Raw genomic sequence first — 57671 nt, forward strand, 5'->3', positions numbered from 1 at the left:
GAGCGCCGCGCTCCTTAGATATCCCTTTAAGGTTTCCTCGTCCATATAAGAGTCCGGCCTTGTAAAGGCGCACAGCAAAATGTTCTGAGTACACCAGGGTGTCCAGTTGCACATGGGCTGAAGACCGTCTCCCATCCACCAGAAGCGCTCTGTGGTATAAGGTGTAAATATCCTCTCGTTAAGCTTTCTGTCGATGATCCTGCTTATGCCGGGATCTCTTTTGCCCAAAAGAGGCCTGAGCACATATTCCGCCACAGCAAGAAGTGCTCCCGTCTCAGCAGCAAAGAGATCTATTATCGGGTGCTCTGTGTCAGGAAACTCCTGCTGCTTTTCATCCCTTACGTGGGTGTTGTGGGCAGGAAGGCACCAGGAGGATTCCTGAAGGATAAGGTATATTCCGTCAAGGATCTCCTCAAGGAACCTGTCCCCGCCTTCAGCAAGCTGCGCCATGATAAGTGCATTCAGCTTCCTTCTTCTTGAAAAATACAGCTCCTCAAACCGGGAGCGGTTGCCGTTTTTGGAAAACTCAAGATAGTCGGACAAGAGAATCTGTGACCAGGGCTCTTTTTCTGCCCGCTCTCCTTCATTGATCAGCTTTTGCCTGAGTTCCCCCGGAAGCGCCTCATAAACCTTCCTGTTTTCTATATCGGGACACAAAGAAAACGCGCACAAAGAGCGCGTTTTCTGTAAATATTCCGTAACCGTATGTCTGTGTGATATTTCTTTTCCCATTGTCATCCCTTTACCGAACCGGCAGTGATACCTGCAACAAAGTACTTCTGAAGCGAAATGAACACGATAAATACCGGTATTAATGATAACACAGATGCCGCCATGATCAGTCCGTATTCGGCAGAATACTGTGAAATAAACATCTTAAGTCCTATCTGCAGGGTCTTCTTGGACTCTGTGGTGAGATAGATAAGGGGGCCCAGGAAGTCGTTCCAGGTGTTAACGAAGGTAAAGATTATAAGGGTCGAAAGTGCGGGCTTTGAAAGGGGGAGCATGATCTTGGCATAGATCTCGTACTCACTCATGCCGTCAATCCTGGCCGCCTCGCAAAGCGAATCCGGGATTCCCTCGTAAAACTGCCTCATAAGGAACACGCCAAAGGCGGAGAAGGCCTGGAGGATTATGATGGCAAGGTGAGTATCCGCAAGATGGAGGCTCCTCATGAACATGAACTGGGGAACCATGTATACCTGCCAGGGAACTGCGATGGTTGCCACATATGCAAGGAACAAGAGGTTCCTGCCCTTAAACTCAAGCTTGGCAAAGGCGTAAGCCGCAAAGCTGGAGGTAAGGAGCTGCAGCAGCGTTACTATGATCGTCAGCTTGGCGGTGTTCAGTGTGAATTTTGCCAGAGGTATCTTGGTCCAGATGTCAATGTAGTTCTGCCATCTTGGAGCCTTGGGGATCCACTCAAAGGGTATCACAAATACGTCTTTATTGAATTTCAGTGATGCCGATATCATCCATACGAAGGGCACAAGCATTAAAAGTGCCAGGAGGATGAGCAGCACATAGACTATTGTCTGTCCTATGATTCTGTTTGTCTTTTTGCTCTTCACTTCTATCGTCCTCCCCATCAGTCGTTGGCATAATTCTTCTCACCCCTGAACTGGATGAGGGTAACAACAAGTACTATGGCAAAAAGAACCAGTGCCGATGCGGAAGCTCTTCCAAGCTTCCAGTTTCTGAAAGCTTCTTCGTAGATGTAATAAACCAGAACGATTGCGCTCTTGTTTACCACGCCGTTGGAGCCGCCGGCCAGCATGTAAACTATGTCGTATACCTTGAAGCAGTTGATGGTAAGCATGATCGTTACAAAAAATGTGGTGGGCTTAAGCTGAGGAACGGTAATATGTCTGAACTTCTGCCAGGCATTTGCTCCGTCAAGGGATGCTGCCTCATAGAGGTCTTCGCTTATTCCCTGAAGGCCCGCCAGATAAATAACCATATAGTAACCCATGTTCTTCCACACGGAGAACATGATAATTGTCAACATTACGGTACTGGATGAAGCTGCCCACTTAAGAGGAGCCACATGAAGTACATTCATAAGAAGCTGGTTCACGATACCGCCCTTGGCCGGTGTGAACAGCATATTCCATACGGCGGCAACCGCCACCAGTGATGCAACGTAAGGGAAGAAGGCAACTGTCCTGAAGAAGTTGGTCCCTTTTATCTTCTGGTTCAAAAGAATAGCCAGTGCCAGAGCCATTACCAGAGTGATGGGCACTGTAAAGATACTGTAGATGATGGTATTTTTCAGAGCAGAGGTAAATCTGTCGTCCGAAAAGATCTGTACGAAGTTGTTAAATCCCACGAACTTCATTGTGTTGCTTCCGTCCCACTCAGCAAAGGACATGAGCAGAGCCAGGACAATGGGGCCAAGAGTAAATACGGCAAATCCTATGAAGTTGGGGGCGATGAAGGAATATGCCACAAGATTTCTCTTCCTCTGGCGCCTTCTCATATTCTTTTCCATAGCAGTCAGTTCTGCAGCCATGCGTGTTTCCTCATTTTCTTCGATAGCTTTTTTCCCAAAAAGAGCACTTGAACTCAAGCGATCTTGATATTCAAGTGCTCCGTCTGTCTTAATTAACCTGATTATTACTGTGCAAGAATAGCCTGAACGCCTTCGTTCATTGCTGCGATAGCATCGTCAACACTTACTTCCTCGTTCATGATAAGGTCGTGCTGCTCGTTGAGAACTGTCTCGATCTCAGAGGACTTGTCGTTGGCGGGCATCTCAAGATATGTGTGGCTTGTGATGAGAGCTTCCTTGGAAGCATCGTCTGTAGGGAAGCCATCCATTGATGCGATGATGTCAACGATGGTCTTGTTGGTCATGGCAGGGATGTTACCTGTGGAAGCCATAACCTCTGCACCCTCGGCGCCGCTTACGAACTTAACGAAATCCCATGCTGCATCCTTGTTGGGCGCTGATGTGGGAACTGCAAGAGCTGTGATTGTTGAAAGTGTGGAACCTGCCTCAACGCCGTCAGCATGAGGATACTTAACAATGCCCCAGTTTGTGCAGTCTGTGTACTCGCCGTCTTTGATCTTCTGGATAAGAGTTGCGATGAACCATGATCCCATGTTCATTGTAGCTACGTTGCCCTGAGCAAATGCTGCTGAATAGTGAAGTCCCTGTGTCTTAAGTGTTGCATAGTCCATGCAGACACCATCTTTCTGCTGATTAAGAACCATCTCGTAGTAAGGCTTTGTGAAGTCATACTCGCCGTCAACGATGGTGTGCTTGCCATCAAGGATACCATCGAGCTGGATTGTGGATCTCCAGGTGTGGTAGTGTGATCCGTAAATCTCAGCACCGGGTGTTGTATCTGTAACGCTTCTTGCAAGGGCGTCATACTGCTCCCAGGTCATGTCGTTTGTGGGATAATCTACGCCGGCCTTATCAAAGATGTCCTTGTTGTAGAAAAGAACCCAGATGTCTGATCTGAAAGGAAGCTCGTAGAGGTTTCCGTCGATAGTAACCTGATCTGTAACGCCGTTGTAGAGTGAAAGGTCTACGCCGTCAGCTGCGATACGATCGTTAAGGGGCTCGAGAACACCCTTGTTTACCAGTGATACGTATCCGGGAACATCCTTGATTGTTACAACATCGAAGTCGGAGCCTGCTCCTGAGAGCTGTGTGCCGAGAACTGTGCTGTAATCTGTTGATCCAAGGTCAACCATCTCAATTGTTACATTGGGGTGTGCTGCTGTGTAAGCATCGATAAGAGGCTGATAATATACTGTGCTTGATACATCCCAGAGTGCCCACTTAAGTGTTACAGGCTCATCGGATGCTGTCTCTTCTGCTGCAGGTGCTTCTGCCTGTGCGGGCTCAGCTGCAGGAGCTGCCTCTGTCTGTGTTTCTGTCTGAACTTCTGCTGCGGGTGCCTGCTCTGCAGCGCTTCCGCATGCTGTGATACTTGCTACAACCATGGTCATGGCAAGCAAAGAGCTTAAGAATCTCTTTTTCATGTGTAACCTCCCTCTTTGTAGAACCGCGTCGCGGTGTGTTTGTTATGAGAACAGTTTATATTTTCTTAATATTTGGTTGAATGTACTTTCTTTAACTCTTATTAACAAAAAAATGCAATTTTTTTATATAAAATTGTATTTTCTTATGTTTCCCCCTGCTCTAATATATACCTATGCATACTAAGAAGCACGCTATCCGCAACAAAATAGTTCTCTGGGCCGTGGGTTTTGCCCTTGTCATTGCCCTTGGTGTTGCCTCTGTCAGCCTGATCCTTTCCGTAAGATACCTTAAGGAAAATCAGCAGCAGGCCGCCCTTACAAATATCCATGTTCTTGGAAACTCCCTCGACTCCGATATCAACAGGATCCTGACCTTTTCCAACTGGATATGTCTTGACAGCACCATCAGCAATTATCTAAGGACCGTGGACAAGGCCTATGCTACAGATGTTCAAACCGGCCGAAAGCTCTCGGTATCCGCCTGGAATCACCTTACCAACGAATTCAATATAATAGGTGTAAGAAATTCCATCGACAGGGTTGTCATCTCAACTCCCACAGGGACCCAGTTCCTTCAGACCATCTCCGTAGGGGATTCCCAGTCGGTGGTGGATGTTCCCATGACCATCATGGACTGCGAGTTCTTTGAAGGCCTTATCACTGCGCCTTCCTTTAAGTGGACCGGTATCTACAACAATCCCTTAAGCCGGACCGGAAAACCAAGGCTCCTTCCCATTGTGAGACCCATCTACAGTTCTTCATCCTCAGCCATAATAGGCTGGCTTTACATAGACATTCCCGCATCGGTCATCACAGATTCCTTAAAAAGCTTCGTCCTCACAGAAGATGATGCCCTCTATATCTCTTTTGACCGGGGGATAACCTACAGGTATGTATCCGGACAGCTGGAAAGAGACAGCGTTCCGGCGGAGGCTATCTCCTATGAGCTTCCCAATACCGGCTGGACTCTTTCCTATCTTCCTTCGAGAGCTGTTCTTGCAGGCAGGGTGCGCTCCTTTGGTATCCTTATCCTGGGATTTTTCTTTGTTATCCTGCTGGCGGGAGTTATCCTGAGTATTTTCCTGCAGCGTACCATCACCCGCCCCGTAGGAAATCTCATAAGCCGCCTGGACAAGATCGGCCAGGGCGACTTTTCCAGAGATGAAAAGATTGAGTGGAATAATGAACTTGGTGAGATAGGCCGGGGTATCAACAATCTATCGGAGAACGTAAAAGAGCTGATGGATTCAAGGCTTCAGGATGAGAAGGCCAGGCATGACCTTGAATATCAGGTGCTTCAATCCCAGATAAATCCCCACTTTTTGTACAACACCTTAAATACCATCAAGTGGATGGCCACCATTCAGGGCTCCGAAGGTATCGCGGACATGTCCACTGCTCTCTCAAGGCTCATGAAGAACATATCAAAAAGTACTGAGGAGCTGATCCCTTTATCCGATGAGTTTTCTCTGGTGGATGACTATTTTACCATTATGAAATACCGCTACGGCGGCACCATAGATCTGGAGTACATAACTGATGATGAAGCTCTTCTGTCTCAGAGGATCAACCGATTCTCCCTTCAGCCCATCATAGAAAATGCCATTTTCCACGGCATTGAGCCCAAGGGCAGCGCCGGACAGATAACAGTCCACACCTATAAGGAAGATGGCAATGTTATAATTGATGTTACGGACAACGGCGTAGGAATGAGCCCGGAGGCAATAGAGAAGGTTCTTTGTATGGAGAACCAGAGCTCTACCGAATTCTTCAGACAGATCGGTATCTATAACGTCAACGAAAGAATAAAATATGCCCATGGCAGTGAATACGGGATCAGGATAATAAGCGAGGAAGGTAAATATACCACCATGCGGTTTGTCCTCCCCTTTAAAGAGGAACTCTAATGTACAGATTGCTTATAGTTGATGATGAGCCTCTGGTTCAGATTGGTCTTAAGACCATGCTGGCCAAGGATCACGCAGACAAAATAGATGTGATAGGAACCGCCTCCAACGGTCAGGAGGCCTGGGATATCATCTCCGAGGATCCCCCGGATATTGTGATAGCGGATATAAGAATGCCTGTTATGACCGGGCTTGAGCTCCTTGATAAGTCCCACAAAAAATACGGCACCGTTCCGGCCTTCATCATGCTCACCGCCTACGAGGAGTTCGAGATGGCCCGTCAGGCTCTGGTGTGCGAAGCGGTGGATTACCTGGTAAAAATAGAGCTTAACCCCGCTACTCTTTCTGCCGCAATCGACAAGGCCATTGCCCGTGTGGATGAGGAAAAGCCCTCCTCCAATAATACTGACAATCACGCCCAAAGCTCTCTTGACGATCTCAGGCAGAAGCTCATGCTCAAGCTCTTCAATCATCTTATAACTTCAAAAGATGATCTTTTAAGCCAGGCTGCTGACCTCAACCTGTCCTTTGACTACAACAGATACATAGCAGTCTATGGGCAGATAAGCTCAAAGGCCGCTCCCGGGGAGGACTCGTACTCCCCTCAGGCTCTGGATATCTACAACTCCAGCATAAGCATGGCCAGAGAGATCATCTCACGCCACGCACCCTGCAGCATTGTCTCCATCGATCTGCAGCATTTCGCAGTGATCTTCTATTTCACGGAGGACGATCCTGTGGCCGGTACAATGGACCTCATCACCGAGGCTCTGGAAAATGCCAGGACCATGATAACCAGCTACTTTAAAACAACTCTCACCTTCGGCATAGGCTCTGCAGTCTCAGCTCCCATGGACATCGCAGTATCTTTTGACGAAGCCAGAACAGCCCAGCAGCAGGCTGATAACTCACAGCCCATAAGACTGTTCAGTCACATCGTTGGCAGCAACCGCCGCTCCGGCAAGGACAAGCTCATCGGTGCGATCCAGGTATATATAGACGAAAACTTAAACGGAAAGCTTCAGCTCAACGAGGTCGCCGAAGTCTTCGGCCTCTCTCCCGCTTACCTCTCAGTGCTGTTTAAGAAGAACACCGAGACGGGCTTTTCCGAATATGTTTATACCAAAAAAATAGACCGGGCCAAGCAGATGCTTTTGTCCGGCGACATGAAGATCTATGAAGTGGCTGATGCCCTTGGCTTTGAATCCGCCTACTATTTTTCCAAGGTATTCAAAAAAGTTGACGGCCACAGCCCCAGAGAATACATACAAAGTAAGAGCAATTAAAAACAGCCTGAAGCCGGGAATGCAAAGCATCTGCTTGCCCCTGACTTCAGGCTTTTTATTAATATATTATTCTTCTGTTTCAGCTGTGGTTTCTGCTGTGGTTTCGCTGCTCCCGGAGGTATCGGAAGTTTCGCTCTCTTCCTTTGCCTCTTCACCGCAGGCCTCTTCCATTCCGGCTTCAGGAACCTTTACTTCCTCAACGTCCTCCTTGAGGTCCTCCATGAGAATGGTCATCATATCCTCATTGGTAGGATTCTCAATGCCTGCTATTCTGCGAGCCTGGTTTGTGATGATCTCCTCAAAGAGGTTTCTCACCTCTCTGGCGTTGGCGAAGTTGTCGATATTCTCTATCTTCCTGGCGGTTATAAGCGCTCTTATCTGGCGCATCACATCTTCTGCCACAATATAATCGTACTTCTTACAGTTCATCTCAAAGATCTGCTGCAGCTCGTCGATATTGTAGTCCGGGAACTCAATATATTTGTTGAATCTGGACTTCAGTCCCGGGTTGCTCTCGATGAACTTCCTCATGGGCTCTGTGTAGCCTGCCACGATAACAACAAAGTCGTCTCTGTTATCCTCCATGGCCTTGAGGATTGTATCGATGGCCTCCTGTCCGAAGGCATCATCCTTCTGGGCAAGAGCGTAAGCCTCATCGATAAAGAGAACGCCGCCCTTTGCCTTGGCGATCTGCTCCTGGGTCTTGAGGGCTGTCTGTCCGACATAGCCGGCTACCAGGCCGGATCTGTCAACTTCTATGAGCTGTCCCTTGGAGAGCACGCCGATCTGCTTGTAGATCTGGGCAATTATCCTTGCTACGGTAGTCTTTCCGGTTCCGGGGTTTCCTGTAAATACCAGGTGAAGAGATACGGGAACTGACTTAAGTCCCTGTTCCTTCCTGGCTTTCTGAACCTTTACGAAAGCCGTCAGCTCTTTTACATCCGCTTTGATAGTGGTAAGGCCGATGAGCTTATCCAGGGCTTCCATGGGATCCTCTTCAGGCTCCTTGGGCTTCTCTTCCTCCTTGGGCTTAAGGTTTGCGTCCGCAGCGAAAAGAGCCTGTGCCTCCTTAAGAGCTTCATTGGCATCCTTCACAGGATCCTTGTCAAGGGCTCCTGCGCCGGGGCCCATTGGACCTGCTCCGGTCTGTCCGGCCGGTGCGGGGCTGCCGTTTATCCCTGTACTGCCGGCTGGACTGCTGCCTGCAGAGCCTGTGTTTCCTGTACTGCCTGTCCCTGTAAAGAAATCTCCATACAGGCTCCCCAACAGGTCTTTTTGCATATTTGTTATCTTCTGGAGTGTCTCCAGTTCTTTATCTCTTTTCATACCATTTCCCATCAATCGTTCAGGAACCATCCCTTTCTGGAGAGGAAGGTCCTGGTTGTTACAAGTGCATCCACATTCTGGCCGATTATCTCGGAGGCCTTGGCCTTATAGGGCGCCGCATTGGCTGTTCCCAGATTCTTGTAGAAATCATATGACATCTTCTTGCTGCCGTCCAGGTTCTTAAGGCCCTGAGCTATGTTGCTCTCCATCTCATGAGCATCATCGGTCTCCCTAAAGAGGATGAAGCTTGTGATGTATGGATTGTTCTCTGCCATTGTGTATGCGTAGGTGATGGATGCAGCCTGGGCATCCTCGCCAAAGCTTGAAGTGTAGCCGATCTCTGAAAGTGAGATCTGTCTTACTGCGCCGGTGGGGCTAAGGAATGAAGCCTGGCACATGTAATCCGTAAGAATGTAGATATTCTCCATGGTGATATAAGGAGTCTTCAGTGTGGTGTTTACATACTGGGACTGCTGCTTCCATGCATAAGGATCAAACAAAGGCGCATTGTAAGGGTGAACGGAAAGTGACCAGTCAATGTTGCCTTCTCTTACAATGTAATAATTGAATCTGTCCAGATAGTCCTTGGAAAGGAAGCATCCGGGATTTGATTTCCTCTGCCACTCCTGGTCAAAAGAGGTATAGATGCGGGCATTTGCATTGACAGCCTTTATCTCATTGTAGAAGATACGGAAGGCCTTAACATACTCGCTGACATTGAGCTCAATGTTGGTTGAGTTCATGTAATACCACTCTGTCCTTGCGTTAACTTCGTTTCCGACAACCCAGTTATCAACAACGCCGTAGGCGCCTGAATATCTCTGGGCCAGGAAAGCAGCGATAGCCTTAAGATGCTGTGTGCCGCCATCCTCCTTGGTATTCATTGCATATCCGGGGCAGACATGAGCATCCCTTGAAAGAGGATGGATAAGATCCGCGCCGGCTTCTGTCTTGTTGTTGAGGATAGTCATTGTAAGCTGGAAATTATTGGCTGTGCACCAGCGAACAAAACCGTCGTACTGCGAAAGAGCGGCACCGTTAAACTGATAGTCCACTCCGTTGTAGTTAAAAGCTATGGTCTGGGCAGGATCGGGAGCCGGTCCCACAATATCGCCCATGTAAAGGTTATATACAATCTGAGCAATACCAAGATCCTTGAAGGTTGCCACGTCTGTAGTGTTGGGCAGGATTCCCTTCATGCCGTGGTCATTTCTGGGCTTTGTCAGAGAAGCAATGGCCTCGGGATTTGTGATATAGTGCTCATCGCTGACCTGGATCATGGATCCGCCGCTCTTAACAGCAACCAGGAACTTCTTGCTAAGGTTCGATCCGGCGCCGTAATATCCCAGCGGGAAGGTAAAGGTCGCATTTGCTCCCACCGGAGCTGTGGCTACAACAGTTCCAACGCACCCGTCCTGATATACCTCGTCGGAATACAGATAGTACTGTCCGTCGGAGGATCCGGGAACGGATGATGCAGATACGTTAACCACCACATTTTCCCCTGATATAACGCAGGAATTGATGCTTACAGGTCTTCCTGCAGCCTCTGCAACTTCTCCCCTGTGCCCGGTAAACTCTCCCGCGCCAAAAGATGCAACGACTACGGTAGCAGCTGCCATGAATCCTGCAATGACTCTTTTCATAACACTCTTCATTTCTAAACTACCTCCACATTATTTCACTTACGCCTTAACGATGGCATCGGTGAAATTGTTAAGTGCAGCTTCATCTGAAGCATGGAGCGCACTCTTTATTGTCAAAGTCTCTTCCAGAATGGTTACATTCTTGAGCTGTGACAGCTTATCAGTCATGAGCTTTACCGTTACCGGAGCCCATGTTCCGTTCTGACCAAGGGCAAATACCCTGTTCTGTACCCCAAGGGCCGCCATATCGGAAAGGAAATTCTCCATGGGAGTATAGATGCCGTTGTTGTAGGTGGGGCATATCAGAACGATCTTGCGGCAGCGCCACACTTCCCCTATCAGATAGGACACATCGGTGCCGGAAACATCGTAAACACGCACATTTCCACCCGTTTTATCCCTCAGAGATGCTGCCACTGCCTCAGCAGCGCTGGCCGTGTGGCCGTAAAGGCTACCGTATACTACTATAGCATCATCTGATTCAAATTCATAGGTACTCCACTTATTATATTTATCCACAAACCACGCTATATCCTTCCTCCAGACCGGGCCGTGAAGGGGCAGGATCATGCCGATATCAAGGCCTGCTGCCTTCTTAAGGACCGCCTGAACCTGAACTCCGTACTTACCGACGATATTGGCATAGTACCTTCTCGCGGAGGGGAGGAAATCCTTCTCAAAATCATACTCATCTGCAAAAAGTCCGCCATCCAGCGCACCAAATGTTCCAAAGGCATCCGCCGACAAAAGAGCCTTCGAGGTCTCATCATACGCAAATAAAACCTCTGGCCAATGAACCATGGGCGCAGCTACAAACTTAAAGGTGTGAGCGCCGGTGGAAAGGGTATCCCCTTCCTTGACTTCAAGCCTTTTATAATCCTTTGCCTCCGGAAAGAACTGCTCCATAAAGGTAAAGGTCTGCTTACTGCCAACAACCGTAACCTCAGGGAAAAGAGCCGTCACATTAGCGATCTGTGAGCAATGATCCGGTTCCATATGAAGTACAATGAGATAATCCAGCTTTTTTCCCGAAAGGGCTTCCCCCAGATTCTCCAGGTACTGATCCGCCACAGAAACATCCGCCGTATCAAACACCGCGGTTTTTTCGTCATCTACAAAATAGCTGTTGTATGATACGCCTTCAGGTATGGGAAAAATATTCTCAAACCTTGAAAGTCTTCTGTCGCTCCCTCCTATCCAGTAAATTCCGTCTGTAACTTTCCTTATTCCCTTCATTTATGAATCTCCCTTCAAAGTTTTTTATTTAAATTCAAGGATGGTCTTTTCCATCACTTTAATATCTATGGGTTTTGTGACATGGGCATTCATTCCCGCATCAAAGGCCTGCTGAACATCGTCCGCATAGGCGTTGGCAGTCATGGCTATGATAGGTATTCTCTGGGCCCACTCAGAGTCAAGGGCTCTTATGGCTGCTGCCGCCTCATAGCCGTTCATAACCGGCATCTGGATGTCCATAAGGATCATATCGTAGTCACCTTCATTTGCTGCCTTGAACATCTCAACCACTTCCTGGCCGTTGCAGCCTCTGGTTACAGTGGCTCCTTCCATGTTCATGAGCTCAATAAGGATATCCGCATTGATGTCATTGTCCTCGGCAGCCAGGAACTTAAGTCCCTCAAGAGGATTCTGGACAGTCTCTTCCTTCTTTTCCTCCCTGGAGGTAAGTTCATTAAGAAGCTGTTTTATGGTGTATTCCAAAACCGGTTTCTGCATGATTCCGCTTACACCGGTATCCTTCAGCTCCTCCTCCATCTTCTCCGCATTGGAAGCCGCTACAGTCACAATGCTGTTGTGGTTCTTATCCTTGCTCCTGATCTCCTTGACCAGCTGGGCTGTGGCCATATCATCTATGGATTCATCTATGATTATGAAATCATAGATCTTATCATTCAGTGACCAGGCATCGATGGCTGACAGTGCTTCTATTCCGCTGGTAACCGTAGTCCCCTCAAGCCCCGATTCGTCCATCTTTTTCTGGAAGAGTACATTCTCCTCAGCGCTCTTGTTTATGCCAAGGAAACTCCTTATTCCATGGGCTTTCCAGATATCAAGGTCCTCTTCCTTAACAACCTGGAGTCTTAGATTTACCGTAAATGTGGAGCCCTTGCCCTCTTCCGAATCCACTCTGATGGTTCCGCCCATGAGTTCTACAAGGCTCTTTGTTATCGCCATTCCAAGACCCGTGCCCTGAATGGTCTTTGTTGCGCCTTTTTCCTCTCTTGAGAAGGCATCAAAGATCTTGTCCTTGTACTCGGGCTTCATTCCGATACCATTGTCTTTAATGGTGAATCTCAGGTTATTAAATCCTTCCGAGGAAGTCTCGGACTCGTCTATGGAGAACTCGATCCTTCCGCCCTCAGGGGTATATTTAACCGCATTTCCGAGAATATTCATCAGAATCTCATTGATCCTCTGCTTATCTCCCATAAACAGATCGTGTACAAGAGTATCTGCCCTGATGATATATTCCTGATTCTTGGCCTTTGCCTGGAAGCTGATAACGGAATTGATCTCCTCCAGCAAAAGACCCATCGCCATCTCCTTGATGTCCAGAGTAGTCTTACCGCTCTCGATCTTGCTCATGTCAAGGACGTCATTAAGAAGAGCTAAAAGGTTATGAGACGCAAGCCCGATCTTATGGGTGTATTCCCTTACCTTTTCCGGCTCATCGGCGTGCTTGTCTATAAGCAGATTAAATCCCGTGATGGCATTCATGGGAGTCCTGAAGTCATGGGACATATTGGCCAAAAAGCTGGTCTTGGCTTTGTTGGCGGTCTCTGCCGCATTGAGAGCTTCCTGCAGGGTATGATTACGCCTTATTTCCTGAGTCCTGTCGTAGAAGGCAAGCGCCATTCTCTTTCCGCCGTCATCAATGGTGCAGACTACCGCGCCGCGGTAATACAGATGCTCATTGGTCTTGACGTTCTTAAGCCTTAGTTCATCAATAAACTGGGCATCTCCCGTCGCCATGGCGGTTTCTATGATCTCATCGAGCCTCCTGTCATTGCCGTCCCTTTGGGCGCTTGCAAGAATCCTTACATCCTGTTTCAGCTTACTGATGGGAATACCCAGCACAGCTTCCGCATTGGCAGTAATAAAGCTTGCTTCAAAGCTTCCCTCGTTGACCACCGCGAGGATATCATTGTTCTTTTCTACTACGAAGTCGAAAAGCCACTCTCTGTAGTGAATATCGTTATCCTTAAGCTGGAGCTGTTCCTTGTTCATCCTGTCGATCTCCAGCACCATGTCATTAAGGGTATCTGCCATCTCCTTCATGGATGTGGACAGCTCACCGATCTCGTCTGAGCTATTGTCCAGATCCTCAACCCCAAAGTAGCCGTTCTTGATCTCGTTTGCCATCTCATTGATACGGGCAATCCTCTTTGAGAGCTTTTCTGCATAGAAAGTTCCGATAACCAGGGCCAGCAGGAAAAGAACTCCCGCTATAACAAGGACAGATAGCAGGATCCTGAATACATCCGCCGTGATCTCAGATCTGTCAATGTAGTAGTACAGTAGCCATCCGTTAGCGATATGTCCGGATCTTGAAATAAAATAATCCCCGTGCTCCTCAAAGTCAGATCCCTCTCCGGACTTGATGCGCTCAAGGATCTCCTCCTCAATGCCGGTATCCTTTATGTGACGCTGGGTTACTATTTCTCCGTTCTCATTTACAATAATAAGACCGTTATTAAGATAGCTGGTCTGATTTGCAATGGAAAAGAAAGCCGAACTTTTCACCTTAAGAGTGATCATACCGATCCTCTTGGAGGATGTTCCCGCATCCAGAAGAGCCTTGATGGCATAGACGTCACCGGCTTCATCCACCATCCAGGTGATGCCGTACTCCTGCCCGGTAAACTCATACCAGGCCTTCTCCTTTTCGGTAACCGGTATCATGAGGAAATCACCCATATGAGGCACTTCCAAAAGATCGGAGTAGAAGGTAATGGACTCGATATTTGTATCGCTGCTTAAGTAATACCAGATAAGAGGCTCAATGTTATTATTAAGCTCCTCTGTCAGAGAATAGGGATCCACTTTCACCCTCTCTAAGGTTCTTCTGAGTGCATCCTCATAGGAAAAGAACTTTACAACGTCGTTCTCTCTTTTGACATTATTCTCGATACCGTAAGCGATAACCTCGGAATTCCCCATCATGGCGATCTTCGTCTGCTGAATAAGATTGCCCCTTGCCACAATATAGGAATAGCTTCCCAATATTATAATGGGAACTATGATAAGTATCGCAAATGTGGTTATCAGCCTGGCTTTTATGGAATCCAAATGTCTTATCTTTTCCAGAGCTTTCATTTATGCACCTCTCAGCTTTGTTCCAGAATCTCTGCCACAACAGTATCTACTATCCTCAACGCAGCTTTCACAGACTGCTCTCCCAAAAGAGACTTCTGCAGCTCGATCCCGAGTCTCCTTCTGGGCTCTCTGTTAAGGTCATCTCCCCACTGCATCCAAGGGGTAAAAGCCTGCCCGGATTCTATCATCTCCTCCAGTTCATCAAAATTCTCCCGGTTTATAAATGCAGTGTCCTTAAGATAGGTCTGGCTTCCCGGTCTATCCTCCCACAATGCCGTCTGTCCCGAGTAACTTCCAAGGGCACCCACCACCTCTTTTGCCTGATCAAGGTGCAGTGAGTTTTTGTTGACTGCAAATCCACAGTCACAGCCTCCTATAATGGCTCTTTTCTTGCCTCTGCTGCCAAAGAAGGGCATTGTTCCGACCTCGATATCAGGATTCATCCTGGTGATGGCATTATAGGTGTCGGGCCCCCCGCATATCATGGCGCATTCCTCTCCCGCAAACTCCTCTATGGCATTCTGCTTATCCATGGTATACATCTTTTTATCCAGTACATTATGGGAAATGAGTTTATTCCAATCGTCCAGATATTCTCCAAACTCATCGGTAAAGGTAGTCCTTCCGTATTGGAGCCTGCCTCCAAAGCCTGAGCCTCTGTCAGTGGTCAGATAGCTGGCGGCAATAACTCCAAGGAAAAGGTCGCTGACATCGTACATGTTCTTTAAACTGATACTTAAGGGTTTCATCCCCTTTACCAGTCTTATGTAGTCGCAGGTGGAAATAAAGGAGTCAAGATCTGTCGGAATATTAAGAGCATATTTTTCGAATATCTTTTTGTTATAGAAAATGCAGGTGTACTGCGAGGTGTTAGGAACGGCGTATACCCTGTTTCCGTAGCCAAACATCACCTTCGCTTCAGAGGAAAACTGCTCAGTTTCATCCGTAAGATCGGCAAAATAGCCTGTAATGGCATGTTTCCTGGTCATCTCCTGATCAACGTAGAGAATGTCCGGAGCACCCTTAAAGGAGAGCTGATCATCCATGATCGGCTCATAGTTGCTCTTTCCTATAAACACAAATTCAAAGTCATAATTTGGAAATTCGTTGGCCAGATAGGCCTTAAGATGCTGAAGATTGTATTCATCATACCAGGTTGCGATCCTGATGGTGATATGCTCATCCTCAGGGAGTATTACCTTAGGCGCAGCCTCAAAAGAGGGAGTTTCAGGCTCCTCACCCTCTTCCTGCGCAGCAAAACAGCGGCTCGTACCCTCATGGGCCGGGCCGCAGAAAGTGCTTGTCAGAACAGCTGCAATAGTAAAGAAACTTACAAAGATATTCTTAAGTTTTCTGCCTCTCATATGTTCCTCATAAGAAAAGACTTATTTATCTTACCAATACCTTCATTATTTCCCCAACATATATTACGTGCTTGTTATCGCCCTTATAGAATTCGTCGCGGATTGCTTCATCCACAAAGCCGTCAGTCCCTATCTCTTTTTTGTAAAGGACCCTGCAGATGAGAACGTTACTGGACTCCTCAATAAAAGGAACCCCTTCATGATAGCAGACGTTCAGCCTTGCACCCTTAAGCTTGTCCTCATCCTTGCCGGACACTGCCTCAAGGTACTTAATGGCACCCCGGTATTCATTGTTATCCAAAAAGCTCAGTGAATACTCTCCGGAAGCGTCAATAAGCTCTTTGGTGTAGCGGTTTTCCCTTACGCAGATAAAAGTAACCCGCTTTCCCCACATCTGTCCCACCCCGCCATTAGAAGCGGCTGTGGTGTTAACTCTGGTTCCGTCTCCTGCCGTTACCAGAAGCTTGCGCCCGTTAAATGCATAGGCACCACTCTCAATATCTTCGGGATCAACTGGTTGAAAAACTCGCATAAACACCTCCGTCAAAAATTATTTATCAGAAGTCTCTTATCTTATCTTCATCCGTAAGTCCGGTATTCTCTATTTTAGTTATCGTTACATCGTAACTGTATTCGTCGCTTACTTTAATAGTAACATGGTCTCCCACCCTGTGTCCAAGTAATTGTTTACCCAGGGGAGATTCGATGCTGATGAGGCCCTTAAGGGAATTCTGCCTCATTGTGGTGACGATCTTGTAGGTTTCAAAAGTGCCGTCTTCCTCAACTTTCACTGTTACGGACTTATTCATCCCCACTTCGTCTTCTTTTGTATTATCGTCAATAACCCGCGCAGTTTTTATCATTCTCTCCAAAAATCTTATTCTGCTCTCATTCTGATTCTTGGCTTTTTTGGCTGCATAATATTCAAAATTCTCGGAAAGATCGCCCTGGGCCCTTGCTTCCTTAACGTGTTCCAAAAGCTCTTTTCTAACGACAACTTTGCGGTGCTCTATCTCCGCCTCCATGTCCTCTATATCTTTCCTTGTCAGTTCATTGTTCATGGTAATCCCGCCTCATAAGTTTTTTATGTAAAAAGAAAGGGTAAAGCCATAAGCTCTACCCTTTCGGAAGTGTTCTCTATAGTCCGTATCAAGCCTTGCCAACGGATCCGAAGAGTTCCATCTTCTCCTTAACTGTAGCCTTGATAGCCTCAGCGCCGGGTGCAAGAAGCTTACGAGGATCAAATCCCTTGCCCTCAAGGTCCTTGCCTGCCTCAATGTACTTACGTGTAGCATCAGCAAATGAAAGCTGGCACTCAGTATTAACATTGATCTTGGAAACTCCAAGTGTGATAGCCTTCTTGATCATGTCTGCAGGGATTCCTGTGCCGCCATGAAGAACGAGAGGCATAACACCTGTCTTCTGCTGGATTGCATCCAGAACGTCGAATCTAAGTCCGGGCCATCCCTCAGGATATTTGCCGTGGATGTTACCGATACCTGCTGCAAGCATATCTACGCCAAGATCAGCGATTCTCTTGCACTCATCGGGATCAGCACACTCGCCCATACCAACAACGCCGTCTTCCTCGCCGCCGATGGAACCAACCTCAGCCTCGATAGAAATACCAAGCTGATGAGAAACATTTACAAGCTCTGATGTCTTGGCAACGTTCTCTTCGATGTCGTAGTGTGAGCCGTCGAACATGATTGATGTGAATCCGGCCTTGATGCACTTGTAGCATCCGTCGTATGTACCGTGATCAAGGTGAAGAGCTACGGGAACTGTGATTCCAAGGCTCTCATCCATAGCCTTAACCATGGCTGCAACTGTGCCGAAGCCTGTCATGTACTTGCCTGCGCCCTCAGAAACACCGAGGATAACAGGAGACTTAAGCTCTTCAGCTGTTAAAAGAATTGACTTTGTCCACTCAAGGTTGTTGATGTTGAACTGGCCAACTGCATAGTGGCCTTCTTTTGCTTTTACAAGCATGTCTTTTGCAGATACTAACATTTGATTTCTCCCCTTTACATATGTGGTATTTGATGACTACACAACATTATATACTTCTAAATATCATCAGTCAAAGTTGAATTCGTTGTCTGACCAGAATTCTTCATCTGTTACAGGGCCGAAACTGTCATACCGAAGGACAGTTCCCGAGAACCTTGACATGGTCAGGGATAAAACTCCGTTTTTGACTGACTTTGAAGCGGCATCAGTACTGAATCCCGTTGAATCGGTAACTATAAGACGGCTAAGCTTTGCTTCCTTGGGAATACCCATCTGCCATACCTGAATATCTCTTGTAACCTCATAGGAGTTGAGATTGATGGCAATAATGGATGCCGCCGTTCTGTTAAACCTTCCGAAGACAAGGATATTGTTCTCGGCATAGAGCTCTGTCACAGAACCTGTGAGGAATTCCGGGAATTCCTTATGCAGTCTTATCATTTCCTTGTGGAAACGGAGCATTTCCATGTCCTCTTTGCCCCAGGGGTAGGTCCTTCTGTTGTCGGGATCGGTGAAACCGCATACCCCCACTTCATCACCGTAGTAGATGGTGGGTGCTCCGGGCCAGGTAAACTGCATCATTACAGCCTGGCGCATAATATATTTCCTGTTACCTGTGTCTGCAGAGGACGGCATCAGAGTATCGCTTCGTCCCACCTTCTGACTGGTACGGGTCAGGAACCTGGAATGATCGTGATTTGAGAGTTCATTCATGGCAGTGTAGTAGGAGGAAACGGTAAAGTTCTCTCCTCCTGCATAGCGCATGGTCTCCAGGAATTCTCTGGCATTTCCAACCCTTATGGGCCTGAACTCATCGCTGTGCTTGTCCATTCCGGTGAGGAACCAGGTTATGGGCTCCATAAAGGCGTCATAGTTCATGACGGTATCCCACTCCTGTCCCATGAGCCACTCTTTTGATGATCCGTAGTGCTCCGCCAGGATAATGGCATTGGGGTTGGCGCTCTTTACTTCCTGCCTGAATCTCTTCCAGAAATGATGGTTGTATTCCCGCGAATGACCAAGGTCCGCAGCCACATCAAGTCTCCAGCCGTCGGCATTGTAGGGCGGTGAAACCCACTTTTTACCGACACCGAGAATGTACTCCTCCAGCTCTTTTGACCCTTCATAGTTGAGCTTGGGCAGTGTATCATAGCCCCACCAGCCGTCGTAGGAAGGATTATAGGGCCATCCCTCACGATTGAAGGAGAAGTAGTTTCTGTAGGGGCTGTCTCCTGTTACATAAGCACCCTTTTCATAGCCCTTGGCCTCTTCGTAGATCCGCTCTCTGTCCAGCCATTTGTTAAAGGAGCCGCAGTGATTGAATACACCGTCCAGGATCACCTTTATATCCCGCTTATGAGCTTCCTCAACCAGTTTTGCAAAAAGCATATCGCTGGCTTCAAGGTTCTTCCTGCTGGTGACGCGGGTTATATATTTGGTGGCCTTCCTGTTGTCGTGCTCAAACTGGGGAAGGACATCGCCGCCATCCTCGACAATCTTTCCGAAGTGAGGATCGATATGGTCGTAGTCCTGAATATCGTATTTATGTGATGATGGAGAAACAAAGATGGGGTTCAGATAAATGGCATCTATCCCCAGATCCTTGAGATAATCCAGTTTATTAATGACGCCCTGAAGGTCCCCGCCGTAAAACTCAGCGTAGTCCTGCTTGGGATCGGGATACTGCTCCCAGCGATCCACCTTCTTGCAGAAAGTTCCGCTGTAGAAGTACTCTCCGCTTAATACGTCATTGGACTCATCACCGTTACAGAACCTGTCAACAAAGATCTGGTACATTACAGCTCCCTGAGCCCAGGAAGGTGATGAAAATCCGGGGATAACACAGAATTTCATGCTGTCCATGATCTCCTGCACCGGTCCCCTTCTGTCATATCTGCAAAAACTTCCGTCCTTGCCGGTTATCTCAAAGTAGTAGCAGAAAGGATCTCTGCCAACATTGACTGAGACGTCATAATAATCAAAGCCACCGTCTGACTCCGACAGCTTCATCTTTTTGCGATCATTGCCCCATACCAATTCCAGCCCGGCCACTTCATCAGCAGCACATCTGAACCTGAAATCCGTGATTCTGTCAATATCAGGCTCCGCCGGTCTTATGTAATCAAGGGTCATATCATGATAGAACGCAGCTTGATTCATTTCCCGTTTCCTTCTAAATATCTTATTAATGCATAAAAGACAGCCTCGCAGCTGTCTTTTAAGAGAAGGTATTTCTTTCTTATGGGGTATAGCAAAAAACTATATAATGTATTGGGGGGTTACGCCTATTATACTAGCACCCCGTTTTACCCGCGTAAAGACTCACACTTCACAAATTTATCAAAAACAGCTATCCGAATTTGTGCAATTTGCACAATCAAATATCCACAGCAACATCCGTGGTAATCTCGTGTCCTTCAAAGAGTGCCTCAAATTCCTCCCTGCCGATTTTCTCCTTCTCGATCAAAAGAGCTGAGCAGCTGTGAAGGATATCCTCATATTGGAGGATGATCTCCTTGGCCTTCGTGTAGCATTTCTCAATAATGGTTCTGACTTCCTTGTCAATCTCTCCCGCCATAAGCTCTGAGTGCTTCTTGGAATGAGATATATCATATCCGATAAATACATCTTCCTCGTTGTCATCGTAGTTTACAACACCGATGCTGTCGGACATTCCGTACTTGGTTACCATGCTCCTGGCTTCCTGAGTGGCCTTTCTGATATCGCTGGAGGCACCGGTGGTGATGTCACCGAATACGATCTCCTCTGCGATCCTGCCGCCGAGAGATACCATGATGTCCTGAAGCATCTTGCTCTTTGTAAGGAACATGTCATCATTCTCGGGAAGAGGCATGGTGTAGCCTGCCGCTCCAAGGCCTGTAGGAATTATGGAAATGGTGTGCACAGGGCCCACCTCCGGAAGAACATGGAAAAGAATGGCATGGCCTGTCTCGTGGTAAGCCGTGATCTTTTTCTCCTTGTCGGAGATGATGCGGCTGTGTTTCTCGGTTCCGATACCCACCTGAACAAAGGCCTTGTTGATGTCATCCTGCTTGATAAAAGCTCTGTCTTCCATGGCCGCATTGATGGCCGATTCATTCAAAAGGTTCTCAAGATCTGCGCCGGTAAAGCCTGCGGTTGTCTGAGCAACCTGCTTCATGTCCACATCCTCCGCAAGGGGCTTATTCCTTGCATGTACCTTGAGGATGTCCTCTCTTCCTCCGATGTCGGGTCTTGAAACCGTGATCTTTCTGTCAAAACGTCCGGGTCTTAAGATGGCGGGATCAAGGATATCCACTCTGTTGGTGGCCGCCATAACGATAATGCCCTCATTTACTCCGAATCCGTCCATCTCAACCAGCATCTGGTTAAGGGTCTGCTCTCTCTCGTCGTGTCCGCCGCCCATACCGGTTCCACGCCTTCTGGCAACGGCATCTATCTCATCAATGAATACGATGCAGGGCGAATTCTTCTTGGCCTCGGCAAAGAGGTCTCTTACTCTTGATGCTCCCACACCTACAAACATTTCCACGAAGTCCGAACCTGAGATGGTAAAGAAAGGAACACCCGCCTCGCCGGCAACAGCCCTTGCAAGCAGTGTCTTACCTGTTCCCGGGGCTCCCTCAAGAAGAACGCCCTTGGGAATCCTTGCTCCGACCTTCGTGAATTTCTCGGGATCCTTCAAAAACTCGATGATCTCGGAAAGCTGCTCCTTCTCTTCCTTAAGGCCTGCCACATCATTCAGGGTGACTTTGTTGTCCTCCTTGGTGGACATCTTCGCTCTGCTCTTACCGAAGTTCATCATCTTGCTGTTGCCTGCATTATTGTTCTGCGCATTGGAGAACAGCGTCATCAGGAATACCATGACAATAATGATGGCAACAATCGGCACAATGCCGTTTATAAGAACGTTATCCGCAGGAACATCCTTGACCTCAGCCATCACATGGTTCTCATTGAGATAGCTCTCGATAGCGGCAACATCTGTGGAATTGAAGGTCACATCGTCGCTTCCGTCATTGAAGCTGACCTTAACGGCGCCGGTGGGCGTCTCGGCATTGGGCATGATCACCACATACCTTACTCTTCCCGCTGCCACATCCATCTCAAGAGATGTCCTGGTATAAGTTACATTATTTGTAGAGATCAGTCCTCTGCCGTATTCAAGAAGAACAACCGCAAACAGAAGGATGATCACAAAAACAAAGATTGAATTAAAATTCTTTGAACGATTCAACTTGTGTACCGTACCCCTTCAACAATACTTAATATATCCGCCCCGGATCAGCTGAACTCAACCACTCCGATATAAGGCAGATTGCGGTATCTCTGATCGTAGTCAAGGCCATAGCCCACAACAAACTCGTCAGGGATCTCAAATCCTGTATAGTCAACCTTTACATCCGTAACTCTGCGCTCAGGTTTGTCCAAAAGTGTGCAGAGCTTGATGCTTGCGGGACCTCTGTCTCCCAGCATCTTGATAAGATAGGAAAGTGTCCTTCCGGAATCAACTATATCCTCAACGATAAGGACGTGTCTGTCCTTTAATGGCTCATCCAGATCCTTCACGATCTTAACCACGCCACTGGATTTTGTTGAACTGCCGTAGCTTGATGCAGACATGAAGTCCATGGTAACAGGCACCGTGATGCGCTTTGCAAGCTCACACATAAAGAAAACGCCGCCCTTTAACACGCACACAAGGTGAACGGTCTCTCCGGCATAATCTCTGCTGATCGCTGCTCCCAGCTCCTCGATCCTCTTATTGACTTCCTCTTCAGATAATAATTTGCGAACTGATTCAGCCATTAAAATTTCCTCCGTCAATTATATTTACAGCCAGTATATTTCTGGTGGTCTTACTGACCTTATAGGCCCCGCTCATCCTGTAACCGGGAATCCAGATCACCTGATCCCCGTCGGCTAAGATATACAGCCTGTCCCTGTCATAGACAGGGATCCTGGCGTCCGTCATGAACTTGGTCAGAGGCTTATAATGAAGCTCTCCCTCCTGTTCTATTGCTATGACGTCGCCCGGGCGCCTCGTCCTAAAAACGGCTGACTGTATTCTATCATAATCGAACCATTTAGTATATGCGTCCGTGGGTATGTTTATTTGATTTTTATAAGGAAATACCTGTATCCCGGCTTTTCCCAACACCGGAATCTCTATTTCAGTTTCCTCAAATCCCGCCTCTATCGGGATTTCTTCGGGCAGCGTTTCAATATCTTTTCCCCGGGAAAAAATCTCTATCCTGTCGTACACTCTTCTGGCAATAATTCCGTAGGGAAGATCCGCCGATCCGCAGCCCCCTTCAGTCTCCGCCAGCGAAAGGACCGCGCTTATATGGGCAAAAGAGATATCTTTTACACTGCCGCTTAAGTTTTCAATGCACTTAAGTACCAGATTCTTTCTGATGATCTTTGGCTGGCCAAGAAACTCCCTCCTGTCAAACAAGAGCTTTTCCCCGTCGGCCTTGACAATCCTGTCATACACCTCATCCGCGACCTGCCTCACAAAGATATCCGCCTGTCTGAAATCCTCAGCTGCCCTGGCAAGGTGCTCTGCCGCGGCAGGATTCAGCTCTTTTTCCAAAAGAGGAAGGACCTTATTCCTTATGATGTTCCTGTGATGGATGTTCTCAAGATTTGTGCTGTCTGTGCAGTAGGACAGGCCTTTCTCCGAAAGATACTCCTCGATCTGTGCCCTGCTGACACAAAGAAGCGGCCTTATGATGTTGTCCCTGACGGGCCTTATGGCTGCACCGCCGTGAAGGGATGAGCCTCTCACCAGGTTAAACAGAAGAGTTTCCGCCACATCATTCTCGTGATGGGCAACTGCAATCCTGCCTTCGTCCCTCTCCTCAAGGGCCTTTTCAAAAGCGCTGTATCTTACTTTCCTTCCGGCCTCTTCCTCGGTAAGGTGCTCCGCCGCCGCAATGGCCGGAACGTCCTCTCTTACCAGCACGAAGTCGATACCCCGCTCTTTGCAGAAATCCCCGGCAAAATCCGCATCATTCATGGAGTCCTTCCTGATGCCGTGCTCCACATGTACGGCTGTGATGCTAATCTTAAGAAGGGCCCTGAGCTCCCACAAAACGGTCAAAAGAGCTGTGGAGTCGGCTCCGCCCGAGAAGCCCACTACGATCATGTCGCCGGGCTTTGTCATCTCGTTTTTCTTTATGAAGTTTAATACTTTATTTTCAAATCCGTTCATAGCCCTGTGATATGAAAAGCGCAGACCCATACAAGAGCGTATGAATGTCTGCGCTGCATTTCTAAGAAAACCATCAGTTACCCGTATTCTTGAAGATGATCTCTCCGGGGTAAACCAGTCCAAGTTTCTCTTTGGCCGTGTCTTCTATGTATTTACGCGTCTCCGTATACTTCTCAAATTCCGCGATCTCTTCGCTCCGCTGCGTTTCCTCCGCAATCTGAGCCTCGAGAGCGGCTTCCCTGGCGTGATACTCCTCGGCCTTCTGCATCAGCCCCACACTCTTGATGGATACAACGGTCACAAGAATGAGGACCACGATTGCGGCCCAGATGATACCTGCCCGGTTTTGAAAGCGACGCCTTTTATACCGTGCTCTGGTTGCCATAATTCTCCTCTCGGACATACTCCTAATCCTGTATTCATTGTAATACAGGCGTTTTGAGGCTGTCAAATGTAGCGGTATAACTCTCCAACATCCTCTTTGTGGACAGTCTCCTGAACATCCAGAACTTCTACCTTTACATCCTTGTTGCCGAAGGCGATGGTGATCTTATCCCCAACCTTGACCTCTGCGGAAGCCTTGGCAGGTCTGTCATTTATCATCACCCTTCCTGCGTCGCAGGCCTCGTTTGCAACGGTCCTGCGCTTTATAAGTCTTGTTACCTTTAAATACTTATCGAGTCTCATTATTTAATTCCCCGACGCCGTTGATGCTGCGTCGTCTTCCTCCTTACTGCTGCTCTCTCCCGGTTCGTCATCCTCAGAGGGTTCATCCCCTGATGGCTCCTCGGGAGGAGTTGTTACTTCGCTGATGGCAGATGATGAATCTCCTCCGTCGGAAGAGTCCTCCGACGAAGCATCGCTGCCTCCATCGGATGAAGAGCCTTCGCTGGATGCCTCAGAAGAGGAATCCTCGCTTGAGGCCTCAGTGGATGCATCACTTGGAGAGGAACTGTCCTTGCTGCCATCTGATGATTCATCGTCTTTTTGTATCTTCTTAAGCTCAGGGAAGCTGTAGTTAAGGTCAGTCGCCTCAGTATCTACGCTTATCCTGTAGCTCTTGGTCTCATATCCCTCTCTTTTCAGGATGACCTCATGGGTTCCCGAAACCTTCTGAAAACTGCAGGGAATCAGGCCTATATATTTACCGTCCATGTACAGCTCCGCATTGTAGGGCGCATCCGCATAGATCTTGTGTCCTTCAATGACTTTGTGCTGTTCGGGTTTTTCCTTGTCCTGGCTGTTGGCGCTGATGGTTGAGGCAGTGGATGATGCTTCGGCAGAGCTTTTTTTGCCCTGATCTATTGTTCCGGTGCTGGTACCTACACTCTTTTTATTGGAAGCCTCATCTGAGACATCTCCTACCGAAACCCCTGCTCCCGATGAAGATGAACTTGAAGCATCGGCGCTTTCGTCCTTCTCCAGTTCTATCTTTACAACAGACTTTGGTGTTCCAACCTTAAGATATCTGTCCTGGGTCACATAGCCGTCAGCCATGAGCTTTAAGGAGTGATATCCGTATCTGATGGACTGGGGAACGTCAGTAAGAACCTTCTGTCCGTCCACGAAAACCTCTGCATCGGAAGGTGTTATCTCAAAAGTAACCAGGCCTTCCTTGGGCTTTGTAATGGTGACATTACTGGTATCCACCACAGTCTCCTTGTTTCTGGAGATGCTGACGGGCTGCTGATAGTTGGCCCCGTTTCCAAGGATCTGCATGGTATAGTCTCCCTCCGGTGCGCTGAGCAGCATGTTGGGAGATATCTTGTAGATAACTTCATTATCAAGTTCAAACCATGCACCCACAAGGCTGTGGTCCTCTACCGTATCCGAGGAAAGGCTCACATAGCCGTGGCCTCCCGTTACAATGACGCTGTAGATATCTTTGCCGATGCCCCTTACCGTTACTCTGTCGGTAGAAAGAACATCCTCTGCCAGGGCGGGCTCTCCGTCCGCCATGACCAGCGTTCTGGCATCAAGTTTGTAGGACTCTCCGTGGATCTTGGAGGCTCCGTCGCTTCGGATAAAATCATGGTCTCTGGTGTCCTCGATAACCCAGGCTTCATCCGAGATATCAAGGGTGGTGATATGTTTGGTGCTCTTTAGGAAGGTTACATCCACAATCTGCCCGATCTCCAAAAGGGCCGGGGAAAGCACCACTCCTCTCTTGTCATACATCATGCTGGTGTTGTCATAGTTTAAGGTGTAGGTCTTTCCAGTGGCGTGATTCCTGAAGCGTATGAGCTTTGCCTCCAGGTCTATATCCCTGATGGCTGCTGTATCCGCGGAGTCGTATTTACCCACAAGGGATATGTTGACCTTCCCGCTGTCAGTGGCCATAGCCTGCTGCCCCGGAATTACAGCCAAAAGAAGCATCACCAGTATGACCGCCCATGCAGTTGTCTTTTTCAGGTTACTAATCTTCATTTTCCCCTCACTCGCCATGATCCTTCATGAACACGTCTCTTAGGCGCTCCGGCTCTAGCAAATATTCCCTGGTATTATGGGATGGTTCTTCAAGTACATCGGAAAGCATGGCTTTTAAAATCCTGCCCATTTCGGGTCCGGGCTTAATGCCTGCCTCCTTGAGATCTCCGCCGTTTACAGCCAGATCTTTGATGGTTATGCACTCTTTTCTCTCGAGGATGAGCCTGTACTGCTCTCTGATGTTATCAAGATCATCGAGCTTGTCATCTCTCATATAGTCGCTCTGGGCCATGGTATCCGCGTATCTGACTTCCATCCAATAGGGGAAGTCTTCCGCTCCGACCCGGTTCATCATTTTCCTTACATTCTTGTCCGTAACCGGGAACCTGTCGTCATGGTATCTGATAAGGTTGCAGACCCTGTCCATGGTATCCCTGTCGAACTTAAGCCTTCTGAATATGGCTCTTGCCGCATCCACTCCCAGCTCCGCGTGGTCATAGAAGTGGTGTACACCCTTCTCATCTTCTGACATTGCATCAGGTTTGGCTATATCATGCAAAAGCATGGTAAGTCTCAGTATCCTGTCGGGACGCACATGCTTCATGCTCTCTATTATATGATCCCCCACATTGTAGGCGTGATGCTTGTTGTTCTGGGGAGTCTCCATGCACTTGTCAAATTCAGGCAGCACCACGGCTGTTATGCCAAGCTCATAAGCCGTCTTTATCTTCTCGGGATGATCGGAGGTGATGATCTTCACCAGCTCCGTCTGCACTCTCTCCGCACTTATCTTCTCAAGGTTCGGCGCCAGCTCTCTTATAGCCTCTACCGTTTGCTCCTCTATCTCGTAGTCCAGCTGCGCAGCAAACCTTACAGCTCTCATGATGCGAAGGGCATCCTCTGTAAGTCTCTCCCTGGGAACACCCACACATCTTATTATCCGGTCCTTAAGATCCTGCTCTCCGCCGAATCTGTCTATCAGGCCCTCTTCATCATTGTAAGCCATGGCGTTGATGGTAAAGTCACGCCTTTTCATATCCTCGGTAAGGTCCCTGGTGAAGGTCACCTCGCTGGGATGTCTGCTGTCCTCATACTTGCCGTCAATTCTGTAGGTGGTGACTTCGTACCCCTCTTTGCCCATCATGACCGTCACGGTACCGTGCTGTATCCCCGTGTCAACAGTCCTTCGAAACAGCTTCTTAACATCCTCCGGCATGGCATTGGTGGTAATGTCCCAGTCCTTTGGCTGCCTTCCAAGAAGCGCATCCCTAACACAGCCACCCACAATATAGGCCTCAAACCCTGCCTCATGAATGACTTCCAAAATCTTTTTAGGATTATCCGGAATAATGATCTTCATATTTAAATAATATCGTAAACCCCGAAATTTGTGAATTGAAACGTAAATAATTCACTTTTAAGGTTATAAGTTATATACTAAATATGTGAAATAATGAGGATTATTGTATGAAATTATGGAACAACCATCGATTCAGCAGGATCTTGGCTTTGGCTCTGCTAGTGGCGGCTATATGGCTGTTAGCAGAATCTTCCACACAAGTCCTTTCTCCCGGAGCAGAAGTGATAAGCCTCACCTCGGGATGGAATATAAGCAAAAACGGCGAGCAGTTGCCTACGGACTCACTGCTTGACGCTAATATCGGTGTCATAAACCATCAGGACGTCATCGTTATCACCCGGACTATTGAGGATTATGGCATAGTCACTCCGTGCGTTTCTCTTTATACTTCCCATACCATCAACGATGCATACGTGGATAATGTCCAGGTCTATTCTTTCGGCCGGGACTATTTCTCCCGGAACAAAACCGTTCCCAAGAAGAACAACTATATTCCCCTTGGCAATGACAGCGTAGGAAAAGAGCTGAAACTCATCATTAGCGGAACCAGGGACGGCGCCACTTCCGGTCTTCCCAACATACTCGTCGGAGAAAGAGGAACACTTTTTTCCTATGAAGTAATACGTATGAGGTATGATTTCCTGATAGGTCTGTTCCTCATTGCCCTGGGCCTGATCCTGATGGTTCTTTCCCCCTATATGGCCATATATCACCACAATGATCTGCGACTTTTCTTCAGCGGACTGTGCTCACTGCTCCTTGGAATATATAACCTTTCCTACTACGGCCTTATTGAGCTGATGTGCGACAACTCCCTTATCAACACCATAAGTGAGTATTCTTCCCTTTACAACATCCCCACCGCGCTTCTGGGGTATCTTATCTGCGTTTATCCGGGGAAGCTCAAAAAGGTCTTCAAGATTCTTTTTGCCTTTAACATCATGGTATTCCTTACCGTCCTGATACTGTGCGTATTCTCCGTGAGCAGGATTTCCGACTTTACCGGACTTTTACACACCATGGCCATTTCGGAAGGTCTTTTGTCGATCTTTGTGATCTTCTACGATTACGTCAGAAAGATGCGCCGCACCGGGAAAAGAAGCATCAACTCCGATGTGGTTTTCCTGATAGGAATACTGCTGTTTACATTCCTGTCAGTGTGCGACATACTGCGATACAACTATGAAAAATACCTCGGCAAAAGAGGCGAAGGTTACGCCACCATCACAGGCTTTACCTTCGGTTCCCTTGCCCTTGTTGCGTCTCTTCTTATAAGTTACCTTCTGTATATCATCTACAACTCAAATGTAGATTCCATGCAGAGCCGCATTGCATCCCTGGCATTCACCGATCCCCTGACCGGCCTTGCCAACAGGGCCCGCTGCGAGCAGGTTCTTGAAGTGCTCACTGAAGACCACAACAATTACACCATAATAAGCCTTGACCTCAACAAGTTAAAAGCCGTCAACGACTCTCTTGGGCATCACGAGGGAGACCGCCTGATATCCGGATTTGCCACGATTCTGTCCGACTGTTTCTGGGATGCAAACCTGGTGGGCAGAATGGGCGGCGACGAATTCATTGTGGTTCTTACGGATGACAGGGCGCTTAACTGCACCAGAAGGATCCATGAGCTCTATTCGATGATAAACGACTGGAACCGCAAGGAGCAGAATTTCCAGTACAGCACATCCTACGGCTATGCTTACAGCTATGAAGTTCCCTCCGGTTCTTCCCATGAGGTCTATATGCTGGCAGACAGCCGTATGTACGAAATGAAGCGGGAGCACCAGTCCCGTGAAGCAAAGGGGGTGGCAGGCAATGCGTAAACTACTCTCTTTCCTGGCGCTGGCATCCCTGATAACCATCGCGGTCTTTGCCACCGCCTTCAGATTCTTTACCTTCTCTCCCGAATATCCGATAAAAGAGATGGCTAAGGGTTGGACTGTTACATATCACGGTCAGCAGTATCAGAATACGAACCTGGAATCCTTAAGTCATCAGCTTGGAACCACCTTCTCCAGAGGTGATATCGTAACCTTAAGCCAGTTCGAAACCCTGGATGATCTCCATGTGCCCTTCCCTTACCTGGTCTTCAAGACTCAGTTCTGTGCCTACGAGATCTATCTGGATGACGAGCTTATTGAAAGCGCTTATGAACAGGCCCTGCTGGGCGGACAGTTTGTCGGTATCGGTTACAGCTACATTCCTCTCCCTACAGATTATGCCGGGAAAAGAATCACCATCAAGCTGTTTGTAACGGAAAATGCCACCAGAGCTGATATCATAAGCCCCATGATCGGAAATTTTGACGACCTTTACAGGGTAATCCTTCACTCTGCAATTTACGCCCTCGTAATGGGTGCCTTCATGATCATATTCGGCGGACTTTTCCTTCTGATCTCCATCCTTTTCTATATAAGATCAGCAGGAGTGTTAAGCCAGCTATGCTGCTCCCTTCTTACGGTCGCCCTGGGTGTCTGGACACTTACGGCCTTTAATCTGGTGGACAACTTTGTTCCCCCCGATGTCTCCACCACTGTGGAATTCGCCGCCATGTTCCTGTTTGTCCCTCTGATATACACCATAATCTATTCACTGCACCCAAGGAACAACAACCGCATACTGATGATCCTTATTGTGACATCCTTTTCCTTTGATCTGGTGTTTATCCTGATGCATGCATTAAACGTGGTGCATATAAACCATTTCCAGTATCCTTACTATCTGCTTTCGATACTGGGGATAGGAACACTGGTGGTCTACGACTATATTGACCTTACCGTCAAAGCCAGAAGCTCCTCTCAAAAGGTCTTGATGCTGGGCATCAATGTTCTTGCCCTGTCATTCCTGGCCTATGCTCTTATTGCATCCACGAGAAAGGTGGCCGATTACAGACAGTTCGGCCTTCTTGCGGGGCTGATGCCCACTGGGTGCCTGGTCTTTGTTGTCACCCAGCTTCTCAATTACTTCATTTTTATGACTCACTCTTTTGCCCAGAAAAAAGAGTATGCGGCTCTCACCAGAATTGCCTACATCGACAATCTCACCGGTCTTCCCAACAGAGCTAACTGCGACGAGCGCCTTGCCGAGCTGGATTCCGGCAACTCCAATTTCTGTATTTTAAGTCTCGACCTCAACGGCCTTAAGGAAGTAAATGACAACTCGGGACACCCGGCAGGAGACAGACTGCTTAAATCCTTTGCCGGAGCGCTGTCTGAGGAATTTGCCGAAAAGGGCATGTGTGCAAGAATTGGCGGTGACGAATTCCTGGTTCTTATAGAAGCCATAAGTTCGGACGTTCTTGATAAGATGCTGGAGGAGCTGGTCGAAAGGCTAAAGAAGCTTGATGAACAGGATCCTGAGATCAATCACAGCGTATCCTACGGCTATGCCTTCCGCGCAGAGACCACAGAGCACGATACCCACTCGGTTCTCATGCTGGCGGATCAGAGAATGTATGAGTTCAAACGCAAGTTTTACGCGCATATGAGCAGCAGATAAACTTGACAATGGCTGAATAAAAAACTAAAATCCGTCTTATAGTAAAAGACAGGAGAACATTTAAAATGGCTGATAACAAGAAACTTGTTTCTGAAATCACCTCTATGGATGAGGATTTCACACAATGGTATACCGACGTCTGCATCAAGGCAGATCTGGTCAGCTACTCAAATATCAAGGGCTGCATGGTAATTAAGCCTGCAGGATATGCTATTTGGGAGCTTATCCAGAAGCATCTGGATGCAAGATTCAAGGCGACAGGAGTACAGAACGCATACCTTCCCATGTTTATTCCCGAGTCTCTTCTTCAGAAGGAGAAGGACCACGTTGAGGGCTTTGCCCCCGAAGTAGCATGGGTAACTCATGGCGGACTTGAGCCTTTGACCGAGAGATACTGTGTACGACCCACTTCAGAGACACTTTTCTGTGATTATTATAAGGGAGAGATCCACTCCTACAAGGATCTTCCTCAGGTACTGAACCAGTGGTGCAGCGTAGTTCGCTGGGAGAAGGAGACAAGACCTTTCCTTAGAAGCCGCGAGTTCCTTTGGCAGGAAGGTCACACAGCTCACGCCACCATGGAAGAGGCTGAGGAGCGCACACAGCAGATGCTCAATGTTTATGCCGACTTCCTTGAGAACGATATGGCTATCCCCGTTGTAAAGGGACGCAAGACTGACAAGGAGAAGTTTGCCGGCGCTGAGGCCACCTACACAGTAGAAGCCCTGATGCATGACGGAAGAGCTCTTCAGAGCGCAACCAGCCACAACTTCGGAGATGGTTTCGCAAAGGCCTTCGGCATCCAGTACGCAGGCAAGGACAACCAGCTCCACTATGTATGCCAGACTTCCTGGGGACTTACCACCAGAACCATCGGAGCCATGATCATGGTACACGGCGACAATTCAGGACTTGTTGTTCCTCCTAAGATCGCCCCCATCCAGGTTGTGGTCATCCCGATCCAGCAGAAGAAAGAGGGCGTTCTTGATGCCGCTTATGACATCGCAAAGAGCCTTTCCGATTACAGAGTAAAGACTGATGATACAGACAGAACCCCCGGCTTTAAGTTCGCCGAGCAGGAAATGCGCGGAATCCCGATCCGTGTTGAGATCGGCCCCAAGGACCTTGAAGCAGGCAAGTGCGTACTTGTAAGACGTGATACCAGGGAAAAGATTGAAGTAGCTATCGCCGAAGTTCCCGCCAAAGTCGGAGAGCTTCTTGATACCATCCAGAACGATATGCTTGCAAGAGCAAAGGCTCACCTTGCTGAGCACACCTTCGCAGCTCACAACAAAGAGGAGTTTGCAGAGGCCTTCAAGGAGACCAAGGGCTTCGTTAAGGCCATGTGGTGCGGATGCCGCGAGTGCGAGGACCAGATTAAAGAAGAGTTCGCCGCAACCAGCAGATGTATCCCCTTCGAGCAGGAAAAGCTCGCAGATACCTGCGTAATGTGCGGAAAGCCCGCCACCAAGATGGTATATTGGGGCAGGGCATACTAATACAGGCCAGTCCCAGGACTCACACGTAGATGCTTGCGTTCGTCTGCGTCGTGATTTGCCAGCAATCAAAAACCGCTAAATGTCTCATTTCATGTTATTCAGAGAAATCGACATTTAGCGGTTTTTTCTTGTGCAAATCATCTCCTCGTCCGAGAGCAGCGCATCTTCGCGTGAGCCCTGGGACTGGCAAATATACACATCTCTAGCCCGTAATATTCTAATTCGAGCTTGGCTACTTAATTGTATTTGAAATATGCTTTAAGTTTTCAAAAATTCAGTTTTGTTTCCTTAGTATTGCAAGGCGCTGGGTGGCACGGGACACGGCTGTGTAGAGGCAGTGACGGCCAAGTTCGGTGTCGGGGTACATTTCGGTATCGGCGTCTGCCAGGATGACGTTGTCGAACTCCAGGCCTTTGGCCAGGGGAAGTTCGATGAAGAAGGCGCCGCTCCCGGGGAGGGAGTCCTGCTCTTCCATTACGGGAGGCGCGTCTTTTCCAAGAGCTCCGGCGATTCTGTCAACGCTATAGCCGTTGCGGCAGATGATGGCGGTAAGGCCGTCCTTGGCCGCAAATTCTTTAATGAGTTTTTTTAGGGCTGCCACACACTCTTTTTCCGAAGCGCAATTAATTTCGGTTACGGATTCTCCCGGGCGCTTTACGCTTGAAACCTGGAGTTTCTTCTCCTCAGGCAAAAGAGCCGAGAACTTCTCGGTGATCTCCGGGGAACTTCGGTAGCTGGTCATAAGAGGAAGCTCCACAAACTGTTTGCCCTCGGCTGCTGCCATCTCTTCAAGTCCCTTAAAGGTGACGGTTCCCTCGCGGATAGCCTGGAATTCATCTCCCAGCATCATGAAGCGGGCTGAAGGGAAATACTTCCTGAATACCTTTATCTGGGCGGAAGTATAATCCTGCACCTCATCGATCATGATGTAGCGCATGTTTCTGTCGCACTCCCCTGTGAGCTCCATTCTTGTATAGAACCACTCCGCAGCGGTGATCCCGCCGCTTCCAAGGATCCGCTGTGCCACGTGGGATACGTTCACAAAGCCGCAGTGCCTTATCGTGCTAAGTGCTCCGCCGTAGTCGTTCTCAATACGGTTGTCCTCGGCGGCATCGGATTTGGCAACACTTTCGGTGTCCTCAAAGTTGTCCCTGCTCATATTGTGAAGGGCCGCCTTTGCTCTCTCCTCCAGCTCTGTGGCTACATTCTGGATAAGGCGGACACCCATGGGGAACTGCTTGAACTTCTTTACAACAGAGAGCACTTCACTCTTTGTCATTACCACTCGGTCTTTTTGTTTTATGTCAAAAAAGTCTTCTGCCTCCGGGGTAAGAGTCGGCAGAATATCATGTATCTTTTCAAGGCTTCCGTCCTCGGTGTGATCGTACTCGGGATCATCAACGGGAACGCCTGTCATCTTGAGGAATTCTCTCCAGGTAAGGGTGAGAGGATTGGTCTCGCCAAGATCCGGAAGAACGTTGTCTATATAGTCCCTGAATACCGGGTTAAGTGTGAGAAGGCACACCTGGTCAGGACGCAGGGTCTTTCTTTTCAGGTAAAACAGATATGCTATCCTCTGCAGAAGAACTGAGGTCTTGCCGCTGCCTGCGATACCGTTCACCAGAAGATAGGGAACATCAGGGTATCTTATGACCGTGTTCTGCTCCTTCTGAATGGTGGCAGTTATGGCCTTCATCTTGTCAGAGTGAGCCTGGGAAAGAGACTGCAAAAGCATGGGATCTTCTATGGCAATCTGGGTATCAAAGAAGGCAAGGAGCTTATCCTTTTCTATGTCAAACTGCCTGCGAAGCTTAAGGTCTACAGGAATTGTCCTGTCATCAACGGTATAGCTCGTCTTGCCGTTTTCCTGGTTGTAGTAAACCTCCGCAATGGGAGATCTCCAGTCCACAACCATCTGATCGTAGCCGTTCTCGGAGATGGCTGCTCTTCCGATGTAGTAATCCTCGGTGATAGTCTCACCCGGGAACTGTACCTGAATCTTGGCAAAATAAGGAGATTCCAGAAGTTTATTCACAGTATTAAGGCGTTTGTCCAGAGAACTGCTCTCAACATTATAGGTGTCGATATAGCGGTTCCACACCTCGATCTCTGCCAGGGTCTCCATGGTGGTCTCAATATCCGCATAGTCAAAACGGATATTGTCACGGATGTCATTCTTGTCATCAACGGCCTTCTCATTAAGATCCGCGATCTGACCTTCAATGCCCTTTTTTATATCCAGCAGTTTACCGTAGGTCTTTGTAAGGTGCGCCTGTTCCTTCTCGAATATGTCTTTATTCATAGATTATCCTCGTCTGGATTCGTCCCTGTCGTTGTACTTTGACAGCACAACCTCTCCTGTCTTAAGGGTTGCAGGGACATCAATAACTCTCTGGTTCGATGATCCCCTGAAGCGGAGCATGAGATCTCTTTTGTCCTCTTCAAATTCTCCATCCACCAGGATATCGATATTCTCAAGGATAGCCGGCGTGTCGTCGCTATGACAGCGCTTGTTGGACTCATCCGTAAGTTCATCCCAGGTATAACCGCTGTAGATCCAGATGGTCTTCTTGGGGAGCTCTTTCTTTATCCTGTCGATGAATGGCCTGAGGACCTTCTGGTTTACCACTTCCATGGGCTCTCCGCCCAGTATGGTAAGTCCGTTTATATAGTCCGGTCTTAGGGACTCTATTATCTCATTTTCTACGTCTTTCGAAAAGGGGTTACCATAGCCAAAATCCCAGGTCATCTCATTAAAGCATCCCTTGCAGTGATGGGTGCACCCCGACACAAACAGCGATGTGCGGCATCCTATTCCGTTTGCTACGTCCGTAAAAATGATCTCGCCGTAGTTCATATTTCCTCCTATGATGAAACAAGGCCGGAGAAGCTCCGACCTTGCGCTTGTTCACTGTGTAAATTGGTTTTAGCAGGAGCTCTTTGAGTTGGACATATGAAGAACTCTTTCCTTGATCTCCTGTGTACGTCCCTGGTTCCAGAACTGGGTTCCGATGTATCCACAGGTACGTCTTGCAACGTTCATCTTGTTCTGATCGCGGTTACCGCAGTTAGGGCATTCCCAGATAAGCTTTCCGTCTGTATCGGTAACGATCTTGATCTCTCCGTCGTAGCCGCAGCACTGGCAGTAGTCAGACTTGGTATTCAGCTCTGCGTACATAATGTTGTCGTAGATATACTTCATAACTGAAAGAACCGCATCCAGATTGCTGTTCATATCGGGAACCTCAACATAGCTGATGGCTCCTCCCGGTGAAAGTGCCTGGAACTCAGCCTCAAACTTAAGCTTTGTGAAGGCATCGATCTGCTCTGTTACGTGAACATGATAGCTGTTGGTGATGTAATTCTTGTCTGTAACCTCGGGAATGATCCCAAATCTCTGCTGAAGAGCTTTAGCAAACTTGTAGGTTGTGGACTCAAGTGGTGTTCCGTAAAGGCTGAAGGAGATATTCTCCTTGGCGCGCCATGCTGCGCACTTGTCATTGAGGAACTGCATTACCTTAAGAGCGAAGTCCTTGCCCCTTTCATCTGTGTGGGATACACCCTTCATATACTTGGTGCATTCGCAAAGTCCTGCGTAGCCCAGGGAAATTGTTGAGTAATTGCCGAACAGAAGGGGATCGATCTTCTCGCCCTTTTTAAGCCTTGCCAATGCTCCGTTCTGCCAGAGAATGGGAGCTACATCAGAAGGTGTTCCGAGAAGTCTGTTGTGTCTTGCCATAAGAGCTCTGTAGCAAAGCTCGCATCTCTCGTCAAGGATCTGCCAGAATCTGTCTTCATCCTTGGCTGAAGAGCAGGCAACATCTACAAGGTTAAGGGTTACAACACCCTGATTGAATCTGCCGTAGTACTTGTGAGTTCCCTCAACATAGTTAAGGGCATGTGCCTTGTTTCCTGCATTGCAAAGGCCCTCTGCAAGGCTCTCATTGTCGGGAGTAAGGAATGATCTGCATCCCATGCATGGATAAACATCGCCCTTCTTGAGCTCTTTCATCTTCTTTGCAGAGATGTAATCGGGAACCATTCTCTTGGCTGTGCACTTAGCTGCCAGCTCTGTGAGGTAATAATACTTGGAATCCTCGTGGATGTTATCCTCGTCAAGAACATAGATGAGCTTGGGGAATGCGGGTGTGATCAACTGACCCTTCTCATTCTTAACTCCTGTGATACGCTGCTTGAGCATCTCCTCGATGACAAGTGCAAGGTCTTCTCTTGCCTGTCCGTCTTCTACCTCATCAAGGTACATATATACTGTGATGAAAGGAGCCTGTCCGTTGGTGGTCATAAGTGTGATGACCTGATACTGGATAACCTGGCATCCTCTCTCAACTTCTTTTCTTACACGCATCTCTGCGATCTCATTGACCTGTTTCTTGTTGATCTTCATTCCGGCGGTCTCAAACTCGAGAGCAACTTCCTTGCGGAACTTCTGTCTGCTGATATCAACAAAAGGAACCAGGTGGGAAAGAGTGATACTCTGTCCGCCGTACTGTGAGCTGGCAATCTGTGCGATGGCCTGTGTTGCAATGTTGCAGGCTGTTGAAAAGCTCTTGGGACGCTCGATCATGGTCTCGGAGATAACTGTTCCGTTCTGGAGCATATCCTCAAGGTTTACAAGACAGCAGTTGTGCATGTGCTGTGCAAAGTAATCTGCGTCATGGAAGTGGATGATCCCCTCTTCATGAGCCTTAACAACATCTTCGGGAAGGAGGAATCTTCTGGTGATATCCTTACTCACCTCTCCTGCCATATAATCTCTCTGAACGCTGTTAACGGTGGGGTTCTTGTTGGAGTTCTCCTGCTTAACCTCCTCGTTGCTGCACTCGATAAGAGACATGATCTGCTCGTCAGTGGTGTTGGCCTTTCTGACAAGAGCACGTTTATAACGATAGGTGATATATTTACGTGCAACCTCGAACTTACCTGACTTCATAAGTCCGGCCTCAACCATATCCTGGATCTCCTCCACGCTGGCTGCACGGGTAAGGGAAGCGCACTGCTTCTCAACGGCCCTTTCTATATCACTGATCTGGCCATCTGTAAGTTTCTTCTCTTCTGTTACTTCGTCATTTGCTTTCTCTATAGCTGCCAGAATCTTCTTGCCGTCAAAAGCAACTTCTTTTCCGCTTCTCTTGATAATCTTCATAAAAACCCCCTATACATTAGATAAAAACAGTAAATAAAAACAGTTGTGATATACGGATTGCTTCTCTCTATTTTTGAGTCACCTATATCACAACATCTTGTGGTCTATAACAATGATAATACATTATATTGATTAATGCAAGGCTAAATATTCCTTACTTCCTCCAGGCGCAAATGCAGTCTTTTCAAGTGTTCCAGGGTTTTTTCGTCCTCGACTCTTTTCCCGGAGAAAAAATATTCTGTATTTCGTAAACACAATATATTGTGCTTTATCTCATCTTCATCAACATTATCCTGTGACCAGTTAAGATCAAGGACTTCGGCAAGGTGCCTGACCGTGCCTTTGTTGCCGTCTATAAGAAGGGTTCCTTCGCCAAAGTACCTTCTGTAGGCGGGCTTAAAGTAATTAAAATGGGTGCAGCCCAGAACCAAGGCGCAATATCTGCTCTTGTCAAAGGAAGAAAACTGCTGCCGAAGGTATTCATCCACTGCCTCTGACTCAAACTCTTCCCTCTCTGCGAATTCCACAAGCCTTGGCATCGCCAGAAGGTCCACCCTGTGGTCCCCGTCAACTCTGTGGAGCAAATCCTTTAACTTATCTTCTCTGATGGTCACAGGGGTTGCAATCACCATGATGCGCTTGCCTTCCGTGCCCTCAACCGCAGGCTTTACCGCGGGTTCCATTCCAAGGATGGGGAGGTCATAGCGGCGCCTCAGCTCCTTAATGGCAACGCTGGTGGCGGTGTTACAGGCCACAACAATCGCCTCAGCTCCCTGGGATATCAGAAACTCAGTGATATCCGTGGCAAACCCGATTATCTCCTCCGGAGTCTTTGTGCCATAGGGCACATGATCTGTATCCGCATAAAAAATAAATTCTTGCTCCGGCAGGCGGTGACAGGCCTCATTAAGGACTGACAGTCCTCCTATCCCGGAATCAAAAATTCCAATCTTCATAGCTTTCCTCGCTTAAGATTATGTTAAAATATCCTTATGAATGAGAAGAAACTTGACGAACTGCAAAAACTTTATGACAACCCGAGGATAGGTGCCTTTGTCCAGGAGATATGCGAGTACTACGCAACCTCCGACAGCTATGAGGACAATTCCTATCAGGATGAGATAGAACCCCGCGACTTAACAGAGGCAGTCTATACCCTTTTCTGCCTTCAGTGCAGGGAGCAGATCCTGGATGAACTTTCCCTTGTGGGCCGGAAATATCCCGGTGTCTACGAATCCGTCAGAACACTTCACAATAAACTTCTTATCAACATGGACTACCGCCTTCTTGAAAAGGAGTGCACAGGAATTATAACAGCCCATAAACCGGATGTCACGTCCCGGGATATTTTAGACCATGTTGAATCCTGCACCAGATCCAGCGATACGCTATCTGATGCTCTGGATAAATTCTATAACTGGCTGCACTAATCCGTCAGTTTTCCTTAAGATACTTCATCGAGGCGTAAACCTGCTGCCCGTCAACTTCCAGAATGGCCCAGGTGCCCTCATTATTAACCGCGATACGCTTCAGGATATCTCCCTCAGGCACCAGACCAACCACGGAACTTGAAGTATCGGGGCCTGACCGCAGATTAAGAAGTGATGCGCCTGTTACGGTAACAGTATCGTTCTTCTCCACAAATCCTTCCGGAAGCGTAAGGCTTGAGACTTCTGTCTGCACCTCATCCGGATCTTTTGCAAAGTATCTGTCAAAAACTTTTACCTTAAGGGCAAATATAATAAAAGCTAGGATGATCACACCGGTGATGATGGACGCCACACGAACCACCAGGTCCATGTTTATGCCGCCTTCATCCTCATCGTCATAATCTTCCTCGTCATAATCTTCCTCGTCGTAATCTTCTTCGTATTCTTCTTCCCGCTCTTCATAGCGGGCCTCTTCCCGGCGGGGCGGTCCTTCTTTCCTCTCCTCCCTTACCGGCTCCTCCCGGCGGAGGTCTTCGCTGCGCTTTGCTGCCGGCGCTTCTTCCCTCTTCTTTTCCTTCTGCCTCTGATGGATATATTCCTCCCTCTCCTCTTCATTAAAGAAGTTCTCGGGATCTTCGATCTTAATATCCAAGGCCGTGAGAGTCTCATCACCGGGTTTCTTCACAGACTCTTCCTTGGGAGCAGTCTCTTTTTCAATCTTTTCAGAAGCCTCTTCCTGCCCCGATTCCCTTTTCTTGTAATCCTCGAAGTTCATAATCTTGTCTGCCAAAACGATTCTCCTCCGTACAGATAGAAAATGCTGGCTTTTTCAAGCCAGCACCTTGTCTATTATACCCTGTAATTTCGCTTTGTTAAGAGCTCCAACTGCTGTCTCAACAACTTCGCCGTTCTTGAAAAATGCAAACATCGGAATCGACATAACATTGTATTTCTGAGCTATATCAGGTGACTGATCAACGTTGATCTTCATAACCTTGAGCTCGCCGTCGTACTCCTCTGCAAACTCATCTATGATGGGAGCCATCATCTTGCAAGGTCCGCACCAATCTGCTGCAAAATCTACCAGAACCGGCAGCTTGCTGTTGATAACTTCTTCTTCGAAATTCTGACTGTTTAATGAGTAATCCATTTGTTATTTCCCCTTTCTGCTTATGATGTACTTGTAAATGGGATTTCCTAATGAAGAGAATCTCTCTTCATATTCCGTCATAACGTTGCCCTCATTCATGACCGGGTCGTTATGGAGGTCCCTTGTAACCGCATCCAGAGTCCATCCCGCAGGTTCAATCTCTTCCAGTGCAAATTCGAACAGATCTTTGTTGTCTGTCTTGAATTCCACCACGCCGTCAGGTTTCATTATCTGATCGTAGCGCTTCAAAAACTCTCTGGAAGGCAGCCTTCTCTTGGCATGTCTGTCCTTAGGCCATGGATCTGAAAAGTTAAGGTAAATCCTGTCCACCTCATCCGGTGCAAATACCTCACACAGAACCTCCGCATCCATACGAATAAACTTCACATTGGGAAGAAGGAGCTGTTCCTGCTTCTGTATCGCCCGAAGGAGGACGCTTGAATATTTCTCAATCCCTACGTAATTGATATCAGGATGAAGCGTTGCCAGATCCATGAGGAATCTGCCCTTGCCCATCCCTATCTCAATATGTATGGGATTATTGTTTCCAAAAACCTCTTTATGCCAAAGTCCTTTTTTCTTTTCAGGATCTTTTACCGTAAAATCGCTGTCTGCTATAACTTCACGGGATCCTGCGATGTTACGTAATCGCATTATTATTCCTGCCTGTAAGTCTTATACTAGAATTTTACAACATTTGCCCCAAGTTGGGAAGTATTGTATTATTTAAGGTACCATGAACCAAAAAAACACTAAAACACACGGTTTTAACTTCATATACAGGCTCGCAGCATGCATTCTTGCTGCACTTGTCATGATCCCGAAAGCTGCACCTTATGTGTATGCAGGCTATGAGGAGGAAGCTCAGCTTAGAAAAGAGCTTCCTATCCAGTCCAATGACATTCCCGGATGGCCCCATGGTCCCGAGATCACCGCTCAGTCCGCCATAGTAATGGAAGCCACAACAGGCACCATTCTCTATGCCAAGAACATTCACGAAGAGCTCTATCCCGCCAGCACCACCAAGATCATGACCTGTCTTCTGGCTGTGGAAAACGCAAGCCTCTCCGACAAGATCACCTTTTCAAACGACGCGGTGTTCAGCGTCCCTGCGGGTGGTTCCAACATCGGTATGGATGTCGGTCAGTCCATAACCTTAGAGCAGGCTCTTTACGGAATAATGGTAGGCAGTGCCAATGAAGTGGCAAATGCCGTGGGAGAGCATGTAAGCGGCAGCATCGACGGCTTCATTGACCTTATGAATTCCAGGGCAAAAGAGCTGGGATGTACCAACACACATTTTGCCAATACCAACGGTCTTCAGGCCGATGACCACTACACCAGCGCCTACGATCTGGCCCTGATATCGAAGGCTTTTTTCGCCAACGAGCTTCTGTGCAAGGTGGGAAATACCCCCCGCTATCACTTCACAGCCACCGCTACCCAGCCCGACGACTTTTACCTCAACAACAAGCACAAGCTTATTACCGGCGAGATTGCTTATGAGGGAATCGTGGGCGGCAAGACCGGATATACGGATCTTGCAAGGGAGACACTGGTGACCTGCGCCGAGAAAAACGGTATGAAGCTTATATGCGTGGTGTTCAAGGACGAGTCCCCCGCCCAGTTCACCGATACCGTGACACTGTTTGATTACGGATTCAACAACTTCCGCAGTGTCAATATATCTGACAGTGATACCCGCTATATGCCGGATGATTCATTGTTCTTCGAATCTGATAACGATGTATTCGGAAAGGCCGGAACCATCTTAAAGCTTGATGGTTCAGACACTGTCATCATTCCCAAAACTTCAGGGATTGAAGATACCGATTATGAAATAAGATATGACCTTACGGAGGAGGAAAGGAAGGCCTATCCCACTGCCATCGCAAGAATCGATTACTCTTTTTCCGGCACACCCATAGGCAGCGCCCATGTGTGCTACTCGGCGGCGGGTACGGGAACAAGCCGCAGCTCCACCGCTCAGGTAAGGACTGTATATGTAAATGTCAAGATACTGATAATCATCGCCGCTATCCTTGTTGCCCTGTTGTCTGTCATCGGTGCCATTGCTGCGGGGATATCCAATAATAAGACCCATTCAAGCAGAAACGACCGTATGAGATTCAACAGAAGGAAACGGGAATCACGAAAACTGCGATTTAAGAATAAAAAGTTCTGAAAAGAGAGGTAATGCCGGACGACCAGTGTCATCCGGCATCTTTCACATATAAATGTGAGGGTTTAAGGAGTGGAAAATTTATTTACATAAGGTCGGCAACAAAGTTTGCTACCTTACTCATGTCTTCAGTGGGTTCAAAGCGGGCTACTACATTGCCCTCCCTGTCGACAACGAACTTGGTAAAGTTCCATTTGATCTCCGGATTGTTCTTATAATCCTTATCTATCTTCTTGAGCATCATGCTCATGGCAAGAGCCTTAGGTCCTTTGCCGAATCCCTCGAAGCCCTTCTGACTCTTAAGGAATCCATAAAGAGGAATAGCTGTCTCGCCGTTAATATCTACCTTCTTCATCTGAGGGAACTTGGTGTTGTAGTGAAGCTGGCAGAACTCGTGAATCTCTTCGTCTGTACCGGGTGTCTGTCCTGCGAACTGGTTGCAGGGAATATCAAGAACCTCAAAGCCCTGATCGTGGAACTTCTCGTACATCTCCTCGATATCCTTGTAGTGAGGTGTAAAGCCGCAGCCTGTTGCTGTGTTAACAACAAGAACTACCTTGCCTTTGAAGTTCTCCATTGAGAAATCATTACCCTGAGCATCCTGAACTGAATAATCATAAAATCCCATTGCGTTGTCCTCCATTTTGGAAACTATGTGTATGTGTATTTGCATCTTTATGTGATAATCAATTGCGTTCAATTTAATTGTATTATATTGTGTGCAATCTAATTTGTCAACACTTTTTTTGTAAAAACAGCAGAACCCTTGAAAATACGGGCTCTGCTGCCATTTTTATTTCTGTCTTTTTTTAATTTTTCTCTGTTTTGCCTTCATAGCTTCCACCTCTTCAGGAGAAATAAACCTGCTGGTTTTAACTACGTAAAGGTTTCCGTCCTCAGCCTTTTTTATCCTGACCTTGGACTTCATGAATCCATGCTTGTCGCAGATTGCCACACTGTAGTAATGCTTACCGTTGGGGGAGAACCACTTCACCTGCCGCTTGATGCTCTTCTTGCACAGATAGCATCTGGTGCCCATGATCTCCATGTTCTCCAGTATGTCTTCCTTTGAAGGAAACTCCCTGGAGATGAACTTGGCGTAGGAATCAAAGACTATCCGGATCTCCTGGCTCTTGTTCTTGGGTGTGACATAGGTGTCAAAGGAGATCCTTCCCAGTATCTTTTCCGAAAAGGTGGCAAAGACCTTGGCTGTGTACTCTGCGTCCGCCTGAGCTCTGTGAAAGGGAATATCCTTCTCTATTCCAAGCTCATCCACCGCAGCCTCCAGAGACTTCCTTGATCTTCCGTCATCCCTGGCAAGGCTGTAGAGCTTTTGTACATCATAGAAGGCCAGTGGCCTGTCGGACAAAAGGGGCATCCCGAAGAAGTCCAGATTTCGCTGGAACTCCGTAAGATCCAAGGGTCCCCAGCTGCAAAACTTGGGGTCCTCTCCGCACCAGGCAAGGAAATCCGAGGCCACCTTCTCGAAGGGCTCACCCTTTTCCAAATCTTCCATGGACAAATGTATCAGCTTCCCGGTGATCCTGTGCATATGCCTGTGGACCTGAGGTTTTATAAGTCCGGAGAACTCTCCGATCTTCTGCCTGTTTTCATCTAATTTGACCGCACCTATCTCCACAATCTCAAAGGCAAGCGTCTTGCCGTTTCTTGTGACCGGTGCATCTCCCTGGTTCCACTCCAGGTCAAAAACAATATAACTTCCCATCTAAATAAACTTTCTGACTTTGATAAAGAGTCTTCCCTTTCTGGTGGTGCCGCCGGGCCCGTCGTAAATGAACTTGCCCTTACCCCGGACCGATACCCGTGCTCCTGTCTTAAGGTCATACCCGCCGCTGTAGGCGGTCCGCCCGTCGATGAATACCTGCTCTGCCTCGATGAGTCTCTGGGCCTCTGCCCTTGAAAGATTATATACAAAGGCTATGACTGCATCGGTCCTCTCTGAAGCAACGCTCCCCGAGGCCTCTTCAAAGCGGGGTCTTATGTCACACTCCGAGCCGTTTACTATGCTGCATTTTACCGAGGTGTGCCGTATCCTTATAAGCTCCCTGCAGACCATGTCCGCCACTTCCGTGGTGGTGAAAATATATGCCTCTTTTTCCCCGGTTAAGATGTCCCCGATCTGGTCTCTCTCGATGCCCAGGTTCATAAGGGCCCCGAGATAATCCCTGTGATTTAAGTCATCCGAGAACTTCTCCTTGACGGGAGTGACGTGGATGCAGGTCAGTACATCCGGCTCCGCCCCCTGCTGCTCAAGGAATTCCTCCTCGCTTATATAATCGGGCAAAAAACATATCATGGCCCGTTCAGCATCGGGGAATCCCCCGTAGACCACGTAGTGGGCTCCCATGTACTCGTGCACGTTTGAGGATATCCCCTCCGAGGAGAGGATCTGGAAAAACGCTGCCAGCTCCGACAGGGAAAGGAAATCCGTGTGGGTTATAAAACTGTTGTTAAAAGCTCTTCCTGCCAGGTCCTTGATGCGGCCCGACAGGAAGTCACGACTTTTTTCTTCCATATAGTATTAGTAAGTAAGTGTATTTGTCCAATAATTCTGATTGTAAATATCCGTGAAGCGATAGGTTACATAGGCCTTTCCATCGCCTACAGGGAGGTTCTCGATGACCATATCCTTCATATCCTTGTCAACGGTCATGGTCTCGCCAATGTAGTATACACCCTGGAACTGCTTGTCATAGGTGTAGCCGTCGCATACGAAATCTATCTTATCACCCTCCTGAAGCTCAGTGAGGTTCTTGGCTATTGTGTCGGTCTCCCCTTCCACATAGTCGCGGCAGGCACCGGCCACATATCCGTTCTCATTCTCTGAGTCGAATACCAGGATGAGGTTGGATCTCTCTCCGTTGATCTCGCAGGGAACGCGGCCAAAGATAGCGTAATCATCACCGTTCTGCTCCATATCAATGAAGTAGTAGGATACGATCTGCTTGTCGATGGCAAGCCAGGTCTTGTCGCTCTGGGATTTTAAGTTGCCATCTTCATCGAAATCCATGACGTTGTCATAGCCCAGGTTAAGAAGGCCCTGACCGTCATCATAGTACATGTTAAGCTCAAGATCCTGTACCATTGCCCACTGCTCTGCGGGAAGTGAGATAACATCCTCGCCGGCTGCATTGGTGGTCCACATCAGGGATGTGGTGTCAAACTGATGGTCCGCAATATAGGATGCTGCGTAGTCCACATCAACTCCTCTTCCAAGGAATGCGGAGTTGGAGGATGTAAGTCCCGATACGCTGCTAAGGTCGCTGGAAAGGAAGGTGTTAAGAAGCTGTCCTATAAGCTCTGCGGAAGATCCGCCTGAGCTTCCGCCCATACCGGAGAGGTCTCCGAACAGGGACGGCATTGCTGTGCCGGTTCCGCCTGATGCTGCCTGGCCGTATACGTTCATGGAAGCAAAGCTTGAAATACAGTTCTTGTATTCCTCATCCATTCCGATATCGTCATAGGTGTCGCATACAGTATCCAGCTTCTTGGTCTGCTGATAAGGGAAGTAGATGGAAAGGCCGTAGGCATTGGTCATGTTGGAGCTGGTCCTGTTGTACTTGATGGCACTCCTTAAAGTAGCCGCCAGCTCTTTTGCCTCATCTGTTCCCATGCGGGTTGCGAAATCTATAAGGTCTACCTGATCGATCCTTGAGGACTGGGCAAACTCCCTGGTATTGCTGCGGGCACTTGATACAGTCTGGAAATCGTTGTTTTTGATGTGCTCAGTTGTGTCCTTGGAGAAATCAGCAAGCTCCGAAGGAACGGTCTGTGAGAGCTCGGCAAGATCCACCAGTGACAATGTTGTCTTCTGTCCGGGGCATGTCTTCTCACAGGCTGCTGTAAAAGAGTCTATGATGTTTTTGCCGATCTGTAAGGTGTCCATTGAGGTGTCTTTGCCAAGGGCTGTAAGCCAGTCGGTGTAGTACCAGCCAACGCCGGGCTCTGTCTCCTCGGAAGCCACCAGGTAATCCGCGTAGTTGGAAACAACCAGGGCATTCTCCACGGTAGCCATAAGACAGGTGTCAAAGCCAACAAAATCAAAGGTCACGCCGCCGTTTTTAAGGGCTGTGTTTATGCCGCCAAGGGACATGGCTCCCGCTGTGGGGAATTTCTCATCATAGCCGTAGCCGCCGGTGGTTCCTCCGCCGTGATCCCAGAAGATAAGGATGTTTCTGTTGGCAGGGAAATTGGAAGCTGCCCACTTGATATAGCCGGAAAGAGTGTCGGCCTTTGTCATGGGAACGCTGCCAAGGTTATCCTTGAGCATTAAGAGCTTCTTGTCCTTGATCTGATAGATCTGGTTTGTGGAGCTGGAAACCACGTTGTTCTGCCACTGCTTGGCGCCGCCGGTGTAGATGATGAGGTTAACGTTGTCGCCAAAGTCAGCTGAGAGCATCTCCTGAAGGTCTCTTGAAGCCATGCCGCTTCTGGACTCAAGGTCCGCTCCGCACATGTAAACCATGATGGTAACGACGTCTTCGCCGCCGCCCTTTATAACAGTGCGCTTTGCTCTTGCCTGTGAATCAACGGAAGTGTTGAGTTTTCCGGTGTTGTTGTCACCGCTCCAGGCCGCATTACCGCCGCCGGATGCTCCCATGTAGGGGCTGTAGCCGCCGCCGAGAAGAGATCCAAGCATTGATGACATTCCCGAACCGGTGGATGTTCCCGTAGATGTGGAAACCCCTGATGAAGATCCCGTCTGAGTTGATGTAGAGGGCGTTGTTGTAGTTGTTGTATAGTCAGTAAGGGACGAACCTGAGCCGCCTCCGCCAAGAAGGGCTGACAATCCGCCACCGCCTCCCAGCATAACAAGGGCCAGGACCACGATGATCATGAAAAGAGGGCTTCTGCCTCCGGCTCCGCGCTGTGAGCCGCCTCCGCCGCTTCCCGATGATCCGGGCGGCAGTCCGTTACTTCCTCCCACAGGGCCGCTGTAGCCCCCCGCTTCTCCTCTTCTGTGAACGCCGGAACCTCCGGTTCCCACATTCTTTTTTCTGCCTGTAGGTCTGTCTTCCATAATTGCCTCCCGTCTGCCAGATTCATATTTAAATTCATATTTTCTGTAAACTTACATTTATATGTACGAATTCCCGTACAAGGCTATTTTATCACATTCCTTATATATAAATATACTGTAAACTTTAGGCTTTATTCGTGGAAAAATAGATAATTGCCTGCTAAAATGAGTATAGTCACACAATTCACGGAGGATACTGTGATGAACATTTCCGAGAAAGATCTTTTAAGCAATCTTATGACGCTTCTTCCTGTGGGAGTTTTCTGGAAAGACAGGGACAGGCGTTTTCTTGGCGCAAACAAAATGTTCCTGGACTACTATGACCTTGACAGCGTGGACAGCATTATCGGAAAGACCGATGAGGACATGGGCTGGCACATAAATCCCGAGCCCTACAGACACGCTGAACTCAAGGTAATAAGCGAAGGCGTTCCCGAGCTCAACGTTCCGGGGCAGTGTATCGTTAAGGGAAATGTCAGGGACATCGTCGCCTCCAAGGTACCGCTTACTGTGGACGGCGAAATTGTGGGACTTATCGGATACTTCATGGACGTCACCGACAGCAAGGCAGAAAACGAGAGGCTCTCCAGTCTCTCCAACACCGACGAACTCACGGGGCTTTTAAACAGGCGTGCCTTCAGCGGTATCGCTGCGAAGTATGAGAAGCAGTACATAGCTGACGGTACGGACTTTGCGCTGTTTATGATAGACCTGGATGACTTCAAGGAAATAAATGATGATTACGGCCACGAATACGGAAACCTGGTACTTAAAGACATCTCAAAGTCTCTTACCATGGCCTGCGCAGAAAACTGCGTGCTTTTCAGATACGGCGGTGACGAGTTCGTGATCCTACATCAATATGGGGACAAAAAAGACATCGACTCCAAGATCAAGAAGTTCATGGCCGCTGTAGATGCACCGAGGAACCTTGATGGTATGAACCTGACGGTAAAAGCCTCCATTGGCTACTCCTTCTACTCGGAGACCACCTTCATCAACTCCCTTCTTGAGGTTGCTGACCGGCGCATGTATGAGATGAAAAGAGAACACAAAGCAGGGCGGGGGAAAGCCCGTAATATATGAATTGAGCAGGCGGACTCCCATTCGGTTCTGCTCGCAGAAAGCAAAAAAGAGCGAAAGACTTTTGGTCTTCCGCTCTTTTTCATAAAAGGTAGGTTGTATTATGTTAAAAAAGTATTGGATTGTTTCCTGATTATAGTTCAAAGCGCCAATGGGGACGGTTCTTAGTGGCGCATTACAGCTCCAGACTTCCTGAGCAGATGAGCTTGCCGCTTCTTCTGTCGAAAAGAAGGATGTCTTTTCCGCTGATATTTATCTTCTCCTCCTGGCCGATCTGATAGATCACGCCGCCGAAGATAACTCCGGTAAGAAGGAATTCCCCAACTCGCAGCTTAAGTGTTGACTCCATACCTGTGGGCATTGCGCCGTAGATAGTGGTGTCGATCTTGCCGTTTGCATCGATGTCGATGGCCTCGGGTCTTATACCGATAACAAAGTCCTCATCGGTGATAACAGGCTCGTCCATAATGGAATCATCCTGCTCTTCCACCTTCTGGATGTGGTACTTGAATACCTCGTCCTTGTTGCTCTTCTCAACTGCCCCCTTCTTCTGAAGTCTTGCTTTTTCATACTCGAGTTTGTCTGCAGCTTCCTTGTCTCTTGCTGCTCTCCACTCCTTAAGATCTGTCTTTTCCGCGGGAACAAATCTTGCCTTGATTCCCCCGAGGATGTCCACTGCTACGCTTCCGTCGCTCTGCTGAGTTCCCTTTGCATCCACAAAGTTCATGGAAGGGTTACCCACGAAGTCGGCAACAAACAGGTTTGCGGGTCTGTTGTAGACTTCAAGAGGAGCTGCGTACTGCTGAAGCACGCCGTTGCTTACAAGGCAGATTCTTGTTGCCAATGTCATGGCCTCCATCTGGTCATGGGTTACGTATACGAAGGTTGATCCTGTCTCAACATGGAGTCTCTGGAGCTCATATCTCATCTCGAGACGAAGCTTTGCATCAAGGTTTGACAGAGGCTCATCCATGAAAAGAACCTGTGGCTCGGGAGCCAGTGTACGGGCAATGGCAACTCTCTGCTGCTGTCCGCCGGAGAGCTCTGCGGGATATCTGTCCATGAACATTCCAATCTTTACTATTCTTGAGCAGGATCTTACTCTTGAATCTATCTCCTCCTTGGAGAGCTTTCTGTTCTCCAGAATCGCCATTCCGTTCTTTGTTACCTCGAATTTCTCGTTAAGTCCCTTACCCTCTTTTTCATATTTGCTCTTTATTGCAGCAAACTTGTTTTCATACTCTGCAAGCTTTGTCTTTGCAAGAGCTGCAGGGTCTGAAGAAGCGTGAATCCCAAGGGCGAACAGCTCTTTTGCCGTATAGATTGAGAGGTTGTAGTTGTCGATGAGTTTAACGTAAGCCTTGTTCTCGTCAAGCTTGCCGTTCTTGTCCTTGCACTCCTCGATGACCTCTTTTACCTTGTGGCCGTTGGCAAGAGCCCTCATCATATCTGAGGTCTGCTTGGCCTCAACGTCGATCACGGGCATCTCCTCGTGGATATTCTTAAGGCCGAAAGAGATATTCTCATAAACGGTCATGTTGGGCCAAAGTGCGTAGTTCTGGAAAAGGAAGCCCACTTTACGCTTGTTGGCGGGAACATTGATTCCTGCGTTGGAGTCGAATACCACCTTGTCGCCGATGGTGATGCGGCCCTCTGTGGGAGTCTCGAGACCTGCGATCATACGAAGGATTGTAGTCTTGCCGCAGCCTGAAGGTCCGAGAAGCGTGATGAATGAATTATCGGGAATGTTGAGGCTAACATTGTCTACGCCAAAGAACTTGCCCCAGCGCTTGGTTATATTTTCTAAAATGATTTCCGGCATGATTACTTCCCTCCTATGCCGCTGTCAAGGCTTGCGCCTGTCAGCTTGTTTACAAGTGTATTGAATACCAGGATCGTTACGATAAGGATGAGGTTGATGGCACTTGAGAATGCGTACAGACCCATCTCATCGAAGTAATCCAGTGTTGTTGATAAAATGAAGCCCTGAGTACAAAGGAGCAGGAAAAGAGACAGCTCCCTTAAGCAGGTCATGAAGGGCAGTAAATATCCACTGATGATGGATGACTTCTGGATAGGGATGATGATCCTTGTCATTCTCTTTATCCAGGAGGTGTTCATGATAATTGCCGCTTCTTCAAGTTCGTTACTGATCTGGAGCATTGAGTTAAGCGAGCTCCTGGAGGCGAAGGGGATGTACTTCACAACGCCTGCGATGATCAGAAGTGTATATGTGTTGAACAGATTGATGTGCTCGTTGGAGAACAGGATAAAGAAGGCTGCTCCAACTGCGATTGAAGGCATAAGGTAAGGCAGGAATGCTACATTGTTTACGTAGTTTGCCCACTTGTTACGTCTCTTTTTCGCAACGGCATATCCGATAAGGGTTCCGATGGTTCCTGCGATAAGGGCACAGACAACTGCCAGGAACAATGTTCCGAAGAAGGCGTGCCAGATGGTGTTGTTGTACAGGATACCGGGCTGACCGTACATACCGTTCTCTGTAATATTCTCGTTTGTTATCCACCACTTGGTTGTAAGGTGTGCAAGGTTTCCTGTGTAGAGGAAGCTGTAGTCACCGGGGTTGGGAAGGAAGGTCTCAAGGGCAAAAAGAACGATGGGCCAGATACTTGTGAAGAAGGTGATAAGGATAAAGATGATTCCCACAATGTATTTGCCGGCTTTACCGATGGAAAGCTTTGTGAGCTGACCGGACTTTCCTGTTACAGTGGTGTAGTTTTTGCGGCTCTTAAGTGAGAGCTGGTTCATTCCAAGGATCAGCACACCGAAGATCATCATGATGATGGCCAGGATACTGGCTTCACCGGTGTATTTGCTGTTCATGGAGATGTACTTGGTTGAAAGTGTTGTAAGGTTTAAGTAATGAGGTACGGGATAGCTTCCCATGGCACTTCCGAAAACCAGGAGGATCGTTGAAAGGATCGCAGGCTTGATCATTGGAAGTGTTACCTTGAACATGATCTTCCACTTGGGTGTATCAAGGATGGTTGCCGCCTCCTCTAAGTTGGCGTCCATGTTCTTGAAGATGCCGCCGATCAGGATATAGGCAAAGGGTGCGTAGTGAAGTCCTAAAACCATCGCACTGGGGAAAACTCCCTGGCACCACCAGTGGGGGAAGTACACGTTGAAGATCGCTGCAAGAAGTCCGTCCGAGGTTCCCGTCACCTTGTTGGAGTAGAACATGTGCTGCCAAACAACAGCCAGTGTCCACTGCGGCATGATGTAAGGGAAAATGAAGATGGAGCTTAAGTACTTCTTGAACTTCATATCTGTCCTTGTTACAAGGAAGGCGAAAAGTCCGCCGAAAAGAATTGATATGAAGCAGGTAAGAACTGAGAGGATAACCGTGTTAAGAAGCGGTACCCATAGGTTTGTCTTTGCAAGTTTGCTGGTAAAAAGATCTGTGTAATTTACGATAGTATATCCGGAAACCCTCTTAGTAAGATGCTGGTCAATGGTTCCGGGATGGATCGCGAAGGTGTCTTTTACGATCGCGATGATAGGTGCGACAGTACTGAAAGTCAGGACAATCCCAAACAGCAAAAGTATTATATTCTGAGGCTGGGAAAACCATGTCTTTACCTTATTCTTGAAAATCGCACTTTTGTCTGGTTTTGCGATTGTCTGCGTCTGCATGTTGTCTCCTTTACTGATACCGGACGGTGACTTTCGGGAAGGACTCTCGATAAAATGTACAACGTCTCTCGTTGTGCTAAGCACTCCGCTAAGCCCGGAGCATTCATCGTTTCGTGCATAGGCACTCACGATGAATTGGTCTTAGCTCCGTAGCACAAAAATCGTTCCTTATGTACATTTTTATCTGTCGTCCTTCCTCGCTTGTCACCTGTGTGTTCATAAAGCTGAAATCGTTGTATTTCAAAGAATTACCAGGCTAGTCGACTATTAGCAGGTTATAAGAACAAATTTTGTCTCTCGAAGGGCCTTTGAGGCGGCCGGCACTTGGCGCCTGTCCTTTAGGCGCCTAGTACCGCTGCCAGCCGAAAGGAGCGAAAGCGTCCCAAGAAGACAAATTTGTTCTTATAACCGGAAGATTGTCGATTATTCCCCAGGGGTGTAGTGGTCGAGGACGTCGATCCAGCTGCCTACTGTGAAGGATACTTCTGAGCAGTATGCGGGATCTTCGAGAACCAGCTCGCCGGTTGTTGTCCACCAGTCATAGCCACGGTCGTTCTTTGCAGGGAACTCGTCTCCACCTGCTGTTGAATGGTGGAAGGTGTCCTCAATCTCTTTTGCTACGTTAGGGTTGGATGAATATCCGCCCATGTCCTTGCCCCATGCTTCGAAGCCGGGCTCTGTGCAGGTCATGAATGCGATGAATGCGCATGCTGTCCAAGGAAGAGGGCTGTTCTTTGTAAGGAACAGATAGTGGCAGTAGCCGTATCCGCCGATACCTGTGTAGCCGTCCTGGTAAGCTGCAACGTTGATGTTGTTAACTGATACTGTAGCTGACTCCTCAACTGAACGAAGCTTTGAGTAAACAAGAAGTCCTGACTGATCCTTGGCTGAAGCATCTACAAGAGTGTTGCAGATAGGGCCGTCGTCGGTCTGCTCGTTGTAGCTGTTAACCCAGAGCTTGATCCATGCAAGAGCGTAAGCTCCGTTTGCGCCAAGACCAAGGTCGCTGGCATCAGCCTGCATAGCCTGGATGGTGGGCTCGAAGTATGCCTTCTTTGTGTCATCAAGCTTGTCATAAGCTTCCTTGAGCCATGTAGCGTACTTGTCTTCTGTGAGCATCATAAGGAAATTCTTTCCTACGATCTCGGAGTCAACGCCCATGAAGAGGGGATTTGAACCTTCGTATACGAAGTCCCAGCAGTTTGTATAGGTTGCTGTACCCTGGTTGTTGTACATGAATACCTTGTTCAGAGTCTGAAGAGGAAGGAATCCTGTGTAAGCGTCTGCTGTGGTTCCGTTTGCCTCTGCCCACTCCTTGGGAACGAAGGTCTTAAGGATGTCTGTGTCAACCATCTTGGACTGGATCTGGTTACCGTCCTGGATAAGAGTCATGGCAAATGTGCCTTCGCTCTTAAGTGAATCTGATGTAAGCTGCTCGAAGATCTTGTTGTTCTTGGGCTGCTGCCACTCGAACTCCATTGAGTATGAAGGATCGATACTCTGCAGATACTCGATAAATACGGGAAGTGCTGATTTTCCACGGCTACTGTTTCCTACACCGTAGAAGGTCTTTCCGTTGGACTCTTCGATGGCTTTCTTTGCCAGCTCTTCCATTGACATGCCCTCTGCCTCAGCGATGATGGCGTCAATTCCTGTGAGCTCAGCAGCGGGTGCTGCTTCCTGAACCTCTGCTGTTGCGTCTGCTGCGTTGTCAGCTGCAGGTGCTGCGTCAGATGCCTGCTGTGTGTCAGCAGCGGGTGCTGCGGTGTTTGCTGCGCTGCCGCATCCGGTCAGTGCTGAAACTACCATTGTGAATGCTAAGATTGTTGATAAAACTTTCTTTTTCACTTCTGTAATCCTCCTTTTATTTTCCTGCGGGATCAGTTTCCTCCTGAAAAAAGAAAATGTACCCGTCAGGCAGTTTTCTGCTTGATAGGTACATTTTAGATTTAATTTATAAAGTTTTTGAGAAGACAATTCTGATATTATTTGTAAAATTTTAACATTTTGATCCCCGGGTGGTCCCCAGGGACGGAGTCAAAGGAACATTTTCTTTCTGCTTTGAAGGATTCGCTCACAGATGCTCCCGGCACTTTCAAAGCCAATATCCGTCAGCTCTTTTGCAGACTCTTTTAAGGCAGATTCAAATCTGTCCAGCACTTCATCGTATACTCTGAGGGCAGGTTTTTCTCCAAGTCCCACCATTCCCGCCATGGCAACGAAGCTGTCTCTTTTCACCTCATCTATGTTTCTGATCCCGCCGATATTAAAGGACAGCTCTCTGGTGGCGCTTTCATATATCAGGGTTCCGATGATGTCATAGGCAGGTGCAAGCCTTACGCCCGTCATGTCGGCGTTGTACAGCAGTGAGAAGTTTTTGATATGAGAGTCCGTGTTTCCTATTACATAGTTAAAGACGATCCTTCTCCACAGAGCAAGCTGATCCTCAAGCGGGTTGGTTGCGTAAGTTCTAAGTATCTCGAACATCCGCCGGGCATAGTCCTGCCCCTCTTTTTCATATTTGTCAAAAGAGGCAACTCCCATAGCCTGGGCAAAGTCCTCCTGATGGATCCTCAAGGGAATTGTAAGCCCGTCCATGTTCTTCGTAGCGCCCTCGAAGGTTCTGTCATATCTTCTTGTGGCAAAGAGGACCTCGGAGTCCAGTCCCCCTCCCATGTTTATGATAAAGCTCTGCGGAATCTGCACTCCGCATTTTGACGCAGTAAGCATTGAGAGCTGCTCATTGGTCACGATCCCGTCAAGCCTTATGTGGCTCTGTTTTACTATATGGGTACTGGGTGCAAGCCCCACGGGAAGGTACCACTTATCGGCACTGTCTTCATAGTAAAGGCCCACTTTTCCTGACGCTCCGGTCAGCGACAGATGGGTCTTTATCACCAGCTCCGTGGACTTTGTCGCCCCTTCCGAGGCAAGCTCTTCCACCTGTTTCGGTGATAGGGGCTCATAGGAAAAAACACTTTCTTCTTCATCTGTGTAGATGCGGAGGGCGCCAAGACACTCTTTTCCCAGATTGTGAAGGATCGACAGGTAATCTCCCTCATCAAAGTGCATGTTGCCCGCTATGGCTCTGCGCATAAAGCCTTCAGGGAGAAGTCCGTCAAAAAAGTTTTTGGTCTCCCGGGATGAAAAAGCCTCCCACTGTAAGGGCAGCGCCACGGATATAGGATGCGCATCCCCGCCAGAGAGAAACTCCCCGGAATAGGTAAACTGCGCAGTTTCCGAGCTTTCACCCTCGATCGTTCCCACCTTTATCTGTTTTCCATGTATCTCAAGACCGACGTTATACTTTCTCATCTTCATCCCCTCGCCTCAATGGTTATATCAAGGCCCAATGTGTTTGCCAGGTAAAGTGCTTTGCCAAGCTCCGCAGTACTTTTGCCGTTTTCAAGGTCGGAGAGGAAGCTTACGCTAAAGCCCGTAAACTCTGAGATGTAGCTCTGGGTGTAGCCCAGTTCCTTCCTGCGTTTTTTTAAAGCTTCTCCAAAGCTTTTGGCATCGGTTATCTTCATGGCTCCTCCTATCAAACTGCTATTTACCGGCATTTTTTCGCCGTACGGCTAATCAGTCCCATATGGGCATAAATTTAGCCGTACGAACAAATCTACTTTCCTAAAGTATAATCTTCGTCGTACGGCTAAGTCAAGTGGTTTTACCTTTGCCACAAATGGTCCCATGACTCCGTCCCGGGGACCATTTTCTCAATCCAGTCCCTTGGTCTGGTAGTCTGACGGATTCTTGCCCACAAGCTTCTTGAAGGTATTGGAGAAATACGCTATGTCCTGATATCCCACTTTTTCTGCGACTTCATAGACCTTAACATTCACATCCTTGAGGTAATCCATGGCCTTCTTTATCCTGTATCTTGTGAGGTAGTTGTTTATGGACTGATCCGTCTCGGATTTGAAAAGCCTTGAAATATGCCCCTCGCTTACGCTCATGGACTCCGCAAGCTTGCCCAGTGAGAAATCCACATCGGGATAATGTTCTTCTATATAAGTAATGGCGTTCTGTACGTAGCGGTTAGCCACTTCCTCTTTTCTCTTAAGAGGGATAAGCTGCTCCTCCAGCTCGGAATTTGACGCCGGAGCATTGGGATGAAGGTGGAGAAGCCGCTGGATACTGGCCTCCAGCTCACCGTCCTGGAAGGGTTTCAAAAGATAATCCGACACCCCGATACGTATTGCCTGGCGTGCGTACTCAAATTCGTTGTAGGCGGTAAGAAAGATCACCTTAACTCCCGGATACTTTTCCGTGAGCTTCTCCGCCAGCTCGATGCCGTCCATCTTGGGCATCCTGATGTCTGACACCACAAGGTCGGGGCGCACCTCTTCCGCCAGCTCCAGGGCTTCGAGGCCGTTTGAAGCCTCCGCAACAACCTCGCAGCCGATAAGAGCCCAGTCGGTCTCGGTCTTTATGCCCATGCGCACATATTTTTCGTCGTCAACGATCATCACTTTTGTCATGTTTCCGGTTCCTTTTCCTGATAGGGGAGAGTTACGATCATGACCGTTCCGCCCTGAGTGGGCCTTACAGCCATCACACCGTACTCTTTTCCATAATAGAGTCTTATTATGGTATTCACATTATTAAGTCCAAGATGCCCCTTTAAAGTCTCCGGGTCATCGTTATTAAGGGCGTTTAGCATCTCATCGCTGATGCCCTTGCCGTCGTCCTGAACGGAGATCTTCAGAAGATCCGGGCTTCCATCACTTCCCGCCTGCTTCAGAGCCGCCATGTAGATGTGGCCGTGCTCCATCTCATCCATGCCGTGGATTATGGCATTCTCAACAATAGGCTGAAGGATGAGCTTGGGGATCACCGCCTCCATCACCTCATCGGGAATGTCGATGGTTATGTCGAACTTGTCATCAAAGCGGATCCGCTGAATATCGCAGTAGTTCTCCACCAGTTTGATCTCCTGAGAAAGGGTGCAGAACTGCTTCTGGGAGATACTGGTCCTTAAAATCCCTGCCAAAGAGGCGGACATGGTGGCCACTTCCTGCACTCCGTTGACCTTGGCCACCCACTTGATGGTGTCCAGAGTGTTGTAGAGGAAGTGGGGA

At 48.2% G+C, this 57671-nt stretch carries 46 protein-coding genes (2 of these 46 only partly in view); 8 read left to right on the forward strand and 38 right to left on the reverse strand.

Translation table 11 applies throughout. From position 1 onward, the window contains the following. The 4 genes from T456_RS0109910 to T456_RS0109925 all read right to left on the reverse strand — a co-directional run. Positions 1-732, reverse strand: partial view of a heparinase II/III domain-containing protein gene (locus T456_RS0109910; protein ID WP_035801764.1) — the start only. 1146 nt of this gene lie to the left of the window's left edge; the window shows 732 of its 1878 coding nt (coding positions 1-732); its start codon is at positions 730-732; the stop codon falls past the left edge of the window. Between the two features lie 2 nt (positions 733-734). Then, positions 735-1589, reverse strand: a complete 855-nt coding sequence (locus T456_RS0109915; RefSeq protein ID WP_197026876.1) for a carbohydrate ABC transporter permease — start codon at positions 1587-1589, stop codon at positions 735-737. Next, positions 1589-2512, reverse strand: a complete 924-nt coding sequence (locus T456_RS0109920; protein WP_081749059.1) for a carbohydrate ABC transporter permease — start codon at positions 2510-2512, stop codon at positions 1589-1591. The genes T456_RS0109915 and T456_RS0109920 overlap by 1 nt, the downstream gene beginning before the upstream one ends. 104 nt (positions 2513-2616) lie before the next feature. Further along, positions 2617-3996: an ABC transporter substrate-binding protein gene (locus T456_RS0109925; protein WP_024866013.1), complete on the reverse strand. Its 1380-nt coding sequence runs from the start codon at positions 3994-3996 to the stop codon at positions 2617-2619. A gap of 173 nt (positions 3997-4169) precedes the next feature. Here T456_RS0109925 and T456_RS0109930 point away from each other — a divergent pair, with 173 nt between their 5' ends. Then, positions 4170-5903 (forward strand): sensor histidine kinase, encoded by a 1734-nt coding sequence (locus T456_RS0109930; protein WP_035801768.1) that lies wholly within the window; start codon positions 4170-4172, stop codon positions 5901-5903. Beyond that, the gene (locus T456_RS0109935) at positions 5903-7189 is read left to right on the forward strand and encodes a response regulator transcription factor (RefSeq protein ID WP_024866015.1); all 1287 of its coding nucleotides are present in this window, start codon (positions 5903-5905) and stop codon (positions 7187-7189) included. The genes T456_RS0109930 and T456_RS0109935 overlap by 1 nt, the downstream gene beginning before the upstream one ends. Before the next feature lie 66 nt (positions 7190-7255). Here the strand turns inward: T456_RS0109935 and T456_RS19740 are convergent, their stop codons facing one another. The 16 genes from T456_RS19740 to T456_RS0110010 all read right to left on the reverse strand — a co-directional run bounded on the left by T456_RS19740 (position 7256) and on the right by T456_RS0110010 (position 27877). Beyond that, a complete protein-coding gene (locus T456_RS19740) occupies positions 7256-8515 on the reverse strand; it encodes an AAA family ATPase (protein WP_081749069.1) in 1260 nt (419 codons plus the stop codon). Positions 8516-8526: 11 nt separating this feature from the next. Further along, positions 8527-10173, reverse strand: coding sequence for a DUF5722 domain-containing protein (locus T456_RS19745; protein WP_035801771.1), 1647 nt, complete (start codon positions 10171-10173; stop codon positions 8527-8529). Positions 10174-10200: 27 nt separating this feature from the next. Continuing rightward, a complete protein-coding gene (locus T456_RS0109945; protein WP_024866016.1) occupies positions 10201-11397 on the reverse strand; it encodes an FprA family A-type flavoprotein in 1197 nt (398 codons plus the stop codon). 24 nt (positions 11398-11421) lie between these two features. After that, positions 11422-14496: an ATP-binding protein gene (locus tag T456_RS21305; RefSeq protein WP_024866017.1), complete on the reverse strand. Its 3075-nt coding sequence runs from the start codon at positions 14494-14496 to the stop codon at positions 11422-11424. Between the two features lie 11 nt (positions 14497-14507). After that, positions 14508-15860, reverse strand: coding sequence for an ABC transporter substrate-binding protein (locus T456_RS0109955; protein WP_024866018.1), 1353 nt, complete (start codon positions 15858-15860; stop codon positions 14508-14510). 25 nt (positions 15861-15885) lie between these two features. Beyond that, positions 15886-16392: a flavin reductase family protein gene (locus T456_RS0109960; protein WP_024866019.1), complete on the reverse strand. Its 507-nt coding sequence runs from the start codon at positions 16390-16392 to the stop codon at positions 15886-15888. Positions 16393-16417: 25 nt separating this feature from the next. Beyond that, a complete protein-coding gene (locus tag T456_RS0109965) occupies positions 16418-16921 on the reverse strand; it encodes a GreA/GreB family elongation factor (protein WP_024866020.1) in 504 nt (167 codons plus the stop codon). A gap of 88 nt (positions 16922-17009) precedes the next feature. Continuing rightward, complete coding sequence (fba, locus tag T456_RS0109970; protein ID WP_024866021.1) at positions 17010-17873, reverse strand: class II fructose-1,6-bisphosphate aldolase; 864 nt, start codon at positions 17871-17873, stop codon at positions 17010-17012. 66 nt (positions 17874-17939) lie between these two features. Further along, positions 17940-20033, reverse strand: coding sequence for a glycoside hydrolase family 13 protein (locus T456_RS0109975; RefSeq protein WP_024866022.1), 2094 nt, complete (start codon positions 20031-20033; stop codon positions 17940-17942). A gap of 217 nt (positions 20034-20250) precedes the next feature. Further along, the gene (gene ftsH, locus T456_RS0109980; RefSeq protein ID WP_024866023.1) at positions 20251-22110 is read right to left on the reverse strand and encodes an ATP-dependent zinc metalloprotease FtsH; all 1860 of its coding nucleotides are present in this window, start codon (positions 22108-22110) and stop codon (positions 20251-20253) included. Between the two features lie 47 nt (positions 22111-22157). Then, positions 22158-22682, reverse strand: a complete 525-nt coding sequence (hpt, locus tag T456_RS0109985) for a hypoxanthine phosphoribosyltransferase (protein ID WP_024866024.1) — start codon at positions 22680-22682, stop codon at positions 22158-22160. Beyond that, entirely contained in the window at positions 22675-24090 is a 1416-nt protein-coding gene (gene tilS / locus T456_RS0109990; protein ID WP_035801867.1) for a tRNA lysidine(34) synthetase TilS, read from the reverse strand. The genes hpt and tilS overlap by 8 nt, the downstream gene beginning before the upstream one ends. 73 nt (positions 24091-24163) lie before the next feature. Beyond that, complete coding sequence (locus T456_RS0109995; protein WP_024866026.1) at positions 24164-24475, reverse strand: FtsB family cell division protein; 312 nt, start codon at positions 24473-24475, stop codon at positions 24164-24166. A gap of 62 nt (positions 24476-24537) precedes the next feature. Further along, entirely contained in the window at positions 24538-24777 is a 240-nt protein-coding gene (locus T456_RS0110000) for an RNA-binding S4 domain-containing protein (protein WP_024866027.1), read from the reverse strand. A 3-nt stretch (positions 24778-24780) separates the two neighbouring features. Then, positions 24781-26517 (reverse strand): PEGA domain-containing protein, encoded by a 1737-nt coding sequence (locus T456_RS0110005; protein ID WP_024866028.1) that lies wholly within the window; start codon positions 26515-26517, stop codon positions 24781-24783. 7 nt (positions 26518-26524) lie between these two features. Beyond that, complete coding sequence (locus tag T456_RS0110010; protein ID WP_024866029.1) at positions 26525-27877, reverse strand: CCA tRNA nucleotidyltransferase; 1353 nt, start codon at positions 27875-27877, stop codon at positions 26525-26527. Positions 27878-27984: 107 nt separating this feature from the next. Between T456_RS0110010 and T456_RS0110015 the strand changes: the two genes are divergently transcribed. From T456_RS0110015 to proS, 3 genes are all read left to right on the forward strand, one after another. After that, positions 27985-29706 carry a GGDEF domain-containing protein gene (locus tag T456_RS0110015; protein ID WP_024866030.1) on the forward strand — a complete coding sequence of 574 codons (1722 nt, stop codon included), beginning with the start codon at positions 27985-27987 and terminating at the stop codon, positions 29704-29706. Beyond that, positions 29699-31381: a GGDEF domain-containing protein gene (locus T456_RS0110020; RefSeq protein ID WP_024866031.1), complete on the forward strand. Its 1683-nt coding sequence runs from the start codon at positions 29699-29701 to the stop codon at positions 31379-31381. The genes T456_RS0110015 and T456_RS0110020 overlap by 8 nt, the downstream gene beginning before the upstream one ends. Before the next feature lie 65 nt (positions 31382-31446). Beyond that, a complete protein-coding gene (proS, locus tag T456_RS0110025) occupies positions 31447-32880 on the forward strand; it encodes a proline--tRNA ligase (protein ID WP_024866032.1) in 1434 nt (477 codons plus the stop codon). A gap of 274 nt (positions 32881-33154) precedes the next feature. Here the strand turns inward: proS and T456_RS0110030 are convergent, their stop codons facing one another. From T456_RS0110030 to murI, 4 genes are all read right to left on the reverse strand, one after another. Then, a complete protein-coding gene (locus T456_RS0110030) occupies positions 33155-35182 on the reverse strand; it encodes a HelD family protein (protein WP_024866033.1) in 2028 nt (675 codons plus the stop codon). 3 nt (positions 35183-35185) lie between these two features. Continuing rightward, positions 35186-35737: an anaerobic ribonucleoside-triphosphate reductase activating protein gene (nrdG, locus tag T456_RS0110035; RefSeq protein ID WP_024866034.1), complete on the reverse strand. Its 552-nt coding sequence runs from the start codon at positions 35735-35737 to the stop codon at positions 35186-35188. 69 nt (positions 35738-35806) lie between these two features. Then, positions 35807-38044, reverse strand: a complete 2238-nt coding sequence (gene nrdD / locus T456_RS0110040; protein WP_024866035.1) for an anaerobic ribonucleoside-triphosphate reductase — start codon at positions 38042-38044, stop codon at positions 35807-35809. A gap of 143 nt (positions 38045-38187) precedes the next feature. Continuing rightward, positions 38188-39000 carry a glutamate racemase gene (murI, locus tag T456_RS0110045; protein WP_024866036.1) on the reverse strand — a complete coding sequence of 271 codons (813 nt, stop codon included), beginning with the start codon at positions 38998-39000 and terminating at the stop codon, positions 38188-38190. A gap of 36 nt (positions 39001-39036) precedes the next feature. Here murI and T456_RS0110050 point away from each other — a divergent pair, with 36 nt between their 5' ends. Continuing rightward, positions 39037-39474, forward strand: a complete 438-nt coding sequence (locus T456_RS0110050; RefSeq protein ID WP_024866037.1) for a hypothetical protein — start codon at positions 39037-39039, stop codon at positions 39472-39474. 4 nt (positions 39475-39478) lie between these two features. Here T456_RS0110050 and T456_RS0110055 read toward each other — a convergent pair whose 3' ends face one another. Genes T456_RS0110055 through trmB form a run of 3 tightly spaced genes read right to left on the reverse strand, consistent with a single transcriptional unit; the run spans position 39479 to position 41278 of the window. Continuing rightward, positions 39479-40264, reverse strand: a complete 786-nt coding sequence (locus tag T456_RS0110055; protein WP_024866038.1) for an SH3 domain-containing protein — start codon at positions 40262-40264, stop codon at positions 39479-39481. A gap of 39 nt (positions 40265-40303) precedes the next feature. Continuing rightward, positions 40304-40624, reverse strand: a complete 321-nt coding sequence (trxA, locus tag T456_RS0110060; protein WP_024866039.1) for a thioredoxin — start codon at positions 40622-40624, stop codon at positions 40304-40306. Between the two features lie 3 nt (positions 40625-40627). Continuing rightward, complete coding sequence (gene trmB / locus T456_RS0110065) at positions 40628-41278, reverse strand: tRNA (guanosine(46)-N7)-methyltransferase TrmB (protein ID WP_024866040.1); 651 nt, start codon at positions 41276-41278, stop codon at positions 40628-40630. 82 nt (positions 41279-41360) lie between these two features. Here trmB and T456_RS0110070 point away from each other — a divergent pair, with 82 nt between their 5' ends. Beyond that, positions 41361-42809: a D-alanyl-D-alanine carboxypeptidase family protein gene (locus T456_RS0110070; protein WP_024866041.1), complete on the forward strand. Its 1449-nt coding sequence runs from the start codon at positions 41361-41363 to the stop codon at positions 42807-42809. 82 nt (positions 42810-42891) lie between these two features. Here T456_RS0110070 and T456_RS0110075 read toward each other — a convergent pair whose 3' ends face one another. The 4 genes from T456_RS0110075 to T456_RS0110090 form a co-directional block, all read right to left on the reverse strand. Next, positions 42892-43434 (reverse strand): glutathione peroxidase, encoded by a 543-nt coding sequence (locus tag T456_RS0110075; protein WP_024866042.1) that lies wholly within the window; start codon positions 43432-43434, stop codon positions 42892-42894. 165 nt (positions 43435-43599) lie between these two features. Beyond that, on the reverse strand, positions 43600-44532 hold the full coding sequence (locus T456_RS0110080; RefSeq protein ID WP_024866043.1) for a 3'-5' exonuclease: 933 nt from the start codon (positions 44530-44532) through the stop codon (positions 43600-43602). Next, positions 44533-45342 carry a YlmH/Sll1252 family protein gene (locus T456_RS0110085; RefSeq protein ID WP_024866044.1) on the reverse strand — a complete coding sequence of 270 codons (810 nt, stop codon included), beginning with the start codon at positions 45340-45342 and terminating at the stop codon, positions 44533-44535. 6 nt (positions 45343-45348) lie between these two features. Further along, complete coding sequence (locus tag T456_RS0110090) at positions 45349-47847, reverse strand: clostripain-related cysteine peptidase (RefSeq protein ID WP_024866045.1); 2499 nt, start codon at positions 47845-47847, stop codon at positions 45349-45351. A gap of 201 nt (positions 47848-48048) precedes the next feature. On the opposite strand from T456_RS0110090, the gene T456_RS0110095 reads away from it, so the two are divergent. Then, complete coding sequence (locus tag T456_RS0110095) at positions 48049-48933, forward strand: sensor domain-containing diguanylate cyclase (protein ID WP_024866046.1); 885 nt, start codon at positions 48049-48051, stop codon at positions 48931-48933. Positions 48934-49105: 172 nt separating this feature from the next. Here T456_RS0110095 and T456_RS0110100 read toward each other — a convergent pair whose 3' ends face one another. The 7 genes from T456_RS0110100 to T456_RS0110130 all read right to left on the reverse strand — a co-directional run. After that, entirely contained in the window at positions 49106-50752 is a 1647-nt protein-coding gene (locus T456_RS0110100; RefSeq protein ID WP_024866047.1) for an ABC transporter ATP-binding protein, read from the reverse strand. A gap of 2 nt (positions 50753-50754) precedes the next feature. Then, positions 50755-52587, reverse strand: a complete 1833-nt coding sequence (locus T456_RS0110105; protein ID WP_024866048.1) for an ABC transporter permease — start codon at positions 52585-52587, stop codon at positions 50755-50757. A gap of 423 nt (positions 52588-53010) precedes the next feature. Continuing rightward, positions 53011-54435 carry a hypothetical protein gene (locus tag T456_RS0110110; RefSeq protein ID WP_024866049.1) on the reverse strand — a complete coding sequence of 475 codons (1425 nt, stop codon included), beginning with the start codon at positions 54433-54435 and terminating at the stop codon, positions 53011-53013. Positions 54436-54624: 189 nt separating this feature from the next. After that, positions 54625-55902 carry a HipA domain-containing protein gene (locus T456_RS0110115; protein WP_024866050.1) on the reverse strand — a complete coding sequence of 426 codons (1278 nt, stop codon included), beginning with the start codon at positions 55900-55902 and terminating at the stop codon, positions 54625-54627. 2 nt (positions 55903-55904) lie between these two features. After that, complete coding sequence (locus T456_RS0110120; RefSeq protein ID WP_024866051.1) at positions 55905-56117, reverse strand: helix-turn-helix domain-containing protein; 213 nt, start codon at positions 56115-56117, stop codon at positions 55905-55907. 189 nt (positions 56118-56306) lie between these two features. Then, on the reverse strand, positions 56307-57071 hold the full coding sequence (locus tag T456_RS0110125; RefSeq protein WP_024866052.1) for a response regulator transcription factor: 765 nt from the start codon (positions 57069-57071) through the stop codon (positions 56307-56309). Next, positions 57068-57671, reverse strand: the final stretch of a protein-coding gene (locus tag T456_RS0110130; protein ID WP_024866053.1) for a sensor histidine kinase. Its footprint extends 1109 nt past the window's final position; only the last 604 of its 1713 coding nucleotides appear in the window; its start codon lies off the right edge, out of view — the gene reads right to left on this strand; it ends in the stop codon at positions 57068-57070. Before T456_RS0110130 ends, T456_RS0110125 begins: the two co-directional genes overlap by 4 nt.

This window comes from Butyrivibrio sp. FCS014, from assembly GCF_000526935.1.
Lineage (GTDB): Bacteria > Bacillota > Clostridia > Lachnospirales > Lachnospiraceae > Butyrivibrio.

Bases quoted from the DNA above. Each gene is read 5' to 3' on its own strand.
- T456_RS0109915 (WP_197026876.1), bottom strand. From the start codon at position 1,589: ATGGGGAGGACGATAGAAGTGAAGAGCAAAAAGACAAACAGAATCATA.
- T456_RS0109920 (WP_081749059.1), bottom strand. From the start codon at position 2,512: ATGGCTGCAGAACTGACTGCTATGGAAAAGAATATGAGAAGGCGCCAG.
- T456_RS0109925 (WP_024866013.1), bottom strand. From the start codon at position 3,996: ATGAAAAAGAGATTCTTAAGCTCTTTGCTTGCCATGACCATGGTTGTA.
- T456_RS0109930 (WP_035801768.1), top strand. From the start codon at position 4,170: ATGCATACTAAGAAGCACGCTATCCGCAACAAAATAGTTCTCTGGGCC.
- T456_RS0109935 (WP_024866015.1), top strand. From the start codon at position 5,903: ATGTACAGATTGCTTATAGTTGATGATGAGCCTCTGGTTCAGATTGGT.
- T456_RS19740 (WP_081749069.1), bottom strand. From the start codon at position 8,515: ATGAAAAGAGATAAAGAACTGGAGACACTCCAGAAGATAACAAATATG.
- T456_RS19745 (WP_035801771.1), bottom strand. From the start codon at position 10,173: ATGAAGAGTGTTATGAAAAGAGTCATTGCAGGATTCATGGCAGCTGCT.
- T456_RS0109945 (WP_024866016.1), bottom strand. From the start codon at position 11,397: ATGAAGGGAATAAGGAAAGTTACAGACGGAATTTACTGGATAGGAGGG.
- T456_RS21305 (WP_024866017.1), bottom strand. From the start codon at position 14,496: ATGAAAGCTCTGGAAAAGATAAGACATTTGGATTCCATAAAAGCCAGG.
- T456_RS0109955 (WP_024866018.1), bottom strand. From the start codon at position 15,860: ATGAGAGGCAGAAAACTTAAGAATATCTTTGTAAGTTTCTTTACTATT.
- T456_RS0109960 (WP_024866019.1), bottom strand. From the start codon at position 16,392: ATGCGAGTTTTTCAACCAGTTGATCCCGAAGATATTGAGAGTGGTGCC.
- T456_RS0109965 (WP_024866020.1), bottom strand. From the start codon at position 16,921: ATGAACAATGAACTGACAAGGAAAGATATAGAGGACATGGAGGCGGAG.
- fba (WP_024866021.1), bottom strand. From the start codon at position 17,873: ATGTTAGTATCTGCAAAAGACATGCTTGTAAAAGCAAAAGAAGGCCAC.
- T456_RS0109975 (WP_024866022.1), bottom strand. From the start codon at position 20,033: ATGAATCAAGCTGCGTTCTATCATGATATGACCCTTGATTACATAAGA.
- hpt (WP_024866024.1), bottom strand. From the start codon at position 22,682: ATGGCTGAATCAGTTCGCAAATTATTATCTGAAGAGGAAGTCAATAAG.
- tilS (WP_035801867.1), bottom strand. From the start codon at position 24,090: ATGAACGGATTTGAAAATAAAGTATTAAACTTCATAAAGAAAAACGAG.
- T456_RS0109995 (WP_024866026.1), bottom strand. From the start codon at position 24,475: ATGGCAACCAGAGCACGGTATAAAAGGCGTCGCTTTCAAAACCGGGCA.
- T456_RS0110000 (WP_024866027.1), bottom strand. From the start codon at position 24,777: ATGAGACTCGATAAGTATTTAAAGGTAACAAGACTTATAAAGCGCAGG.
- T456_RS0110005 (WP_024866028.1), bottom strand. From the start codon at position 26,517: ATGAAGATTAGTAACCTGAAAAAGACAACTGCATGGGCGGTCATACTG.
- T456_RS0110010 (WP_024866029.1), bottom strand. From the start codon at position 27,877: ATGAAGATCATTATTCCGGATAATCCTAAAAAGATTTTGGAAGTCATT.
- T456_RS0110015 (WP_024866030.1), top strand. From the start codon at position 27,985: ATGAAATTATGGAACAACCATCGATTCAGCAGGATCTTGGCTTTGGCT.
- T456_RS0110020 (WP_024866031.1), top strand. From the start codon at position 29,699: ATGCGTAAACTACTCTCTTTCCTGGCGCTGGCATCCCTGATAACCATC.
- proS (WP_024866032.1), top strand. From the start codon at position 31,447: ATGGCTGATAACAAGAAACTTGTTTCTGAAATCACCTCTATGGATGAG.
- T456_RS0110030 (WP_024866033.1), bottom strand. From the start codon at position 35,182: ATGAATAAAGACATATTCGAGAAGGAACAGGCGCACCTTACAAAGACC.
- nrdG (WP_024866034.1), bottom strand. From the start codon at position 35,737: ATGAACTACGGCGAGATCATTTTTACGGACGTAGCAAACGGAATAGGA.
- nrdD (WP_024866035.1), bottom strand. From the start codon at position 38,044: ATGAAGATTATCAAGAGAAGCGGAAAAGAAGTTGCTTTTGACGGCAAG.
- murI (WP_024866036.1), bottom strand. From the start codon at position 39,000: ATGAAGATTGGAATTTTTGATTCCGGGATAGGAGGACTGTCAGTCCTT.
- T456_RS0110050 (WP_024866037.1), top strand. From the start codon at position 39,037: ATGAATGAGAAGAAACTTGACGAACTGCAAAAACTTTATGACAACCCG.
- trxA (WP_024866039.1), bottom strand. From the start codon at position 40,624: ATGGATTACTCATTAAACAGTCAGAATTTCGAAGAAGAAGTTATCAAC.
- trmB (WP_024866040.1), bottom strand. From the start codon at position 41,278: ATGCGATTACGTAACATCGCAGGATCCCGTGAAGTTATAGCAGACAGC.
- T456_RS0110070 (WP_024866041.1), top strand. From the start codon at position 41,361: ATGAACCAAAAAAACACTAAAACACACGGTTTTAACTTCATATACAGG.
- T456_RS0110075 (WP_024866042.1), bottom strand. From the start codon at position 43,434: ATGGGATTTTATGATTATTCAGTTCAGGATGCTCAGGGTAATGATTTC.
- T456_RS0110080 (WP_024866043.1), bottom strand. From the start codon at position 44,532: ATGGGAAGTTATATTGTTTTTGACCTGGAGTGGAACCAGGGAGATGCA.
- T456_RS0110085 (WP_024866044.1), bottom strand. From the start codon at position 45,342: ATGGAAGAAAAAAGTCGTGACTTCCTGTCGGGCCGCATCAAGGACCTG.
- T456_RS0110090 (WP_024866045.1), bottom strand. From the start codon at position 47,847: ATGGAAGACAGACCTACAGGCAGAAAAAAGAATGTGGGAACCGGAGGT.
- T456_RS0110095 (WP_024866046.1), top strand. From the start codon at position 48,049: ATGAACATTTCCGAGAAAGATCTTTTAAGCAATCTTATGACGCTTCTT.
- T456_RS0110100 (WP_024866047.1), bottom strand. From the start codon at position 50,752: ATGCCGGAAATCATTTTAGAAAATATAACCAAGCGCTGGGGCAAGTTC.
- T456_RS0110105 (WP_024866048.1), bottom strand. From the start codon at position 52,587: ATGCAGACGCAGACAATCGCAAAACCAGACAAAAGTGCGATTTTCAAG.
- T456_RS0110115 (WP_024866050.1), bottom strand. From the start codon at position 55,902: ATGAGAAAGTATAACGTCGGTCTTGAGATACATGGAAAACAGATAAAG.
- T456_RS0110120 (WP_024866051.1), bottom strand. From the start codon at position 56,117: ATGAAGATAACCGATGCCAAAAGCTTTGGAGAAGCTTTAAAAAAACGC.
- T456_RS0110125 (WP_024866052.1), bottom strand. From the start codon at position 57,071: ATGACAAAAGTGATGATCGTTGACGACGAAAAATATGTGCGCATGGGC.